The 57,671-nt window shown below is 42.3% G+C and carries 54 protein-coding genes and 4 pseudogenes (2 of these 58 running past the window's edge); 46 read left to right on the top strand and 12 right to left on the bottom strand.

Going from position 1 to position 57,671, the window contains the following annotated elements; all coding sequences use genetic code 11:
• From yfmF to mutL, 20 genes are all read left to right on the top strand, one after another.
• Nucleotides 1-1,158, top strand: partial view of an EF-P 5-aminopentanol modification-associated protein YfmF gene (yfmF, locus tag MOC09_RS04390; RefSeq protein ID WP_268369686.1) — the 3' portion only. The gene continues 123 nt to the left of window position 1, outside the view; the window shows 1,158 of its 1,281 coding nt (coding positions 124-1,281); its start codon lies beyond the left edge, outside the window; it ends in the stop codon at nucleotides 1,156-1,158.
• Nucleotides 1,155-2,441, top strand: a complete 1,287-nt coding sequence (gene yfmH / locus MOC09_RS04385; protein WP_268358417.1) for an EF-P 5-aminopentanol modification-associated protein YfmH — start codon at nucleotides 1,155-1,157, stop codon at nucleotides 2,439-2,441. Before yfmF ends, yfmH begins: the two co-directional genes overlap by 4 nt.
• Nucleotides 2,442-2,495: 54 nt before the next feature.
• Nucleotides 2,496-3,224 carry an elongation factor P 5-aminopentanone reductase gene (ymfI, locus tag MOC09_RS04380; RefSeq protein WP_268369684.1) on the top strand — a complete coding sequence of 243 codons (729 nt, stop codon included), beginning with the start codon at nucleotides 2,496-2,498 and terminating at the stop codon, nucleotides 3,222-3,224.
• 80 nt (nucleotides 3,225-3,304) lie between these two features.
• Nucleotides 3,305-3,562, top strand: coding sequence for a DUF3243 domain-containing protein (locus MOC09_RS04375; RefSeq protein ID WP_268358415.1), 258 nt, complete (start codon nucleotides 3,305-3,307; stop codon nucleotides 3,560-3,562).
• A gap of 129 nt (nucleotides 3,563-3,691) precedes the next feature.
• The gene (locus tag MOC09_RS04370) at nucleotides 3,692-4,483 is read left to right on the top strand and encodes a YmfK family protein (RefSeq protein ID WP_268358414.1); all 792 of its coding nucleotides are present in this window, start codon (nucleotides 3,692-3,694) and stop codon (nucleotides 4,481-4,483) included.
• Nucleotides 4,484-4,501: 18 nt separating this feature from the next.
• Nucleotides 4,502-5,413, top strand: coding sequence for a cell shape determination protein RodZ (gene rodZ, locus MOC09_RS04365; RefSeq protein WP_419900967.1), 912 nt, complete (start codon nucleotides 4,502-4,504; stop codon nucleotides 5,411-5,413).
• 49 nt (nucleotides 5,414-5,462) lie between these two features.
• The gene (pgsA, locus tag MOC09_RS04360) at nucleotides 5,463-6,044 is read left to right on the top strand and encodes a CDP-diacylglycerol--glycerol-3-phosphate 3-phosphatidyltransferase (protein WP_003238444.1); all 582 of its coding nucleotides are present in this window, start codon (nucleotides 5,463-5,465) and stop codon (nucleotides 6,042-6,044) included.
• Between the two features lie 18 nt (nucleotides 6,045-6,062).
• Entirely contained in the window at nucleotides 6,063-7,313 is a 1,251-nt protein-coding gene (locus tag MOC09_RS04355) for a competence/damage-inducible protein A (RefSeq protein ID WP_268369682.1), read from the top strand.
• Nucleotides 7,314-7,485: 172 nt separating this feature from the next.
• Complete coding sequence (gene recA, locus MOC09_RS04350) at nucleotides 7,486-8,532, top strand: recombinase RecA (protein WP_268358412.1); 1,047 nt, start codon at nucleotides 7,486-7,488, stop codon at nucleotides 8,530-8,532.
• Between the two features lie 168 nt (nucleotides 8,533-8,700).
• Complete coding sequence (locus MOC09_RS04345) at nucleotides 8,701-9,876, top strand: serine hydrolase domain-containing protein (RefSeq protein WP_268369681.1); 1,176 nt, start codon at nucleotides 8,701-8,703, stop codon at nucleotides 9,874-9,876.
• Nucleotides 9,877-10,151: 275 nt separating this feature from the next.
• Nucleotides 10,152-11,714, top strand: a complete 1,563-nt coding sequence (gene rny, locus MOC09_RS04340; protein ID WP_003221010.1) for a ribonuclease Y — start codon at nucleotides 10,152-10,154, stop codon at nucleotides 11,712-11,714.
• Nucleotides 11,715-11,784: 70 nt separating this feature from the next.
• Nucleotides 11,785-12,579, top strand: coding sequence for a 2',3'-cyclic-nucleotide 2'-phosphodiesterase (gene ymdB, locus MOC09_RS04335; protein WP_268358407.1), 795 nt, complete (start codon nucleotides 11,785-11,787; stop codon nucleotides 12,577-12,579).
• Nucleotides 12,580-12,778: 199 nt separating this feature from the next.
• Nucleotides 12,779-13,039: a stage V sporulation protein SpoVS gene (gene spoVS / locus MOC09_RS04330; protein WP_003154135.1), complete on the top strand. Its 261-nt coding sequence runs from the start codon at nucleotides 12,779-12,781 to the stop codon at nucleotides 13,037-13,039.
• 266 nt (nucleotides 13,040-13,305) lie between these two features.
• On the top strand, nucleotides 13,306-14,349 hold the full coding sequence (gene tdh, locus MOC09_RS04325; protein WP_268369679.1) for an L-threonine 3-dehydrogenase: 1,044 nt from the start codon (nucleotides 13,306-13,308) through the stop codon (nucleotides 14,347-14,349).
• Between the two features lie 13 nt (nucleotides 14,350-14,362).
• Nucleotides 14,363-15,541: a glycine C-acetyltransferase gene (locus MOC09_RS04320; protein ID WP_268358405.1), complete on the top strand. Its 1,179-nt coding sequence runs from the start codon at nucleotides 14,363-14,365 to the stop codon at nucleotides 15,539-15,541.
• A 146-nt stretch (nucleotides 15,542-15,687) separates the two neighbouring features.
• The gene (miaB, locus tag MOC09_RS04315) at nucleotides 15,688-17,217 is read left to right on the top strand and encodes a tRNA (N6-isopentenyl adenosine(37)-C2)-methylthiotransferase MiaB (RefSeq protein ID WP_268367301.1); all 1,530 of its coding nucleotides are present in this window, start codon (nucleotides 15,688-15,690) and stop codon (nucleotides 17,215-17,217) included.
• A gap of 1 nt (nucleotide 17,218) precedes the next feature.
• Nucleotides 17,219-17,650 (top strand): regulatory iron-sulfur-containing complex subunit RicA, encoded by a 432-nt coding sequence (gene ricA / locus MOC09_RS04310; protein ID WP_268358403.1) that lies wholly within the window; start codon nucleotides 17,219-17,221, stop codon nucleotides 17,648-17,650.
• 260 nt (nucleotides 17,651-17,910) lie between these two features.
• Nucleotides 17,911-18,456, top strand: a complete 546-nt coding sequence (gene cotE, locus MOC09_RS04305; protein ID WP_003231833.1) for an outer spore coat protein CotE — start codon at nucleotides 17,911-17,913, stop codon at nucleotides 18,454-18,456.
• Nucleotides 18,457-18,588: 132 nt separating this feature from the next.
• Nucleotides 18,589-21,165, top strand: a complete 2,577-nt coding sequence (gene mutS / locus MOC09_RS04300) for a DNA mismatch repair protein MutS (protein WP_268369677.1) — start codon at nucleotides 18,589-18,591, stop codon at nucleotides 21,163-21,165.
• 15 nt (nucleotides 21,166-21,180) lie between these two features.
• Entirely contained in the window at nucleotides 21,181-23,067 is a 1,887-nt protein-coding gene (gene mutL, locus MOC09_RS04295; RefSeq protein WP_268369675.1) for a DNA mismatch repair endonuclease MutL, read from the top strand.
• 409 nt (nucleotides 23,068-23,476) lie between these two features.
• Here mutL and MOC09_RS04290 read toward each other — a convergent pair whose 3' ends face one another.
• Nucleotides 23,477-23,932 carry a regulatory YrvL family protein gene (locus MOC09_RS04290; protein ID WP_268369673.1) on the bottom strand — a complete coding sequence of 152 codons (456 nt, stop codon included), beginning with the start codon at nucleotides 23,930-23,932 and terminating at the stop codon, nucleotides 23,477-23,479.
• A gap of 172 nt (nucleotides 23,933-24,104) precedes the next feature.
• A complete protein-coding gene (locus MOC09_RS04285; protein ID WP_268369671.1) occupies nucleotides 24,105-24,662 on the bottom strand; it encodes a hypothetical protein in 558 nt (185 codons plus the stop codon).
• Between the two features lie 120 nt (nucleotides 24,663-24,782).
• Here MOC09_RS04285 and MOC09_RS04280 point away from each other — a divergent pair, with 120 nt between their 5' ends.
• A complete protein-coding gene (locus tag MOC09_RS04280; RefSeq protein WP_268369669.1) occupies nucleotides 24,783-25,415 on the top strand; it encodes a TetR/AcrR family transcriptional regulator in 633 nt (210 codons plus the stop codon).
• Between the two features lie 73 nt (nucleotides 25,416-25,488).
• Here the strand turns inward: MOC09_RS04280 and MOC09_RS04275 are convergent, their stop codons facing one another.
• From MOC09_RS04275 to aprX, 3 genes and pseudogenes are all read right to left on the bottom strand, one after another.
• Nucleotides 25,489-25,845: a hypothetical protein gene (locus tag MOC09_RS04275; protein WP_268360808.1), complete on the bottom strand. Its 357-nt coding sequence runs from the start codon at nucleotides 25,843-25,845 to the stop codon at nucleotides 25,489-25,491.
• A 78-nt stretch (nucleotides 25,846-25,923) separates the two neighbouring features.
• A pseudogene (locus tag MOC09_RS04270) lies at nucleotides 25,924-26,576 on the bottom strand (hypothetical protein).
• Nucleotides 26,577-26,688: 112 nt separating this feature from the next.
• The gene (gene aprX / locus MOC09_RS04265; RefSeq protein ID WP_268369668.1) at nucleotides 26,689-28,017 is read right to left on the bottom strand and encodes a serine protease AprX; all 1,329 of its coding nucleotides are present in this window, start codon (nucleotides 28,015-28,017) and stop codon (nucleotides 26,689-26,691) included.
• Nucleotides 28,018-28,239: 222 nt separating this feature from the next.
• Here aprX and MOC09_RS04260 point away from each other — a divergent pair, with 222 nt between their 5' ends.
• The 3 genes from MOC09_RS04260 to MOC09_RS04250 all read left to right on the top strand — a co-directional run bounded on the left by MOC09_RS04260 (nucleotide 28,240) and on the right by MOC09_RS04250 (nucleotide 29,993).
• Nucleotides 28,240-28,473 (top strand): hypothetical protein, encoded by a 234-nt coding sequence (locus tag MOC09_RS04260; RefSeq protein ID WP_268369666.1) that lies wholly within the window; start codon nucleotides 28,240-28,242, stop codon nucleotides 28,471-28,473.
• Nucleotides 28,474-28,758: 285 nt separating this feature from the next.
• Entirely contained in the window at nucleotides 28,759-29,466 is a 708-nt protein-coding gene (locus MOC09_RS04255) for a poly-gamma-glutamate hydrolase family protein (RefSeq protein ID WP_268360813.1), read from the top strand.
• Between the two features lie 74 nt (nucleotides 29,467-29,540).
• Complete coding sequence (locus tag MOC09_RS04250) at nucleotides 29,541-29,993, top strand: OsmC family protein (RefSeq protein WP_268360815.1); 453 nt, start codon at nucleotides 29,541-29,543, stop codon at nucleotides 29,991-29,993.
• Between the two features lie 12 nt (nucleotides 29,994-30,005).
• On the opposite strand, the gene ebrB is transcribed toward MOC09_RS04250, so the two are convergent.
• From ebrB to MOC09_RS04235, 3 genes are all read right to left on the bottom strand, one after another.
• Nucleotides 30,006-30,359 carry a multidrug efflux SMR transporter subunit EbrB gene (gene ebrB / locus MOC09_RS04245; RefSeq protein ID WP_268360816.1) on the bottom strand — a complete coding sequence of 118 codons (354 nt, stop codon included), beginning with the start codon at nucleotides 30,357-30,359 and terminating at the stop codon, nucleotides 30,006-30,008.
• A gap of 12 nt (nucleotides 30,360-30,371) precedes the next feature.
• Nucleotides 30,372-30,689 carry a multidrug efflux SMR transporter subunit EbrA gene (gene ebrA / locus MOC09_RS04240; RefSeq protein ID WP_268360818.1) on the bottom strand — a complete coding sequence of 106 codons (318 nt, stop codon included), beginning with the start codon at nucleotides 30,687-30,689 and terminating at the stop codon, nucleotides 30,372-30,374.
• Between the two features lie 140 nt (nucleotides 30,690-30,829).
• The gene (locus tag MOC09_RS04235) at nucleotides 30,830-31,075 is read right to left on the bottom strand and encodes a hypothetical protein (RefSeq protein ID WP_268360819.1); all 246 of its coding nucleotides are present in this window, start codon (nucleotides 31,073-31,075) and stop codon (nucleotides 30,830-30,832) included.
• Between the two features lie 89 nt (nucleotides 31,076-31,164).
• Between MOC09_RS04235 and MOC09_RS04230 the strand changes: the two genes are divergently transcribed.
• The 9 genes from MOC09_RS04230 to MOC09_RS04190 all read left to right on the top strand — a co-directional run bounded on the left by MOC09_RS04230 (nucleotide 31,165) and on the right by MOC09_RS04190 (nucleotide 37,958).
• Nucleotides 31,165-31,578 (top strand): YmaF family protein, encoded by a 414-nt coding sequence (locus MOC09_RS04230; RefSeq protein WP_268360820.1) that lies wholly within the window; start codon nucleotides 31,165-31,167, stop codon nucleotides 31,576-31,578.
• Nucleotides 31,579-31,677: 99 nt separating this feature from the next.
• A complete protein-coding gene (gene miaA, locus MOC09_RS04225) occupies nucleotides 31,678-32,622 on the top strand; it encodes a tRNA (adenosine(37)-N6)-dimethylallyltransferase MiaA (protein ID WP_268369665.1) in 945 nt (314 codons plus the stop codon).
• A 39-nt stretch (nucleotides 32,623-32,661) separates the two neighbouring features.
• Nucleotides 32,662-32,883 carry an RNA chaperone Hfq gene (hfq, locus tag MOC09_RS04220; RefSeq protein WP_003221097.1) on the top strand — a complete coding sequence of 74 codons (222 nt, stop codon included), beginning with the start codon at nucleotides 32,662-32,664 and terminating at the stop codon, nucleotides 32,881-32,883.
• Nucleotides 32,884-32,985: 102 nt separating this feature from the next.
• Entirely contained in the window at nucleotides 32,986-33,261 is a 276-nt protein-coding gene (locus MOC09_RS04215; RefSeq protein WP_268360823.1) for a YmzC family protein, read from the top strand.
• 81 nt (nucleotides 33,262-33,342) lie between these two features.
• A complete protein-coding gene (locus MOC09_RS04210) occupies nucleotides 33,343-33,573 on the top strand; it encodes a hypothetical protein (protein ID WP_003238362.1) in 231 nt (76 codons plus the stop codon).
• 243 nt (nucleotides 33,574-33,816) lie between these two features.
• Complete coding sequence (gene nrdI / locus MOC09_RS04205; RefSeq protein ID WP_014476876.1) at nucleotides 33,817-34,209, top strand: class Ib ribonucleoside-diphosphate reductase assembly flavoprotein NrdI; 393 nt, start codon at nucleotides 33,817-33,819, stop codon at nucleotides 34,207-34,209.
• Entirely contained in the window at nucleotides 34,169-36,271 is a 2,103-nt protein-coding gene (nrdE, locus tag MOC09_RS04200) for a class 1b ribonucleoside-diphosphate reductase subunit alpha (protein WP_268360825.1), read from the top strand. The genes nrdI and nrdE overlap by 41 nt, the downstream gene beginning before the upstream one ends.
• Before the next feature lie 17 nt (nucleotides 36,272-36,288).
• Entirely contained in the window at nucleotides 36,289-37,278 is a 990-nt protein-coding gene (gene nrdF / locus MOC09_RS04195) for a class 1b ribonucleoside-diphosphate reductase subunit beta (RefSeq protein WP_071576906.1), read from the top strand.
• 59 nt (nucleotides 37,279-37,337) lie between these two features.
• The gene (locus MOC09_RS04190) at nucleotides 37,338-37,958 is read left to right on the top strand and encodes a hypothetical protein (protein WP_268360827.1); all 621 of its coding nucleotides are present in this window, start codon (nucleotides 37,338-37,340) and stop codon (nucleotides 37,956-37,958) included.
• A 63-nt stretch (nucleotides 37,959-38,021) separates the two neighbouring features.
• On the opposite strand, the gene cwlC is transcribed toward MOC09_RS04190, so the two are convergent.
• A complete protein-coding gene (gene cwlC, locus MOC09_RS04185; RefSeq protein ID WP_268369664.1) occupies nucleotides 38,022-38,789 on the bottom strand; it encodes a sporulation-specific N-acetylmuramoyl-L-alanine amidase in 768 nt (255 codons plus the stop codon).
• Nucleotides 38,790-39,527: 738 nt separating this feature from the next.
• Between cwlC and spoVK the strand changes: the two genes are divergently transcribed.
• From spoVK to MOC09_RS04155, 6 genes are all read left to right on the top strand, one after another.
• A complete protein-coding gene (spoVK, locus tag MOC09_RS04180; protein WP_268369797.1) occupies nucleotides 39,528-40,496 on the top strand; it encodes a stage V sporulation protein K in 969 nt (322 codons plus the stop codon).
• A gap of 132 nt (nucleotides 40,497-40,628) precedes the next feature.
• Complete coding sequence (gene hflX, locus MOC09_RS04175; RefSeq protein WP_268369663.1) at nucleotides 40,629-41,891, top strand: GTPase HflX; 1,263 nt, start codon at nucleotides 40,629-40,631, stop codon at nucleotides 41,889-41,891.
• A 17-nt stretch (nucleotides 41,892-41,908) separates the two neighbouring features.
• Nucleotides 41,909-43,174 (top strand): aminotransferase class I/II-fold pyridoxal phosphate-dependent enzyme, encoded by a 1,266-nt coding sequence (locus tag MOC09_RS04170; RefSeq protein WP_268369661.1) that lies wholly within the window; start codon nucleotides 41,909-41,911, stop codon nucleotides 43,172-43,174.
• 109 nt (nucleotides 43,175-43,283) lie between these two features.
• Complete coding sequence (gene glnR / locus MOC09_RS04165; protein WP_003238341.1) at nucleotides 43,284-43,691, top strand: transcriptional repressor GlnR; 408 nt, start codon at nucleotides 43,284-43,286, stop codon at nucleotides 43,689-43,691.
• A 57-nt stretch (nucleotides 43,692-43,748) separates the two neighbouring features.
• Nucleotides 43,749-45,083 (top strand): type I glutamate--ammonia ligase, encoded by a 1,335-nt coding sequence (gene glnA / locus MOC09_RS04160; RefSeq protein ID WP_268360836.1) that lies wholly within the window; start codon nucleotides 43,749-43,751, stop codon nucleotides 45,081-45,083.
• Nucleotides 45,084-45,514: 431 nt separating this feature from the next.
• Entirely contained in the window at nucleotides 45,515-45,712 is a 198-nt protein-coding gene (locus tag MOC09_RS04155; protein WP_268367295.1) for a hypothetical protein, read from the top strand.
• A 413-nt stretch (nucleotides 45,713-46,125) separates the two neighbouring features.
• Here the strand turns inward: MOC09_RS04155 and MOC09_RS04150 are convergent.
• Nucleotides 46,126-46,559, bottom strand: a pseudogene (locus MOC09_RS04150) (ATP-dependent DNA ligase); the annotation flags it as partial.
• Between the two features lie 205 nt (nucleotides 46,560-46,764).
• Here MOC09_RS04150 and xynA point away from each other — a divergent pair.
• The 4 genes and pseudogenes from xynA (at nucleotide 46,765) to xynB (ending at nucleotide 51,450) form a co-directional block, all read left to right on the top strand.
• Nucleotides 46,765-47,406: an endo-1,4-beta-xylanase XynA gene (gene xynA / locus MOC09_RS04145; protein WP_268359428.1), complete on the top strand. Its 642-nt coding sequence runs from the start codon at nucleotides 46,765-46,767 to the stop codon at nucleotides 47,404-47,406.
• 245 nt (nucleotides 47,407-47,651) lie between these two features.
• A pseudogene (locus tag MOC09_RS20165) lies at nucleotides 47,652-47,833 on the top strand (hypothetical protein); the annotation flags it as partial.
• A 597-nt stretch (nucleotides 47,834-48,430) separates the two neighbouring features.
• Nucleotides 48,431-49,822, top strand: coding sequence for an MFS transporter (locus tag MOC09_RS04140; protein ID WP_268369659.1), 1,392 nt, complete (start codon nucleotides 48,431-48,433; stop codon nucleotides 49,820-49,822).
• A 26-nt stretch (nucleotides 49,823-49,848) separates the two neighbouring features.
• Nucleotides 49,849-51,450 carry a xylan 1,4-beta-xylosidase gene (xynB, locus tag MOC09_RS04135; protein WP_268369657.1) on the top strand — a complete coding sequence of 534 codons (1,602 nt, stop codon included), beginning with the start codon at nucleotides 49,849-49,851 and terminating at the stop codon, nucleotides 51,448-51,450.
• A 161-nt stretch (nucleotides 51,451-51,611) separates the two neighbouring features.
• Here the strand turns inward: xynB and MOC09_RS04130 are convergent, their stop codons facing one another.
• Complete coding sequence (locus MOC09_RS04130) at nucleotides 51,612-52,766, bottom strand: ROK family transcriptional regulator (RefSeq protein WP_268369655.1); 1,155 nt, start codon at nucleotides 52,764-52,766, stop codon at nucleotides 51,612-51,614.
• A gap of 270 nt (nucleotides 52,767-53,036) precedes the next feature.
• On the opposite strand from MOC09_RS04130, the gene xylA reads away from it, so the two are divergent.
• From xylA to MOC09_RS04115, 3 genes are all read left to right on the top strand, one after another.
• Nucleotides 53,037-54,374 (top strand): xylose isomerase, encoded by a 1,338-nt coding sequence (gene xylA / locus MOC09_RS04125; protein WP_268361018.1) that lies wholly within the window; start codon nucleotides 53,037-53,039, stop codon nucleotides 54,372-54,374.
• 140 nt (nucleotides 54,375-54,514) lie between these two features.
• Nucleotides 54,515-56,017, top strand: coding sequence for a xylulokinase (gene xylB, locus MOC09_RS04120; RefSeq protein ID WP_268361017.1), 1,503 nt, complete (start codon nucleotides 54,515-54,517; stop codon nucleotides 56,015-56,017).
• A 137-nt stretch (nucleotides 56,018-56,154) separates the two neighbouring features.
• Nucleotides 56,155-56,853, top strand: a complete 699-nt coding sequence (locus MOC09_RS04115) for a glycoside hydrolase family 11 protein (RefSeq protein ID WP_268369654.1) — start codon at nucleotides 56,155-56,157, stop codon at nucleotides 56,851-56,853.
• Nucleotides 56,854-57,139: 286 nt separating this feature from the next.
• On the opposite strand, the pseudogene MOC09_RS04110 reads toward MOC09_RS04115, so the two are convergent.
• Nucleotides 57,140-57,671: pseudogene (locus tag MOC09_RS04110) on the bottom strand (thermonuclease family protein) (it continues 155 nt past the right edge of the window).

Below are 57,671 nucleotides of genomic sequence, written 5' to 3'. Positions count from 1 at the left end.
GTCACTAAAAGAGCGCTGCTCCCGCATGTGCTTCTTCGCGGAACAAAGAGCCATCCGAAAACAGCAGAATTGCGTTCTTATTTGGATGAACTGTACGGCACGTCAGTATCGGCGGATCTTTCGAAAAAAGGAGAGCGGCACGTCATTACATTCAGGCTTGAAATCCCGAATGAAAAATATTTAAAAGATCAAACGCCGCTTCTAGAAAAAGGCCTGCAGCTTCTCGCAGAAATCGTTTTTTCGCCTGCTTTAGAGGGAGGCGCTTTTCAGCCACAATATGTGGCTCAGGAAAAACGGACGCTCAAGCAAAGAATCCAAGCCGTTTATGATGATAAAATGCGCTACTCGAATTTAAGGCTGATACAGGAAATGTGCAAAAATGAACCTTACGCACTCCATGTCAATGGTGAAATCGACGATGTCGATGCCATTACGGCCGATCAATTATATGACACGTACAAAACCGCTATTCAAAAAGACCAGCTTGACCTTTATGTCGTTGGCGATGTGGACAGTAACCAAGTGCACGAGGCAATTGACAAGTATTTTCAAACGGAAGAGCGCATCCTTGGCACGACTCAAAACAATCACGCTGAGCAAAAGGCCCAGCCTAAAGAAGTGATTGATGAAGAAGATGTCAAACAAGGAAAGCTGAATATCGGCTACCGCACTGGTATCACTTATACGGATCAGGATTATCCTGCTTTACAAGTGTTTAACGGACTGTTTGGCGGATTCTCTCATTCAAAGCTTTTCATCAATGTTCGGGAAAAAGCCAGTCTTGCTTACTATGCCGCTTCGCGTATAGAAAGTTTTAAAGGATTGTTAATGGTAATGTCGGGCATTGAAGTGAAAAATTACGAACAGGCTGTTTCGATTATTGCGGAACAATTCCAGGCAATGAAAAACGGTGACTTCAGTGAGCAGGACATCGATCAGACAAAGGCCGTCATTCGAAATCAAGTGCTGGAAACCATTGATACTGCGTACGGCTTATCTGAGTTTTTATATCAGCAGGCCGCTGCCCAAGTCGATATTCCAATCGAAGACTTCCTCGCCAATATTGAGAAGGTCACAAAAGAGGATATCGTAAAAGCCGGCGAAAAGATTCAGCTTGATACGACTTATTTCTTAAAAGGGACGGAGGGTGCATCTTGATCAAACCAATCGAATATGAACAGCTTCAGGAGACGCTGTACCATGAAAAAATGCCAAACGGTCTTGACGTTTACGTATTGCCGAAAAAAGGCTTCAACAAGACATATGCGGTCTTCACAACAAAGTACGGCTCGATAGATAACCGGTTTGTCCCTTTAGATAAAAACGAGATGGTTCACGTGCCGGACGGCATCGCCCATTTTCTTGAGCACAAGCTGTTTGAAAAAGCGGACGGAGACGTTTTTCAAGATTTCAGCAAACAGGGCGCTTCTGCCAATGCGTTTACATCATTTACAAGAACGGCTTACCTTTTCTCAAGCACTTCAAATGTTGAACGCAATTTAGAAACGCTGATCGATTTTGTGCAGGACCCGTATTTTACTGAAAAGACGGTTGAAAAGGAAAAAGGGATTATCGGGCAGGAGATTAACATGTATGACGACAACCCTGATTGGAGGCTTTACTTCGGGGTCATTGAAAACATGTACAAAGAACACCCTGTCAGAATTGACATAGCCGGAACAGTAGAAAGCATTTCACATATTACAAAAGACCTTCTTTATGAATGCTATGAAACGTTTTATCACCCGAGCAACATGCTCCTCTTTATTGTCGGTCCTGTAGATCCTGAAGCGATCATTTCTCAGGTAAGAGAAAATCAGGAAAGAAAGCCATATACGGATCAGCCGGAGATCAAACGGGAGGAAGTAGAGGAGCAAGAAGCGGTTTTCCGAAAAGAAAAAGAAATTAAAATGAACGTACAGGGTCCGAAATGCCTTGTCGGGCTGAAATCAAAGAACCCGTTTAAATTAGGCAAAGAGCTGTTAAAGCATGAGCTTTCAATGAACTTGCTGCTTGAATCTCTTTTTGGCAAAAGCTCTGCCCAGTACGAATCACTTTATGAAAAAGGATATATTGATGAAACGTTCAGCTTCGATTTTACTGCTGAATACGGGTTCGGTTTTGCGGCGATCGGCGGAGATACGCCGGAACCTGACCAATTGGCTGAAAACATTTCAAGCATGCTGCTGCGCGCCGGTGAACTGATTACGGCTGAAAAGATTGAACTTGCCAGAAAGAAAAAGATTGGTACATTCTTAAAAGCGCTGAATTCACCTGAATACATCGCCAATCAATTCACCCGTTATGCCTTCCTGGATATGAGCCTGTTTGATGTCGTAACGGTTCTTGAGCAAATTACATTTGAAGATGTCCAGCAAGTGATAGAAGAGGAAATTGCTGCGGATAGACTGACTGTCTGCAAGGTTGTTCCTAAATCATAAACAAAACATCCCTCCAGTGTGAGGGGTGTTTTTCTGCGGAAAGAAGGAAAGAGGATGAACAAAACAGCACTAATCACCGGAGCAAGCGGCGGCATTGGCAAAAGCATAAGCGAAACCCTTGCGGCAGAGGGATACAATCTGCTGCTGCATTACAATACAAATCAAAACGCGGCAGCGGAGCTTGCTGAAAAAACAAGTGAGACATTTGGCGTGCATGCTGAGATTTTGCAAGCCGATCTGTCCGCGCCAGAAGGAGCAGATAGGCTGACAAGTTCAATTGTTCAGCCAATTGATGCGATCATTTTAAACAGCGGAAGAAGCCATTTTGGACTGATTACGGATGTGGATAATGCAACGGTCCAGGAAATGGTTCAGCTCCATGTGGCGAGTCCGTATATGCTGACGAGAAACCTTCTTCCAGGCATGATCCGGAAGAAATCAGGAGCGATTGTGGCTATCAGCTCAATTTGGGGAGAAACTGGAGCATCTTGTGAAGTGCTGTACAGCATGGCAAAGGGAGCCCAGCACTCGTTTGTAAAAGGGCTGGCTAAGGAGCTGGCGCCAAGCGGCATCAGAGTAAACGCCGTAGCGCCGGGCGCGGTTGATACAAATATGATGAATCAATTCACCCCGTCTGAAAAAGAGGAGATCGCTGATGAGATTCCGATCGGCAGGCTTGCCCGGCCGCAAGAAATTGCGGATGCAACAGCTTTTCTCCTGTCTGAAAAAGCGTCATATATTACCGGCCAAATTCTGTCGGTGAATGGCGGCTGGCACTGCTGACCCGAAAATATTCGATGTATAGTTTCCTTTGCGAGGGACACAATAATCTTGTAACTTCACATGAAATGGAGGAAACAAGCATGTCAGTATTAGAAAACTGGGATAGCTGGAAAAACTTCCTTGGCGACCGTCTGAACTATGCGCAAGATAAAGGCATGAGCCAGGATACAATTACAGATCTAGCGACAGAAATCGGCAGTTACTTGGCTAATGAAGTGGATTCTAAGAACGAGCAGGAAAAAGTGCTGGCAGATCTGTGGAGCGTTGCATCAAAAGATGAACAGCGCGCCATTGCCAATATGATGGTTAAGCTTGTTGAAAATAACAGCACTCACTAGGAAGAGAGGAGATTTTTCCTCTCTTTTTTATGTTTTCCTCATCACAGCAACATTCTTCTTTCTAATTAGAGAAAAATGCTTTATGATAAAGGAAGGTAAAATTTTGCCACAATGAAGGGGGTATATCATTTGGCAAAGCTCGAATGGTATTTTGAATATGAAATTCAAGTCAACCGCCCCGGATTGCTCGGGGATATTTCATCTCTTCTTGGGATGCTTTCTATTAACATTGTAACGATAAACGGCGTCGATCTTTCCAGAAGGGGAATGCTCCTCAGGTGCCGCCATATAGATCAAATTAAACGATTAGAATCAATCTTAAAAACGATGGAAACAATTAAAGTAACGAAGCTGAGAGAACCGCGTCTTCGCGATCGTCTTGCCGTACGTCACGGCCGTTACATTCAAAGGGATGCTGATGACAAGAAGACGTTCCGCTTTGAACGGGACGAGCTCGGCTTATTAGTCGATTTTATGGCCGAGCTGTTCAAGAAAGAAGGCCATAAATTAATCGGAATCCGTGGTATGCCGCGTGTCGGAAAAACAGAATCGATTGTGGCCTCCAGCGTTTGTGCTAGCAAAAGGTGGCTGTTTGTGTCATCGACCTTGCTGAAGCAGACAATAAGAAGCCAGCTGATTGCCGATGAATACAGCACTGAAAATGTCTTTATCGTTGACGGAATTGTGTCAACAAGAAGAGGGTCAGAACGCCATCTCCAGCTGGTCAGAGAAATCATGAGGCTGCCTGCAACAAAAGTCGTGGAGCATCCGGACATATTTGTTCAAAATACAGAGTATACACTCGATGACTTTGATTATATTATTGAACTAAGAAATGAACCTGATGAGGTTATTACATATGAACATGCCGAAGAACCCCAAATGTTTGATCAATCCGGGTTTTCAAGCTTTGATTTTTAAAATTGGAAGGTGTTTGTTGTGACTGAACTAGGAATCCGGCTCAAAGAAGCCAGAGAGGAAAAAGCAATGTCATTGGATGATCTCCAAGCGGCAACAAAGATTCAAAAAAGGTATTTAACCGCCTTGGAGGAAGGTAACTATGACATTATCCCGGGGAAGTTTTATGTTCGGGCATTCATCAAGCAATATGCGGAAGCCGTCGGGCTTGATGCGGATCAGCTGTTTGAGGAGCATAAAAAAGATATCCCAAATACGTATCATGACGATGTGTCTGAAAAGATTTCCGGCATGAATCTTCAAAAGGAAATGCCAAAGTCAGCATCTAAGGCGCTGGAACTGCTGCCAACAATACTTGTGATTCTCGGTGTCATTGTCGTGATAGCGATTGTGTACGCGATCATTCAATTTGCGAATCATAAAAACAGCGATGATAATAATGCAGCATCTCAAAAATCAATTACGCAAAGTGAAAGCAAGTATGAAATCCCTAAAGATTCAACGCTAAAAGAAAATCAAAATAACAGCTCTGAAAAAGAGACAGACACTAAAAAAGAAACAAAAGAAAACGAAGATAAAAAAGAAAAAGACAGTGATAAACTGGAGATTAAAGCAGCTGGCACCGAAGGATCGTTAACGACTTATGAAGTGTCCGGCGCTGATAAAATCGAGCTTGAACTGAAGGCATCAGACAGCTCTTGGGTTCGGGTGCGCGATGAAAACAGCAGCTCGTTAAAAGAGGGAACGCTGAAAAAAGACGAAACCTTTAAAAAAGATATAACTGATCAGAAACAAGTTGAAATCCGCACCGGATATGCACCTAATCTGAAAATAAAAATCAACGGTAAGGTTCTTTCATATGAACTGGATCCGAAAGATGTGATGGCACAAACCATAAAGATTGTAAATAAAAAGGAAGAAAAGTCATCTTAATTACCAGATGACTTTTCTTCACGTCCGAGTATGAAACTGGAGGGGCTTTATGTTTAACTTACCAAATAAAATCACACTAGCTAGAATCGCATTAATCCCAATCTTCATGATTATCATGCTGGCACCGTTTGACTGGGGCAGGCTCGAATTTGGAGATGAATCGATCCCGGTTGCACACTTGGCCGGCGCTATTTTATTTATTATTGCATCCACAACAGACTGGGTGGACGGGTATTATGCCCGAAAACTGAATCTCGTGACAAACTTCGGGAAGTTTCTTGATCCGCTTGCGGACAAACTGCTTGTGTCCGCAGCGTTAATTATCCTTGTTCAATTTGATCTTGCGCCAGCCTGGATGGTTATTGTGATAATCAGCCGAGAGTTTGCCGTGACAGGTTTAAGGCTTGTCTTAGCCGGAACAGGAGAAGTCGTTGCTGCTAATATGCTTGGTAAAATTAAAACCTGGGCACAAATCATTGCAGTATCCGCATTGCTTCTTCATAATCTTCCGTTTGAACTTGTGTCATTCCCATTTGCTGACTTGGCGCTGTGGGTAGCCGTCTTCTTTACAGTCGTATCAGGCTGGGAATATTTCTCTAAAAACTGGGAAGCGCTAAAAACATCTAACTAAGAAAGAAGGACTTACGTCATGGAATTTCCAAAAAAAGCAGAAATTATTGCAGTCGGTTCAGAGCTGTTGCTTGGCCAAATCGCCAATACTAATGCTCAATTTATCAGCAAACAGCTCGCTGAAATCGGAGTAAACGTATTTTATCATACAGCAGTCGGAGATAATCCGGAGCGGCTGAAGCAGGTCATCCGCATTGCAGAAGAACGCTCTGACTTCATTATTTTTTCAGGAGGTCTCGGACCGACAAAAGATGATCTGACGAAAGAAACGATTGCAAATGCGCTGGGACGTCCGCTTGTGTTAAATGATGAGGCATTTCAATCTATTGAGGATTATTTCAAGCGAACAAAACGCACGATGTCACCTAATAACCGCAAACAGGCGCTTGTGATTGAAGGATCTGACGTACTTGCGAATCACTTTGGAATGGCTCCGGGAATGCTCATAGAGCATGAATCGCGCTTTTATATGCTTCTTCCTGGGCCGCCAAGCGAGTTGCGTCCAATGGTTGATAACGAGGCAAAGCCTCTTCTGCTGAAAAAGATGGGCTCAAATGAAAAAATTGTGTCAACCGTTCTTCGCTTTTTCGGTATCGGCGAATCCCAGCTTGAAGCTGATTTGGAAGATATCATTGATGCACAAACGAACCCGACAATCGCTCCTTTGGCTGCCGACGGTGAGGTGACGCTGCGTCTGACAGCCAAGCATGCAGATGAAAAGGAAACAGAGCGTTTGTTAAAAGAAACAGAGGCTCTTATCCTAGAGCGTGTCGGTGAATTTTTCTACGGCTACGATGACACTTCCCTTGTCAAAGAGCTTTCTAAAGCATGTAAGGAAAAAGGCATTACGCTTTCCGCGGCGGAAAGCTTCACCGGCGGGCTGTTTTCTGAGTGGCTGACCGATCTTAGCGGCGCTTCAACATTATTTGCCGGCGGCGTCGTTTGCTATACAAACGACGTGAAGCAGAATGTGCTTGGCGTTAAGAAGGATACATTAGAGCGTTTTGGCGCAGTCAGCAAGGAGTGTGCTTTAGAGCTGGCAAAAGGTGTTCAAAAACTCACTGGGAGCGATATCGGCATCAGCTTTACCGGTGTAGCAGGACCTGATGCTCAAGAAGGGCATGACCCTGGACACGTGTTTATCGGCATTTCAGCAAATGGAAAAGAAGAGGTTCACGAGTTTCACTTTGCTGGCTCCAGAACGGGAATCAGAAAACGCGGCGCTAAATATGGCTGCCATTTAATCTTGAAGCTTTTAGAGCAAAAATAATATTTTCAGCACATTATCCTCCTAAGAAAACATGATTTCTCTGATACATTATGATATTTTGAAAGAAATCACGCCAAGAAAAAATCCGAATATGCGTTCGCTTTTTTCTTGGCAAATCCCTTCAAACAGGGTATAGTATATGTAGTGGTAACATAAAGGAGGAAAAAATAGAATGAGTGATCGTCAGGCAGCCTTAGATATGGCTCTTAAACAAATAGAAAAACAGTTCGGCAAAGGTTCCATTATGAAACTGGGAGAAAAGACAGATACAAGAATTTCTACTGTTCCAAGCGGCTCCCTCGCTCTTGATACAGCACTGGGAATTGGCGGATATCCGCGCGGGCGGATTATTGAAGTATACGGACCAGAAAGCTCTGGTAAAACAACTGTGGCGCTGCATGCGATTGCTGAGGTTCAGCAGCAGGGCGGACAAGCCGCGTTTATCGATGCGGAGCATGCGTTAGATCCGGTATACGCGCAAAAGCTCGGTGTCAATATCGAAGAGCTTTTACTGTCTCAGCCTGACACAGGCGAGCAGGCGCTTGAAATTGCGGAAGCATTGGTTCGAAGCGGTGCAGTTGACATTGTTGTTGTTGACTCAGTGGCGGCTCTCGTTCCGAAAGCGGAAATTGAAGGCGACATGGGAGATTCGCATGTCGGTTTACAAGCACGCTTAATGTCTCAAGCCCTTCGTAAGCTTTCAGGGGCTATTAATAAATCGAAGACAATCGCGATTTTCATTAACCAAATTCGTGAAAAAGTCGGCGTTATGTTCGGGAACCCGGAAACAACTCCTGGCGGTCGTGCGCTGAAGTTCTACTCTTCCGTGCGTCTTGAAGTGCGCCGTGCTGAACAGCTGAAACAAGGGAATGACGTAATGGGGAACAAAACGAAAATCAAAGTCGTGAAGAACAAGGTGGCTCCGCCGTTCCGCACAGCCGAGGTTGACATTATGTACGGAGAAGGTATTTCAAAAGAAGGCGAAATCATTGATCTGGGAACTGAACTTGATATCGTGCAAAAAAGCGGTTCATGGTACTCATATGAAGAAGAGCGTCTTGGCCAAGGCCGTGAAAATGCAAAACAATTCCTGAAAGAAAATAAAGATATCATGCTGATGATCCAGGAGCAAATTCGCGAACATTACGGCTTGGATAATCACGGGGTAGCGCAGCAGCAAGCTGAAGAGGCACAAGAAGAATTCGAATTTGAAGAATAAAAATAAAATCAGTTTGAAATGATACAAAAGGCTGGGGGAAAAAACTCAGCCTTTTTGTATTTTGCAAAAAAATGATAAAAATATTGCTTTTTTTGACAACTTTTTCAGTGCTTCATTCGTCTAACAAAACGTGTGCAAAATGGAATTTATTTTGGGAGGAAAAAATGAATGACAAGCCCAACCCGCAGAAGAACTGCGAAACGCAGACGGAGAAAACTAAATAAGAGGGGCAAACTTCTGCTTGGTTTTTTAGCAGCGATGATTTGCTTTACGATGTGGAATGTGCTTCATCGAAATAGTGAAGAGAACGAGCCATCTCAAGAAACTGCAGCAGCTTCAGATACCAGCCAGAAAAAAGAAGTCAAAAAGAAAATCGCCAAAAAATCAAAGGAACAAATCAAAACAGTGGACCGCAACCAAAAAATCAGCAATTATTTAAATGAGATCGGTTTCAGCGGAACAGCCATGATTGTCAGAAATGGCGAAATCATAACAAATAAAGGTTTTGGTTATGCAGACCGTAAACAAAAAATTCAAAATAATCCGTTGACATCTTTTTATGTCGGTTCGTCACAAAAAGCGCTGATTGCAACCGCTATTTTGCAGCTTGAGGAAAAGGGAAAACTTCAGACAAGTGATCCGGTAAGCACGTATTTACCTCATTTCCCTAACGGACAAACGATTACTTTGAAAAATCTGCTTACACATACATCGGGAATAAACGGACATATTGAAGGAAACGGCGCAATCACTCCGGACGATTTAATAAAAGACATAGAACGTCAGGGAATTAATCGCCAGCCGGGCGTATGGGACTACAAGGATTCCAACTATTCTGTTCTTGCTTATATTGTGGCTGAAGTAAGCGGTGAGTCCTATGAACAATACATAACGAATCATATTTTTAAACCGGCGGGAATGAAGCATGCAGGCTTTTACAAAACATATGAAAAAGAACCTTATCCTGCTGTCGGGTATAAGCTGAAAGGCAGCAGAACGGTTACACCGTATATACCTGATCTATCTCAGCTGTATGGAGCCGGTGATATTTATATGAGCGCTATAGATATGTACAAATTTGACCAAGCGCTGATAGATGGAAAACTGTATTCGCAAAAAAGCTATGAAAAGATGTTTACCCCAGGGAGCAGTTCCACATACGGTATGGGATTTTATGTTGCTCCCGGTAGCTATTCAAACCATGGTGTCATGCCGGGCTTCAACGTCTTGAACAGCTTTAGCAAATCTGGGCAAACCATTGTTGTTTTGTTGTCAAACATTCAAAATAACGCTAAACTGGGCCAAGTGAACAATAAAATATATCAGCTGCTGAATCAAGAATAAATCTGATCTGCTTTTGGAAGGATTGCATACAGTACGTTAAAAGGCGGCTGTATGCAAACGTTAAGATGGCAAGCTTGACAAGTATTTCCGACACATTTACAATGAAGTTGTAACATTTGTTTTTTTAACATGATTGTTAAACCATTTTAAACTTGACAAGGGCGATGAAAATACTCATTCCCTGTGAAGGTTCTGTATGTTGAGAAAACTAGACAATGTACATGCCGACACTTATTTAAGCAACAACCAAGTTCATAGCAAGAGGAGGTGAAAGTATGACCCCAATTATGATGGTTCTCATCTCCATTTTGCTGATTCTACTCGGTTTAGTTGTTGGCTACTTTGTTCGTAAAACCATTGCCGAAGCAAAAATTGCGGGCGCACGCGGTGCAGCCGAGCAAATTCTTGAAGATGCAAAGCGTGATGCTGAAGCACTGAAAAAAGAAGCTCTGCTTGAAGCAAAGGATGAAATCCACAAACTTCGAATAGATGCTGAACAGGAAGTTCGTGAAAGACGAAATGAGCTTCAAAAACAAGAAAACCGTTTACTCCAGAAGGAGGAAAACCTTGATCGTAAACATGAGGGAATTGATAAACGGGAAGCGATGTTGGAGAAGAAAGATCATTCTCTGAATGAACGACAACAACATATTGAAGAGATGGAAAGCAAAGTGGATGAGATGATTCGTATGCAGCAGTCAGAGTTGGAACGGATTTCGAGTCTGACTCGTGATGAAGCAAAACAAATCATTCTTGAGCGGGTTGAAAACGAGCTTTCACATGACATCGCCATCATGACAAAAGAAACTGAAAACCGTGCGAAAGAAGAAGCGGATAAGAAAGCGAAAAACATTCTTTCACTCGCCTTACAACGCTGCGCAGCGGACCACGTTGCCGAAACAACGGTATCAGTTGTCAATCTTCCAAATGATGAGATGAAAGGACGTATCATCGGACGGGAAGGGCGTAACATTCGTACGCTTGAAACGCTGACAGGAATTGACCTGATTATTGATGATACGCCTGAAGCTGTCATTCTTTCCGGATTTGATCCGATCAGACGTGAGACAGCAAGGATTGCTCTTGATAAACTCGTTCAGGATGGCCGTATTCATCCGGCACGGATTGAAGAAATGGTTGAAAAATCTCGCCGCGAGGTCGATGACTATATTCGTGAGATGGGTGAGCAAACGACATTTGAGGTTGGCGTTCACGGCCTCCACCCAGATCTCATCAAGATCCTCGGCCGCTTAAAGTTCCGTACAAGCTACGGTCAAAATGTGCTTAAACATTCTATGGAAGTCGCATTCTTGGCCGGTTTAATGGCATCGGAGCTTGGGGAAGACGCAAAGCTTGCTAAACGTGCGGGACTTCTTCACGACATCGGGAAAGCAATTGACCATGAAGTAGAAGGAAGCCACGTTGAAATCGGGGTAGAGCTTGCAACCAAATATAAAGAGCACCCAGTCGTGATTAACAGTATTGCATCACACCACGGGGATGAAGAGCCGACTTCCATTATCGCTGTGCTGGTAGCTGCAGCAGATGCGCTTTCAGCTGCAAGACCTGGCGCAAGAAGCGAGACGCTCGAGAACTATATTCGAAGACTTGAAAAGCTCGAAGAAATTTCTGAGTCCTACGAAGGTGTTGAAAAATCATTTGCCATTCAGGCTGGACGTGAAGTGCGTATTATGGTGAAGCCGGATTCAATTAATGATCTTGAAGCTCATCGACTGGCGCGAGATATCCGTAAGCGAATTGAGGACGAGCTCGATTATCCAGGTCATATTAAAGTGACAGTAATCAGAGAAACTCGAGCCGTAGAGTATGCAAAATAAAGTGATGCGCTAAGCATCACTTTATTTTTTTGACGGCCAAGGAATTTTTAAGATAGAAGGGATTTACAAAATGAGAATTTTATTTATCGGAGATGTTGTTGGTTCACCGGGCCGCGACATGGTAAGAGAATATGTACCAAAGCTAAAAACAAAATATAAGCCACACTTTACCATTATTAATGGTGAAAATGCCGCACATGGGAAAGGCCTGACTGAAAAAATTTATCACAGCTTAATCCAGGCCGGCGCAGATGCCATCACGATGGGGAACCATACATGGGACAAAAAAGAAATTTTCGATTTTATAGATGACGTTCCCAACTTGGTTCGCCCTGCAAACTTTCCGGAGGGAACGCCGGGAAAAGGGATGACCTATGTGAAAGCAAACGGCAAAGAGCTTGCCGTCATTAATTTACAAGGCCGCACGTTTTTGCCGCCGCTTGATGATCCGTTTTTAAAAGCGGATGAATTGATTGCTGAAGCTGCGAAAAGAACACCGTACATCTTTATTGACTTCCATGCCGAAGCGACAAGTGAAAAGCTCGCACTTGGCTGGTATACGGACGGACGTGCTTCAGCTGTTGTTGGAACTCATACACACGTGCAAACAGCGGATAACCGTATTTTGCCGAAGGGTACAGCATATATTACTGATGTAGGAATGACTGGACCATATGATGGTATACTGGGGATGGACAGAGAAACGATTATTAAGCGATTCAAAACGAATCTTCCAGTCCGTTTTACTGTCGCTGAAGGAAAAACAACACTGAGCGGAGTCGTCATTGACATTGACGATCAAACGAAAAAGGCTGTCAAAATTGAACGTATTCTAATCAATGATGATCACATGTTCTTTGAATAATTGAACATATGGTTATTTTATAAAAATATTAAAAAGAAAAGCAGGAATATAGCAACTCCTTAGTGAATATAGTAAAAATGGAAGGTAGCCCGCTATTTTTGAAAAGCATTGTGGGGATGGCTTTTTGGATAGCAACATCTAATAATGATTGTTCTAATGAACACTCACTTATCCATTGTAAAACTAAGGGGGAGCAGAAATGGAAATCTTAAAAGTTTCAGCAAAATCGAGTCCAAATTCAGTGGCAGGTGCGCTTGCAGGTGTGTTAAGAGAGCGAGGAGCCGCCGAGATTCAAGCGATTGGAGCGGGTGCATTAAACCAAGCTGTAAAAGCTGTGGCGATTGCCAGAGGATTTGTGGCGCCTAGCGGCGTTGATTTGATTTGTATTCCGGCTTTTACAGATATTCAGATCGATGGGGAAGAAAGAACAGCGATTAAATTAATCGTGGAGCCTCGCTAAAAACAAATAAAGCATTCTCAACCTGTTTGCCTAGGGCAAACAGGTTGTTTTTCATTTATCGTGATATTTTCTTCCTATAGTATTTTCAGCATATAAATCGCGGAAATACAAAAGTCAGAAATGATCCGGAACGTTTCAGAAAAAAATTTACGCCCATTTTTCAAGACGGATACTTTTGTATTCCTCAGAAAGACAGTGCTGTTTACGCTTATTCCATATCATGGTACAATCCGAATGTAACAAGAATTTTTCAAGGAGGATTGTACATGCAGAGTGGAAAGATGAAAGCTCTTATGAAAAAGGACGGGACGTTCGGTGCTGTGCTGACTGAAGTTCCCATTCCTGAGATTGATAAACATGAAGTCCTCATAAAAGTGAAAGCTGCTTCCATATGCGGCACGGATGTGCACATTTACAATTGGGATCAATGGGCACGACAGAGAATCAAAACACCCTATGTTTTTGGCCATGAGTTCAGCGGCATTGTTGAAGCAGTAGGAGAGAATGTGGGCAGTGTAAAAGTGGGAGAGTATGTGTCTGCGGAAACGCATATAGTCTGCGGTGAATGTGTTCCTTGCGTAACCGGAAAATCTCATGTTTGTACCAATACAGCTATTATTGGGGTGGACACGGCTGGCTGTTTTGCGGAGTATGTAAAAGTTCCTGCTGATAACGTTTGGAAGAACCCCGCTGATATGGATCCGTCGATTGCTTCCATTCAAGAGCCTTTAGGAAATGCGGTTCATACAGTGCTTGAAAGCCAGCAGGCAGGAGGAACCACTGCGGTCATTGGTTGCGGACCGATTGGACTTATGGCTGTTGCGGTTGCAAAAGCAGCAGGTGCTTCTCAGGTGATAGCGATAGATAAAAATGAATACAGGCTGGCGCTTGCCAAACAACTGGGAGCTGCACGTACTGTTTCGATTGAAAAAGAAGATCCGCTTAAAATTGTAAGCGCTTTAACGGATGGGGAAGGAGCAGATCTCGTTTGTGAGATGTCAGGCCATCCCTCAGCGATTGCCCAAGGTCTTGCGATGGCTGCGAATGGCGGAAGATTTCACATTCTCAGCTTGCCGGAACATCCGGTGACAATTGATTTGACGAATAAGGTAGTATTTAAAGGACTTACGATCCAAGGAATCACAGGAAGAAAAATGTTTTCCACATGGCGGCAGGTGTCTCAATTGCTCGGGTCAAACGTACTCGACCTTTCACCTGTGATTACCCATCAGTTTCCGTTAGAGGAGTTTGAGAAAGGATTCGAACTGATGAGAAGCGGCCAATGCGGAAAAGTAATTTTAATTCCATAAAAGGGGGATAAACATGACGAAGGAATTTGAGTTTTTAAAAGCAGAGCTTGATAGAATGAAAGAAAACCATACTTGGCAGGATATAAAACAGCTTGAATCAATGCAGGGCCCATCTGTTACTGTGAATCATAAAAACGCCATTCAGCTTTCTTCTAATAATTACCTCGGATTTACTTCACACCCAAGACTCATCAAAGCCGCGCAGGAGGCTGTTCAGCAATTTGGAGCCGGCACTGGATCAGTGAGAACGATTGCCGGCACATTTACAATGCATCAAGAGCTTGAGAAAAAGCTGGCGGCCTTTAAAAAAACAGAGGCGGCACTTGTATTCCAATCAGGCTTCACAACAAACCAAGGCGTACTTTCAAGTATTCTCTCAAACGAAGATATTGTCATCTCAGATGAGTTGAATCATGCCTCTATTATTGACGGAATCAGACTGACAAAGGCAGATAAAAAGGTGTATCAGCACGTCGATATGAGTGATTTAGAGAGGGTGCTGAGAAAATCAATGAATTATCGGATGCGTCTGATTGTGACAGACGGTGTATTTTCCATGGATGGCAACATAGCCCCTTTGCCTGATATTGTAGAGCTCGCTGAGAAATATGACGCATTTGTGATGGTAGATGATGCCCATGCATCAGGAGTGCTTGGCGAAAACGGCAGGGGAACAGTGAATCACTTCGGTCTGGACGGCAGAGTCCATATTCAAGTAGGAACGCTAAGCAAGGCAATCGGAGTGCTCGGCGGCTATGCTGCCGGTTCAAAGGTGCTGATCGATTATTTGCGCCATAAAGGCCGTCCGTTTTTATTCAGCACGTCCCATCCGCCGGCTGTCACTGCAGCTTGTATGGAAGCAATTGATGTCTTGCTGGAAGAGCCAGAGCATATGGAGCGCTTGTGGGAAAATACGTCCTATTTTAAATCAATGATTGTGAAAATGGGTCTGACTCTCACGCAGAGTGAAACACCGATTCTTCCGATTTTAATAGGTGATGAAGGCGTTGCAAAGCAATTTTCTGATCAGCTCCTTTCACGCGGCGTTTTTGCCCAAAGCATCGTTTTCCCGACTGTAGCAAAAGGAAAAGCCAGAATTCGCACGATTATAACTGCTGAGCATACCAAAGAAGAATTGAATGAGGCGCTTGACGCCATCAAAAAGACGGCTAAAGAGCTCCAGCTATTGTAAGAGGAAGAGAGAATGCTCTTCCTCTTTTGATTCCTTATTGATTATTATTCTCAATGAGTGTACAATGATAGGTTGCCAGTTGTGCAGAGCTTCAAGAACCTTTATACTGGAGGGTGGAAGTTTGGTTTGAAAGGAGAAATCATGACATGAATGAAAAACAAAAATTAGAGAGCGGACAAGTTAATCCATCGGACAAAAAATCCGAGAAGGATTACAGCAAGTACTTTGAAGCTGTTTACATTCCGCCTTCCTTAAAAGATGCGAAAAAACGAGGCAAGGAAGCCGTTACTTATCATAATGACTTTAAAATTTCTGAAGAGTTTAAGGGGCTGGGAGACGGAAGAAAGTTCTATATCCGTACGTACGGCTGCCAAATGAATGAACACGATACAGAGGTTATGGCAGGGATCTTTATGGCGCTCGGTTACGAAGCGACGAACTCTGTTGACGATGCCAATGTCATTTTATTAAACACATGCGCGATCCGTGAGAATGCCGAGAACAAGGTATTTGGTGAGCTGGGGCACTTAAAAGCGCTGAAAAAAAACAATCCCGACCTGATTTTAGGGGTGTGCGGCTGTATGTCCCAAGAGGAATCAGTTGTGAACCGGATTTTGAAAAAACATCCGTTTGTCGATATGATTTTCGGAACGCATAACATCCACCGCCTGCCGGAGCTTTTGTCAGAAGCATACCTTTCAAAAGAAATGGTCGTAGAAGTTTGGTCCAAGGAGGGGGACGTTATTGAAAACCTTCCGAAAGTCCGGAACGGAAAAATTAAGGGCTGGGTCAATATCATGTACGGCTGTGACAAATTCTGTACGTATTGCATCGTGCCTTACACACGCGGAAAAGAAAGAAGCCGACGCCCTGAAGAGATCATTCAGGAAGTGAGAAGGCTTGCAAGCGAAGGCTATAAGGAAATTACTTTATTAGGCCAAAACGTAAACGCGTACGGAAAAGACTTTGAAGATATGACATACGGCCTCGGTGATTTGATGGATGAACTGAGAAAAATCGATATTCCGAGAATCCGTTTTACAACGAGTCATCCGCGTGATTTCGACGACCGCCTCATTGAAGTGCTCGCAAAAGGCGGCAACCTGCTTGATCACATTCATCTGCCGGTTCAATCAGGAAGCTCAGAGGTTCTGAAGCTGATGGCCCGTAAATATGACAGAGAGCGTTACATGGAACTCGTGCGAAAAATTAAGGCAGCAATGCCGAACGCATCTCTGACAACAGACATTATCGTCGGATTCCCGAACGAAACGGACGAACAGTTTGAAGAAACGCTTTCTCTATACCGTGAAGTGGAGTTTGACAGCGCCTATACGTTCATCTACTCTCCGCGTGAAGGCACTCCGGCTGCCAAAATGAAAGATAATGTACCAATGCGTGTGAAAAAAGAACGTCTGCAGCGTCTGAACGCACTGGTGAATGAAATTTCTGCTAAAAAAATGAAGGAATACGAAGGCAAGGTTGTCGAAGTATTAGTTGAGGGTGAAAGCAAAAATAATCCTGATATTCTTGCCGGCTACACTGAAAAAAGTAAACTTGTCAATTTCAAAGGACCGAAGGAAGCAATCGGCAAAATCGTCCGCGTGAAAATCCAGCAAGCGAAAACATGGTCGCTTGACGGAGAAATGGTAGGAGAAGCAATCGAGGTGAAATAAGATGACGCTCTACTCAAAAAAAGACATTGTGCAGCAGGCGCGAAACCTTGCAAAAATGATCTCTGAAACAGAGGAGGTTGATTTTTTCAAACGGGCTGAAGCACAAATCAATGAGAATGACAAAGTGTCTGCAATCATTAATCAGATCAAAGCCTTGCAAAAGCAGGCTGTCAATCTGAAGCATTACGAAAAGCATGAAGCGCTCAAGCAAGTAGAAGCAAAAATTGACGCGCTGCAAGAAGAGCTTGAAGAGATTCCTGTCATACAGGAATTCAGAGATTCGCAGATGGAGGTAAATGACCTTCTGCAGCTCGTTGCACACACCATTTCCAACCAAGTCACAAATGAAATCATCACATCAACCGGAGGCGACCTTCTAAAAGGGGAAACCGGTTCGAAGGTGAAGCATTCAAATAACAGCTGTTCTCTCTAAACACGGTGCCTTTCAGGCCCGTGTTTTTTTATATTCATGCTGAATATAATTGAACTAAAAAAACTATGTACTAAATGTTCGGTGTGCTTTTCTGATCTCGCCCGCGAAGAAACTTTATCGCACTTATAAGTAAAGTTTCTAGGCGCGCCTGCATACAATGGAACAGAAACTTTGTATTTTTATATTTTATTTATAAAAATGCACACTAGACAAATGCCCAGCATAAGATAACACGAAGAAGAACAAGGAGGCATGCCGGAATGTCTGAATACAGGGAAATTATTACGAAGGCGGTAGTAGCGAAAGGCAGAAAATTCACCCAATGCACCAATACCATCTCCCCTGAGAAAAAACCGAGCAGCATTTTGGGTGGTTGGATTATCAACCACAAGTATGACGCTGAAAAAATCGGGAAAACAGTAGAAATTGAAGGGTATTATGATATAAACGTATGGTACTCTTACGCGGACAACACAAAAACAGAGGTTGTCACAGAGCGGGTGAAATACGTAGATGTCATTAAACTCAGATACAGAGACAACAATTACTTAGATGATGAGCATGAAGTGATTGCGAAAGTCCTTCAGCAGCCTAACTGTCTTGAAGTGACCATTTCACCGAATGGAAATAAAATTGTTGTTCAGGCAGAAAGGGAGTTTTTGGCGGAAGTGGTAGGAGAAACAAAGGTTGTTGTTGAGGTTAATCCAGACTGGGAAGAGGATGACGAAGAAGATTGGGAAGATGAGCTTGATGAAGAGCTGGAAGACATCAATCCTGAGTTTTTAGTGGGAGATCCTGAAGAATAAACAAGGGACTAGGGGAGACAGTACCCCCAAGTCTCTTTTTTATATTGATATATCATTCTTTTAACACTTTTTGTTTATGTTATAATGAAGGCTGGAAAATAGAAACGTTGATACATAGTGAGGGATTAAACAATGGCCGGTTATACGCCTATGATACAGCAATATTTAAAAATAAAGGCAGAGCACCAAGATGCCTTTTTATTTTTTCGCCTTGGTGATTTTTACGAAATGTTTTTTGAGGACGCCAAAAAAGCGTCACAAGAGCTGGAAATTACATTAACGAGCAGAGACGGCGGCGCGGCTGAAAAAATACCGATGTGCGGTGTGCCGTATCATTCTGCTTCTGCGTATATTGAGCAGCTTATTAAAAAAGGGTACAAAGTCGCGATCTGTGAACAGACCGAAGATCCGAAATCTGCAAAGGGCGTTGTGAAACGGGAAGTGGTCCAGCTTATTACGCCCGGAACTGTAATGGACGGCAAAGGCATCCATGAATCAGAAAACAACTTTATCGCCTCTGTTTCCGCCTGTTCGAACGGGTTTGGGCTGGCGCTGTCTGATTTAACAACGGGAGAAAATTTGGCTGTCTTGATTGAACGGATTGAAGACGTCATATCAGAAATTTATTCAGTCGGCGCACGGGAAATCGTGGTTTCCGGAAGTATGGATGCCGATACGGTCGCACTGCTGAAAGAGCGGTGCGGTGCAACGATCTCAATTGAAGACGGAGAAACAAACGAACACGTAACGATCATTGAGCACTTAAATAATGAGGATATAACAAAAACATTTTTGCGCCTATATACGTACCTGAAAAGGACCCAAAAGCGCAGCCTTGATCATCTTCAGCCCGTGCAGGTGTATGAGCTTGAGGAAGCGATGAAAATTGACTTGTACTCAAAGCGAAATCTGGAGCTGACTGAAACGATCCGTTCGAAAAATAAAAAAGGCTCCCTTTTGTGGCTGCTGGATGAAACGAAAACTGCAATGGGAGGCCGGTTGCTTAAACAGTGGATTGACCGGCCGCTTATCAGAGTCAATCAAATAGAAGAGCGCCAAGAAATGGTGGAAACACTGATGTCCCATTTCTTTGAACGGGAAGATTTGCGTGAACGTTTAAAAGAAGTATATGACTTGGAACGCCTTGCAGGACGTGTTGCATTCGGAAATGTCAATGCACGGGATTTAATTCAGCTGAAGGAATCGTTAAAACAAGTGCCCGGCATTAAACAGCTGGTTGCGTCACTGGCCCATGACAAGGCCAAGGAACGTGCGGAGCGCATTGATCCTTGCGGAGATGTGCTTGAATTGCTGGAAGAAGCGCTGTACGAAAACCCTCCTTTATCGTTAAAAGAAGGGAACCTGATTAAAGACGGATACAATCAAAAGCTTGATGAATACCGTGAGGCAAGCAGAAACGGAAAGGACTGGATTGCCCGCCTGGAACAGCAGGAGCGGGAATACACAGGTATTCGCTCTTTAAAGGTCGGCTTCAATAAAGTTTTCGGTTATTATATTGAAGTGACAAAAGCGAATTTGCATTTGCTTGAGGAAGGTCGCTATGAGCGAAAGCAGACGTTAACAAATGCAGAGCGCTACATTACACCTGAATTAAAGGAAAAAGAAGCGCTTATTTTAGAAGCGGAAAATAACATCTGCGAGCTGGAATACGAGCTGTTCACTGAGCTGCGTGAGAAAGTAAAACTGTACATTCCGCGTCTGCAGCAGCTTGCCAAACAGATGAGCGAGCTTGATGCTCTGCAATGCTTTGCGACAATCAGTGAAAATCGCCACTATACGAAACCTGAGTTCTCTAAAGATGAAGTTGAAGTGATTGAAGGCAGACACCCAGTCGTTGAAAAAGTCATGGACAGCCAGGAATATGTCCCTAACAATTGTATGATGGGCGATAACAGACAAATGCTTCTCATTACCGGTCCGAACATGTCAGGGAAAAGCACATATATGAGACAAATCGCGCTCATTTCCATCATGGCGCAAATCGGCTGCTTTGTACCCGCGAAGAAAGCGGTGCTTCCGATTTTTGATCAAATTTTCACGCGAATTGGCGCTGCAGATGATTTGATTTCCGGCCAAAGTACATTTATGGTGGAAATGCTAGAAGCCAAAAATGCGATTGTCAATGCGACGAAAAACAGCCTTATTCTGTTTGATGAAATCGGCCGGGGAACGTCCACTTATGACGGTATGGCGCTGGCACAGGCGATTATCGAATACGTTCACGATCATATCGGCGCCAAGACGCTGTTCAGCACGCACTATCATGAGCTGACCGTTCTTGAGGACAAGCTGCCGCAGCTGAAAAACGTTCATGTTCGGGCTGAGGAATATAATGGAACGGTTGTCTTTCTTCATCAAATTAAAGAAGGGGCTGCTGACAAAAGCTACGGTATCCATGTAGCCCAGCTTGCCGAGCTTCCGGAAGATCTCATTTCGCGCGCTCAAGATATTTTAAAAGAGCTTGAGCATTCAGGAAACAAACCGGAAGTGCCGGTGCAGAAGCCTCAGGTCAAAGAAGAGCCGGCCCAGCTGTCCTTTTTTGAGGAAGCGGAAAAGCCGGCTGAAGCACCGAAGCTTTCCAAAAAAGAAAAGCAAGTGCTCGATGCATTCAAATCACTTAATATATTGGATATGACACCGCTTGAAGCGATGAATGAAATGTACAAGCTGCAAAAGAAATTACATTAAAACGGGGTGATGAATGTGGCAAAAGTCATCCAGCTGTCAGATGAGCTTTCAAATAAAATTGCTGCCGGCGAGGTTGTGGAGCGCCCCGCCTCAGTCGTTAAAGAATTGGTGGAAAATGCGATTGACGCTGGCAGCACAGTCATTGAAATCGATATTGAGGAAGCAGGGCTTGCATCCATTCGGGTATTAGATAACGGCGAAGGAATGGAAAATGAAGATTGCAAGCGTGCTTTCCGCCGCCACGCCACGAGTAAAATAAAAGATGAAAATGATTTGTTCAGGGTGAGAACACTTGGTTTTAGGGGAGAAGCACTGCCGAGTATTGCGTCCGTCTCTCATCTTGAGATTACGACAAGCACCGGTGAAGGAGCAGGGACGAAGCTCGTCCTCCAAGGAGGAAACATCATTTCCGAATCACGTTCGTCAAGCAGAAAGGGAACTGAAATTGTCGTGTCCAATCTGTTTTTTAATACACCTGCCCGCTTGAAGTATATGAAAACCGTTCACACAGAGCTTGGGAACATTACGGATGTAGTCAACCGGATTGCGCTGGCTCATCCGGAAGTTTCCATCCGCCTGCGCCATCATGGGAAAAACCTGCTTCAAACGAACGGAAACGGTGATGTTCGCCATGTGCTGGCAGCGATTTACGGCACGGCTGTCGCCAAAAAAATGCTTCCGCTTCATGTGAGTTCTTTGGATTTTGAAGTAAAGGGATATATCGCCCTGCCAGAGATTACACGGGCATCGAGAAACTATATGTCGTCTGTGGTCAATGGCCGTTACATTAAAAATTTTCCGCTCGTTAAAGCGGTTCATGAAGGATATCATACGCTTCTGCCGATCGGGCGCCATCCAATTACTTATATTGAAATTACGATGGACCCGATTTTAGTCGATGTCAACGTGCATCCGTCAAAGCTTGAGGTCCGTCTCAGCAAGGAAACAGAGCTTCATGACTTAATTCGTGATGGAATTAAAGATGTATTTAAACAGCAGCAGCTGATTCCAAGTGCCCAGCTCCCGAAAAAATCAGCACCTGCCCTCAAAAATGAGCAGCAGTTTATGACCTTTGATGAAAAGCCTGCTGAAGAAAAAGTTCCGGAAAAAACGGTTGCGACATCTTATTCACCAATGAAGCTTAGTTCAGTGGTAAAAGAATCAATTGATGTGGAGGAAGAATTGCCTCCTCTTCAATTTGCAGCGCCTCCTATCGTTGAACGGGAACAAAGCAATAAGGTGCCTGATGTATCAGAAGAACAGCCTGAAACATTTGAGCAGGAAGAATACCATGAGCAACAGCCGGAGCCAACATCTGAGCGCGTTCCGATTATGTACCCGATCGGACAGATGCATGGGACTTATATACTGGCACAAAATGAAAACGGCTTATATATTATTGACCAGCATGCTGCGCAAGAGCGTATTAAGTACGAATATTTCCGCGAAAAGGTAGGAGAGGTTGAGCCTGAGGTGCAGGATATGATCGTGCCGCTGACGTTCCACTATTCTACGAACGAGGCGCTGATTATTGAACAGCACAAACAAGAGCTCGAAAGCGTCGGAGTCTTTTTAGAGTCCTTCGGCTCCAACAGCTACATCGTCCGCTGCCACCCAGCCTGGTTTCCAAAGGGAGAAGAAGCCGAGCTGATAGAAGAAATCATTCAGCAGGTGCTCGACTCCAAACATATTGATATTAAAAAACTGCGCGAGGAAGCGGCGATTATGATGAGCTGCAAGGGCTCCATCAAAGCAAACCGCCACCTCAGAAATGACGAAATCAAAGCGCTTTTGGACGACCTCCGAAGCACATCAGACCCATTTACATGCCCGCACGGCCGTCCGATCATCATTCACCACTCCACTTATGAGATGGAAAAGATGTTCAAACGCGTGATGTAGCGGGGGAGTAAGATGATAATTAAGCATTGATCCATTTTTTGAATGGTTCAATGCTTTTTTGTACTGATTTGGAGTCATAAAGAATATCCCTCTGTATAACAAAATTGTCATTTACAGGTAAATGGAATTGATGTATATTTTGGATAGGGGGGTGGAAACATGGCAGGTGGTCCAAAGGTAATTATCTTTTTAGATGAACTTGATGATCCGAATGTAAGAATAATTTTAGAATGCAGAATTTAAATTATTAAATCATTGTGTTTTGCTTCCTGTTCGAGTGAACAGGGAGTTTTATTTTTGATTATAGAAGGTTTTTTTCGCTTTATAACTAGTAATGTCAAACTCGGCCAAATTAGACGATGACAATGATATAAATGCAAAAAAGCTTACATAATCATAGGCTGCAATTTTAAGCTGCTCTCCTATTAGGCTGGTCATCAAATGCAAGTTCAATGAAAGCCATCAATGCTGATATCACAAAAAGCAAGACATCTGGAATATATAGAGACTGCATAAAGTAATCCGCAAAACAAATCGTTATGAAATTGCTGATAAAGTACAGGATAAAAGCAAAAAGTGCAGTCTTTTCCAATGAAAGTGATTTTGCCAGAATTATAGAGACAATCATTGTGAGTGGGTCTATGATCAAGCCTGCAGCAAAACAGACTAAAATAAATAAAACTAATGTTTGATTGGAATCGTATGTGATGCCCAGTATAGAGAATAACCCTTTCATTCCGAAGAAATAGCAGCCGAAGATCACCGCTAGTGCAATGACAACGATAAGAATGATGGATACAAGTTCGAATAATTTCGAGCTCAGCTTTATCTCTTTAAACTTCTCGTTCTGTTGTTTTTGGCTCAAGCACGACGCTCCCTTCACATGCTTACTTACCCATTGTAATATGAATCTCCTAAGCTATTTTAATGAAAACAGTAAGAGTCGAGATCCCATTAAATCACCGGAAAACAGTATAACATATTTTGACAAAAACTTAAAAAGCCCTTTTCTAGCGAAAAGGACTTTCTTTTTCATATTAACTCCTGAGATTCTCTGAGGCTTTTTCTTTTTTCGGCCAGATAAAATAGCTGGCGGTAAAGAGAAAATCAATACCTAAAATGACTGTCCATGTTTTAAGAATGCCGCTTAATGCCTCGGTTCGGGCAGAATCATTGATGAAGTAGATCATTCCTGCTAACAATCCCGCACCAATAAGGTAGGCCAGCACGTGTCTTATCCAGCTTTTTGCATAGTGCTTGGCATAATCCATTCCATAACGCTTCAGCGGTTTGGCTCCTTGTTTTGTCACATAATATTGAAATCTTTCATCCGCCCATTGAATCATTTGCTTTCCATAAGCGATCGATATACCAATGTAAACAGCCGCAATACCATGGGCAGCAGTCGCTGAGGCTCCGCGGTAAAGGTCCACAGCAGTTGCTGCTAATAAGATTAAATCGATAACTGGGGTTAAGGTCAAGAATAACAATCCTAATGTACGTTGTTTGAATAGGTAGCGTACAGCAAGCCCTAAAACAATCACGACCCAAAACGCAATTTCACAGAAGACAATCATCCATGCGATACCGTTCAATCTATTCCCCTCTTTTCAATACAGTTGTATTATTTAAACAACATTTTACCATCTTCATTTTTATAACACAACTGTATTATAAAAATTGCTCTCTCATTTTTTTCTTGTTACAATAAAGCTATGCCAAAACAAATTGACCATGAGAAAAGAAGAAAACAAATTGCAGAAGCGACGTGGCGCGTGATTTTAGAACGGGGGATGGAGGGGGCATCAGCCAGAAACATTGCAAAGGAAGCAGGATTGTCTTTAGGGGCGCTGCGCCATTATTTTTCTACTCAGGATGAGCTGCTTGTTTTTGCTATGAAACTTGTTCAAGAAAAGGTGATGGCCCGTATTGAGGACATTACAGTGAGGGATTTGCCCCCTAAGGAAAAAGTGCTGCAGATTTTGCTTGAAATTGTGCCAACAAATGAAGAAACCATTAGAGAGATGGAGGTGTGGTTTGCTTTTACGGTTTACGCCCGACATAAGAAGGATATGTTTGATCCGAATCATGATGGGATTTACAGCGGAATGCGGAATCTGGTTGACTATTTAGATGAATTCAATTTACTGAAGCAGAATGTTGATAAAGACATTGAAGCTGAGAGACTTTACGCCCTTATTGACGGCTTGGCTTTACATGCGCTGCTTGACCCTGTACGAGTGAATAAAGACCGGATCAAACGTGTCATAATGCAACATGTAGAATCATTTTGTGTGGAAAGTTTAGAATGTCAAAACACGATACATTCTAAAGGGCCTATATTGTAAATGTTCTTTGAAGCAGCGCCTTTGAATAAAAAGCTCAAAGGCGCTAAGTAATCTTATTTACGTAAAGTGACTGTCAGCTGTGCTGGACATCAATTGTATATACTGCCCGGTCCGTTACAACCTTCAACCCTTCGTTTTCCTGGTGAATATGAATATCACCTAATAAAGGAATCTCATAGGCATTTTGCGGAAGCGGTACGTTCCCATCCTCAGTATAAGTTGTTCCTGCGCCTTCTAAAACAAGTTCTTCTTTGGCCACATAGTCATCAGGATGATTCGTGCTGCGTATACCCACTTTTTGTAGGTGAAGAACAATCTGATCCAAATCTGAAACCTCTTCATCGTGGGTCAATTCACCTTTTCTAATATCAAGGGTCTGGCCGACTTTGGATTCAAGCCATTGAGAAAGCTGTGTATTCGTGTTTGCCATCAATATTCCCTCCTTTTGATCTACACGATACTATTCCCAATTGCTTCATGTTTTACACGGGAGAGAGCGCTTCACCCTTTATGTATGAAACAATTCGCTGTTCAGAGCCTTGATATAACGTTCAGCGGAACGCTGGACTGCTTCACCGGCGTTTTCTCTGACAACTTTAGAAAAAGCATTATAAAGCCGGTTGAATTGAAGCGGTTTCACTTTGGCTGCTATTTCTTCAACTTTGGAAGCGGGAAGGGGAATGAGATTTGGATAGCTGTACATAAAGCTGACCCAGTTCTGATCCGCCGCAACCGTAATAATATCTCCCGTCAAAAGACAGCCTTTTCCTTCGTTGCCCTTGCTCCAATAGAGAACTGCCCCGCCTTTAAAATGTCCGCCCAGACGGTAGAGGTCCAGTCCCGGCTTTATCTTGAGAGTTTCACCTGATGGTCAAGGTATGAAATACAATCCCATAGCACGTTGAAGCCCTCATGCCGGATAAGAAATGCTGTCTGTCCGATCGCAAACTCTGGTTCAGTTTTGATGCTATAAAGATGTTCTTCTTCCTTTTTGAGGGTGTTTTGAAGGTTTGCTTTCTCACGCAGGTCTTCAAGGGTTGTCCATGACTGTCCATCCGGATGAATATACTGCCTTTCTTCGTCGCAAATCAGGCATGAGCTAGGTGGATTTACAGTTTGCGCATGTTGTACACCGCATGTGTTGCAGATATAATATGGCATTTTTCCCACTTCCTTCACCTATTTTCTCTTATTTTATCTCATGATTATGAAAATTCAAAACACAAAACCGGCAAGTCTGCTGAGCGAGAATTGCCGGCTTTTATGGTGCTGTCTATTGGCCGGGAACGGAATTTTCTGCGTTTACAGCGCCCGCTCCGTAAACATTTGGATCTTCATCTTTCCATTTATCTGTGCCATTTTTCAAGAGCTCTTTCACTTCATCAGGTGTAAGGTCAGGATTTTGCTGAAGGATTAAAGCCGCAATTCCTGCACAGATCGGTGTTGCCATCGATGTTCCTGACATTGTAAAGTACTGAGATCCTACACGGCTTGATTTTTGAAGCTTATCAATATAAGAATTCGGAGAGCGAAGGGAAATAATATTAACACCCGGCGCTAAAATATCGGGCTTTTCTTTTCCGTATACTGTCGGCCCGCGGCTTGAGAAGGAAGCGACCGTATCATCATCGCTGCTTGCGGTATTGTTATCGTCAAGGGCACCTACTGTAATCACCTTTTCGCTCACGCCCGGGCTTGCAATGGTTTGTGGATCAGGCCCTGAGTTTCCGGCAGCGACACAGACGACAATCCCCGCGTTCCACGCTTCTTCAACAGCTCTGACTAATGGGTCTTCCTGTTCATTATCATATCGAAGCGCATCGCCTCCGAGTGACATGCTGATAATATCAATTGGTTCATTCGGGTTGTCCTCATTGTATTGAATACACCACTCTACACCTTCAATAATATCTGCTAACGTTCCTGAACCTTGCTTGTTTAAAACCTTCACACCGATTAGATTGGCTTCCGGTGCAGGCCCGCGGTATTGGCCGGAAGAGGATGCCCCGCTGCTTGCGACATCACCTGCACAGTGTGTGCCATGGCCATTATCATCATACGGCTCTGTTTTCTGATTGACCATGTCCGCAAAGCCGACAATCCTGCCTTCTAAATCAGGATGCGGGTAGATTCCTGTATCGACAACAGCGACGGTCACGCCTTTTCCTGTCAGGGTCTGCCCATTTCTGACAACTTCCTTCGCATGGCTTGCTTCGGTTGCAGTGTCCAGTAGCGCTTTGACTTCGCGGTTTAAATACACTTTTCGGATATCACTGCATTCAGAAAGAAGCGAATGTAACGCTGAAGGGGTCACCTCGGCGCTGCAGCAATTGATTTTGTTAAAACGGCTTTTTAGCTTGCTGCGTTTTTCTTTTTGCAGCACCTCTCCAGCCATTTGGAAGCCGGTCTCGTGACAGCCTTCCTCAAATTCAATAATGACCGACATTTTTTTTCTGTTTTTCAATTTGGTTTCGAAAAACTGATGCAAGAAGCAAGGAGTCCATTTGAAGGGCTTGTAAAGCTGCAAGACGCTTTCGCGTAACGGCCAATCTAGCTTATGAGCATTTGCTCTCACCATTTGTACCATAGAGTACCCAAACATGTATTTTCCTCCTATTATAAGGTTCTCTGTATACTCTATGAACAGATGCTAGCTTTGGTAAGTTTGTTTGTCCTTTATAAGAAGCTGACAAGAGTTGGTTTTTATGAACCTTTCGAATCAGATACGAAAGGTTCATACGTCGTGGCAATCATTGGGGATTGAAAAGGAACGCTTGTTCGTATTATAATGTTGTCATATGAAACGCAAGGGGAGCGCAGCTGTATGAATTTCTTCTTACATCGGTCTTTGGAAAGCCAAATGCCAATCAGCATAATATATATGAAGAAAGACGGAACGATCAGTAAAAGAACGATTATTGTAAGACACAAAAGCAAAACGCAAATCAAAGCTTTTTGTTTTTCGAAACAACAGATTAGAACGTTTTTGTTAGACTCTATCCTCTCCTGTGATTTTGTGAGAACAAATAAGCAAAACATCTATTTTGCAGGCCGTTAACAGGCTGTCCGTCTCAGCATACCGGGCGGTCTGTTAATTGGCAAAATCCTCCTTAAACCTCTATACATTTAATTACCAAGTGAGGTTGTTCCTACCTTTTTTGTCTTTCCTCTCAATCTTTTTTCACTCATATTTGAAATGAACCGCTATTAACCGTGACAATCAATTGATTTTTTGAAACCGGGAACTTTTTCACTGATGATCTAGCGTATACAATGGTAAGATAAAACCTATTGGCTAAACCTCATATAATGAACTGTGCCATTCTTATGAAAGGAGTTAAACATGAGAAGATTTATACTAAATGTCATATTAGTCTTAGCCATTGTCTTATTTCTGAGATATGTTCATTACTCATTAGAACCTGAACCATCTAATCAGCCAGATACATATTCAAATTTCAGCAGCTTGGCAGAAAATGAGAGCCCAGCCGATTATGATATTTCCTATAATGAGAAAAAAGGAAGCAAAGTGTTAATTATGTCTCCGCACGGCGGAAGAATTGAAGGCGGAGTAAGCGAGCTTGTGCGGTATTTCAATAATGAATACTCTACATACCTGTTTGAAGGGCTGAAGTCACACGATAACCAAACGCTGCACATTACAAGCACCAACTTTGATGAGCCATTAGCTGAAAAAAAGATCAAAGAGCATCAATATGTGGTGGCTTTCCACGGATATAAAGGGGAGAACAAGAATACACTTGTTGGTGGCACAGATCGAAAGCGGGCGAAAATGATCGTAAAAGCCCTCAAGAGAAGGGGGTTTTCCGCTGAGCTAGCGTCATCTAAAAGCGGTCTTGCTGGATTGAACGCCGAAAACATTAACAACCAAGGGGAAACGGGGCTGAGTATCCAGCTGGAAATCAGCCGCGAGCAGAGAGAAGCATTTTTCGATGATTTTTATTATAAGAATAGAAAATATACAAAGAACAGTGAATTTTATGCTTATGTCCGTGCGATCAAAAGTGTCCTTGAAAAAGAGTATTCGTAACAAGCAGATCAGAAGACAAAAGAAGCAAAGATCAGTAGACTGAAATAAGGTCAAAAAAGGAGGGAAAACATACGATGGCGGATCATCATTTTTACTTAAAAGCGAACTGGCCGGGTAACCGCAATGACGTCGGTACGATTGAAAGCGGAAACCTCATCACATCTATTTCGATTCCTAAAGAAATGGACGGACCGGGAGAGGGGACCAACCCAGATGAAATGCTTCTCGGAGCGGCAGCGACTTGTTATATTATTACACTGGCTGCGATGATGGAAAGAAGCGGGCTGGAAAAAGAAGACTTGCAGATGGAGTCAGAAGGTATTGTCGACGTCACAAAAGGAGTCTTTACATACAAAAAGATCATTCACCGTCCTTACGTCGTGCTCAAACGTGATGCTTCACAAGAAGACGTTACATTGGCGCACAAGCTTTGTGAAAAGGCGGAGTCGTCATGCATGATTTCACGCGCAGTTCAAGGAAATGTCGAGCTGCACCTTGAAGCTTCTGTAAAGAGGGCTGGTGAATAAAAAAACAGACGGTCACTCACAGGCCGTCTGTTTTTTTTCTTTAGCAGGAGCTTTCGACTGATTTAATACGACGACGCCTGCGATGACAAGTGTAAGGCCGAATACTCCTTTTAAACTGATGGTTTCGCCAAAAAACAAAAACCCGACAATGGCTGTGAGCGCTGTTCCAACGCCTGACCATGTCGCATACGCGCTTGATAAGTCAACGGTCTTCAGAGAAAAACTTAGAAAGGTAAAAGCCGATAGAAACCCGGCAATAACCCCGATAATGGGCCAGGCTTGTGTAAATCCCTCTGAAAGCTTCAGCATCGTGCTGCCGAACACCTCGAATACAATGGCAAGACCTAAATAAAGAAATCCTTTCATCATCCTCACTCCTTATTGCCAGTTAAGTAATACAACCCCTGAAATTAATAAAAGGATTCCGATCAGTCCTTTCACGTTCAGTTCTTCCTTGAACCATTTCACTCCGATCACTGACGTCAGCACCGTGCCCACACCGCTCCACGTCGCATATGAGAGGCTTAGGGGGATATGGTTTAAGGTGAGCGACAGCATATAAAAAGCGAGGGAATAGCCAATCACGACCAAGGCGCTTGGCTTCCACTTTTTGAAGCCGTCAGACACTTTCAGCATGGCCGCTCCTAACGATTCCGAGCATATGGCAATCGTGAGGAATATGTATCCTGTCAACATCGTAAATTCTCCTCACTTCAATATCGTTTTAGATCATAAAAATCTCAGCTAGAAAAATATTAGTGTATGCCTAAGTATGAGTCAAGAGATTCATTTTCAGTGACAGAAAAAAGACCCCTTTTTTAAGGGATCTGTTGTGTTTAATAGTAATAAGGGAATGGAGGATACGGATAAAAGGGATATCCGCCATAAAAATAAGGATTAAATAAAGCGCTTCCTACAAGCCCGCCGACAAGGCCGCCGAAAAAAGGTCCCCCGTAAAATCCGAATGGACGCCCAAATCCAAACCCGTAGCCAAATCCAGGTCTTCCAAACGGTCTCCCAAACCCAAAGGGTCTTCCAATTATCCTTGTATCTTCAGCAGTGAAATGTTCTACCTCGTTCATTTTTTCTTTCCCCCTGTAATAAATTGTAGATGATGCAGTGTATTCAGCCTACCCAGATTTGATTGGGCGTCTGATGAAAAAGAAGGGATGTGAGCACATTGGGCCTGTATCCGTCTGACTGGTCAAAAGCGCCGCCTCACGCTCATGCATACCACGTCAAAACGACAAGAGAACAGGGACATTATCACCTCATTGAAGGATTTACTCAGCCGGCTAATGGATCTAATACCGATCAGCATACACACTACTTTACTGGGATTACGTCTTTTGAAAACGGTCATTTCCATCGGTATTACGGAATCTCGGGCCCTGCGATACCCCTGGCAGACGGCACGCATTATCATGAAATCGAAGAAACGACGTATCTGGCCTATAATGAGCCGATTGAGATCCGGTACGGAGGCGTTGTGTACGACCCGAGAGATGACGGAAGAAAAACGCACCGCCATGCCCTGAAAGGAAAGACGAGAGAAATCGTCGGCAATGAGCCGCTCGGCTGGTAGCGGGATGTTTACCGGGGCAAAAAAAGGGCAAAATGGATAGGTGGTTGTACATGATGAATGCTATAATGGGAGGAGATTTATAAAAGAGAGTGATACATATTGAATAATACGAAGCAGCCCGTTGTCATTTTAGTCGGACCGACGGCAGTGGGGAAAACCAATTTAAGTATTCAGTTAGCTAAGTCCTTACACGCAGAAATTATCAGCGGAGATTCGATGCAGGTTTATAAAGGGATGGATATTGGAACAGCTAAAATCGCCGAACAGGAGATGGAGGGAGTGCCTCATCATTTGATTGACATTTTAGATCCCCAAGATTCCTTCTCCACCGCCGATTACCAAGGCTTAGTGAGAAACAAAATCAGCGAGATTGCAAATAGAGGAAAGCTCCCGATGATTGTCGGCGGCACAGGGCTTTATATACAATCTGTGCTGTACGATTATACATTTACGGAAGAAGCGAACGATCCCGCGTTTCGACAGAGCATGCAGATGGCTGCGGAGCGGGAAGGCGCTGACTTTCTTCATGCCAAACTTGCTGAGGCAGATCCTGAGGCAGCAGCCGCTATTCATCCAAATAATACTAGAAGAGTCATTCGTGCCCTGGAGATTTTACATACGTCCGGAAAAACGATGTCTCAGCATTTGAAGGAGCAAAAACGAGAGCTCCTGTACAATGCAGTGATAATCGGGCTGACAATGGATCGAGACACGCTTTACGCTAGAATTAATCAGCGGGTTGATATGATGATGGAGGCAGGTCTTCTTCCGGAAGTGAAGCGCCTCTACGACATGAACGTGAGAGACTGTCAATCGATACAGGCGATAGGCTACAAAGAGCTTTATGCATACTTTGACGGTTTTGTGACACTTTCAGATGCCGTCGATCAACTCAAGCAGAACTCAAGGCGGTATGCTAAACGCCAGCTGACGTGGTTTCGCAACAAAATGCAGGTTTCCTGGTTCGATATGACACCGCCTGTTGATATGGAGCTGAAAAAAAAGGAAATTTTCACACATATAGCAGGAAAACTCGAACTTTAATCGAAACTGTATGATATAGAGAATCAAGGAGGACGAAACATGAAACCGATTAATATTCAGGATCAGTTTTTGAATCAAATCCGGAAAGAAAATACGTATGTCACTGTTTTTTTGCTGAATGGCTTTCAATTGCGGGGCCAGGTCAAAGGCTTTGATAACTTTACCGTATTGCTGGAATCGGAAGGTAAGCAGCAGCTTATATATAAACATGCGATCTCAACGTTTGCGCCGCAAAAAAACGTCCAGCTTGAACTCGAATAGATCATAAAAAGACCGTGCCTCGGCACGGTCTTTTTTTATGAGATCAACATATGCCTTAAATATATATATCGTGTAAAAATCTGTATCAGGGGGTGGTGGGTCTTGTTTGAAAGTGAAGCAGAACTGAGACGAATCAGGATAGCGCTTGTGTGGATAGCCGTATTTTTGCTGTTTGGGGCGTGCGGGAACCATGAAACCATCATTGAAACAGACAGCGGCAATTCTGAGGATGTAACGCCTCAGCCAAGTTCGTTTCCGCTCGAACATAATCATTTTGGGGTTATGGAGGACGGCTATATTAAAATTTATGAGTATAATGAGTCCAGCAATGAGGTAAAGCTGAAGAAAGAATACGACACGGATGATGAGCTTGAATAAAATTCACAAGCATCCGAATTTACAAAGCGGATGCTACCCGCTAAACTAAATACAGACACAGATCAAACAGAGGGTGAAAAAATGAAGCATAAAGTGATCGTGAATCATTGGGAAGAAATTTGCGAAGATGATTCTTGCTATGAATATGGAACAAGCATCATTGTGAACGGAAAAGAATTAATCAGGGAAGCGTCAATTATCAGCGCTTTAAAGGCGGTTTTAGAAGAGATCGGTGCGGATGTTGAAATAGAAGAAACAGTAGAGAGCGAAAAATGCTGTGATAGCTTAAGAAAAAAAAATCTAGACTACTAAGCAGTTTTTTTTCATGTTATGATATACATCGGCTTAAAAACGACACCCCGAGTAGGACGAGAGATCACTCTCGTTCTGCTCTCTTTTTTGGGCCCTAATGGGTCTGCCCATCTGCCTGATTTGATCAAAATATGAATTTTTCATAAAAACAAATCTATATATTGTGTTTTCGCTAGAGGGTAGTATACTATATATAGTGTTAGTGATGAGAGATTCATATTTTTTGATAGGTCGTGATAAAACGTGGTACAAATCATATTTGATTCAAAAACAGGGAATGTTCAGCGGTTTGTGAATAAAACAGGCTTTCAGCAGATACGCAAGGTGGACGAAATTGACCACATGGACACTCCGTTTGTTTTGGTCACCTACACGACAAACTTCGGCCAGGTACCGGCATCAACACAATCATTTCTCGAAAAATACGCCCATCTTTTATTAGGAGTCGCTGCGAGCGGCAATAAAGTATGGGGCGATAACTTTGCAAAAAGCGCCGATACCATTTCAAGACAATATCAGGTGCCGATCTTGCACAAATTTGAACTCAGCGGCACATCTAAAGACGTTGAATTGTTTACTCAGGAGGTAGAAAGAGTTGTCACAAAATCAAGTGCCAAAATGGATCCAGTTAAATAACGAAATCATGATCCAAAAAGATGGAAAATTCCAGTTTGATAAGGATAAAGAGGCTGTACATAGCTATTTTGTAGACTATATCAATCAAAACACAGTTTTCTTTCACGACTTAAAAGAGAAGCTGGATTATTTGATTAAAAACCAATACTACGAAGAGGAATTCTTAAGCCTTTATTCTTTTGAAGACATTAAAGCAGTGTTTAAGACAGCTTACGCTAAGAAGTTTCGTTTTCCTTCCTTCATGAGTGCGTTTAAATTCTATAATGACTATGCTTTGAAAACGAATGACAAGAAAAAAATCCTCGAGCGATATGAGGACCGGATCTCAATTGTCGCGCTGTTCTTCGCAAACGGCGACACTGAGAAAGCAAAAGAATATGTGAATCTGATGATCAATCAGGAATATCAGCCGAGCACACCGACATTTTTGAACGCGGGCAGAAAACGCCGCGGTGAGCTGGTGAGCTGCTTCTTGCTCGAAGTCAATGATTCATTAAACGATATTTCAAGAGCGATTGATATTTCCATGCAGCTTTCTAAACTGGGCGGCGGGGTTTCTCTCAACCTGTCCAAGCTTCGCGCGAAAGGTGAGGCCATTAAAGATGTTGAAAATGCCACAAAAGGCGTTGTAGGCGTCATGAAGCTTCTAGATAATGCGTTCCGTTACGCTGACCAAATGGGACAAAGACAAGGATCTGGCGCGGCGTACTTAAACATTTTCCACCGCGATATCAATGATTTTCTCGATACGAAGAAGATTTCTGCCGATGAAGATGTGCGCGTCAAAACGCTATCTATCGGTGTTGTCATTCCGGACAAGTTCGTTGAGCTTGCACGTGAAGACAAAGCGGCTTACGTATTTTATCCGCACACGATTTATAAAGAGTACGGCCAGCACATGGATGAAATGGACATGAACGAAATGTACGACAAATTTGTCGACAACCCTCGGGTGAAAAAGGAAAAAATCAACCCGCGGAAATTGCTTGAAAAACTGGCGATGCTTCGTTCTGAATCAGGCTATCCATACATCATGTTCCAAGATAACGTGAATAAAGTGCATGCGAATAACCATATTTCCAAGGTGAAATTTTCTAACCTTTGCTCTGAAGTGCTGCAGGCATCTCAGGTTTCTTCATACACAGACTATGATGAAGAAGATGAAATCGGTTTGGATATTTCCTGCAACCTGGGTTCGCTTAACATTCTCAACGTCATGGAACACAAATCAATCGAAAAGACAGTTAAGCTTGCGACAGACTCCTTAACACACGTGTCTGAAACGACTGATATCCGCAATGCGCCTGCTGTAAGACGGGCAAACAAAGCGATGAAATCAATCGGCCTCGGCGCTATGAACCTTCACGGCTACCTCGCGCAAAACGGTATTGCGTATGAAAGTCCGGAAGCGCGTGACTTTGCAAACACGTTCTTTATGATGGTGAACTTCTACTCCATCCAGCGTTCTGCGGAAATCGCAAAAGAGAAGGGCGAAACGTTTGATCAGTATGAAGGATCGACCTATGCAACAGGTGAATACTTTGACAAGTACGTTTCAACTGATTTCTCACCGAAATACGAAAAAATCGCCAACCTGTTTGAAGGCATGCACATCCCGACGACAGAGGACTGGAAGCAGCTAAAAGCATTTGTGGCTGAACACGGCATGTATCACAGCTACAGATTATGCATTGCGCCGACAGGCTCGATCTCATACGTTCAGTCAAGCACGGCGTCCGTCATGCCGATCATGGAACGGATTGAAGAAAGAACATACGGCAACTCAAAAACGTACTACCCAATGCCTGGGCTTGCATCTAATAACTGGTTCTTCTATAAAGAAGCTTACGATATGGACATGTTCAAGGTTGTAGATATGATCGCGACTATCCAGCAGCACATTGATCAGGGAATCAGCTTCACATTGTTCTTAAAAGACACAATGACGACTCGTGATTTAAACCGAATCGATCTGTATGCACATCACAGAGGAATTAAAACCATTTACTATGCAAGAACGAAAGATACTGGGCAAGACAGCTGCCTTTCTTGTGTTGTTTGATTAAAGGAGAGTTTATAGTGACGAAAATTTATGACGCAGCAAACTGGTCAAAGCATGAAGACGATTTTACCCAAATGTTCTATAACCAAAACGTGAAGCAGTTCTGGCTTCCGGAAGAGATTGCTCTAAACGGCGATCTCCTCACATGGAAGTATCTCGGAAAAAACGAGCAGGACACTTATATGAAGGTATTGGCCGGACTTACTCTTCTTGATACAGAGCAGGGGAATACGGGGATGCCGATCGTGGCTGAACACGTAGACGGCCATCAGCGGAAAGCGGTGCTGAACTTTATGGCAATGATGGAGAACGCTGTCCATGCAAAGTCATACTCTAATATTTTCATGACCCTGGCACCGACTGAAACGATTAATGAAGTATTCGAATGGGTTAAACAAAACAAATATTTGCAGAAAAAAGCGCAAATCATCGTCGGACTTTACAAAGCTATTCAAAAAGATGACGAGATCTCACTGTTCAAGGCGATGGTTGCTTCCGTTTATCTTGAAAGCTTCCTCTTCTACAGCGGTTTCTATTATCCGTTATATTTCTACGGACAAGGAAAACTGATGCAAAGCGGTGAAATCATCAACCTGATCCTTCGTGATGAAGCAATTCACGGCGTCTATGTGGGCCTCCTTGCTCAGGAAATCTATAATAAGCAGACAGAAGAGAAGAAAGCGGAGCTCCGCGAATTTGCGATCGACCTTCTGAATGAGTTATATGAAAATGAGCTTGAGTATACAGAGGACCTGTACGATCAAGTCGGACTCTCACACGATGTAAAGAAATTCATCCGCTATAATGCCAATAAAGCGCTGATGAACCTAGGATTTGATCCATACTTTGAAGAAGAAGATATTAATCCGATCGTTTTAAACGGTTTAAATACAAAAACAAAATCACATGACTTCTTCTCTATGAAGGGGAACGGTTATAAAAAAGCGACAGTTGAGCCGCTCAAAGATGATGACTTTTATTTTGAAGATGAAAAAGAGCAGATATAATATCTGCTCTTTTCGGCTTGAAAGGTTCAAATGAGGAGGACGAGGAGGACGCAGTAATCATGGGAAAAATGGACGAAATGATTTTGGTCGCCCCGCGCGACAACGTGTTTAAGAACGAAAGCTTAACCTTCCAGGGCGTAAACAGTGAAGATAGCAGAGTGGCAGAAATCATGGCCCAGATCGAAGCAGCCTATCGTGAAATGAGAAGGGGAGATGCAGAGGAAGATCCGCGTTTCAAGCAGCCAATTCCTTATGTCGTCATTAAGCGCGAAGATGAAGTTTTTCTTTACGAGCGGCTGGCTGGCGGCGGAGAATCACGTCTGCACAATAAGCTTTCTCTCGGCTTTGGAGGCCATATGAATGCTATTGATGGAGCAGCCTCATTCGCTGAAGTCTTAAAGCTGAACACGGACCGTGAGCTTGAGGAAGAACTGCAAATAAATGAAAAAGATAAACAGGCGATTGTCACACTTGGATTGATCAATGATGATGAAAACAGTGTCGGCAAGGTGCATATTGGAATTCTTTCTGCGCTTCAGTTGAAGCCTGGCGCTCAAGTGGAAGTGAAGGAGAAAGAACAAATTGCAGGAAAATGGATGAAAGTCTCTGAATTAAAACAGGACGATATCTATAACCGTCTGGAAACATGGTCAAAGTTTGTTGTTGATATTCTTAAATAAAAAAACCCGGTTTCTCATGATGGAGGAGCCGGGTTTTTTATGAGGCGCTTGTCCGCGTCTCGATTAAGACTCTAGAATGACAATAGCGTCAAAGCCGGCATTCTCCGCTCTGGCAGCAAGAGCGTCTGCATTGTCTTTGGATGTAAATGCGCCGATCTGTACTTTGTATAAGCCATCCTTTAAGATGACAATGGTGTCAAAACCTTTAGCTTCGGCGCTGCTTGCAAGTGAGTCCGCATTCGCTTTGACTTTAAATGCGCCGATTTGAACCTTATATAACCCTGAACTGGACGTTTTTTTTAGGTTGAAGGCTTGCTCCAGCCCGTTTGCATGGCCTCTCGCTAAGCTTTGAATAAAGCTGCTTGTTTTAAGCTTATTTGCATCAGCGACGGTATCAATGAATCCGTTCTCGGTCAATAGGGCAGGCATTGCCGACTCCCTTAGGACGTGGAAGTTTGCTGTTTTTTTACCGCGGTCGGCAAAGTCGACAGCTTGTATCACTTTAGAGTGAATCGCTGTTTGATAAGTCGTTGTCGGTGCCCCCACGCCCGGGTATATATAGCTTTCAAAACCTGTGCCGCCCCCGGAATTAATGTGAATGGATAAAAAGTAACCTGCTCCCCAGTTATTTGCAGCATTTGTCCGGTCACTTAAGCTGACATATTGGTCGCTTGTCCGGCTTAGCAGTAAAGAAACCCCTTCATACTCATTTGTCAATATCGTACGTAACGCTAAAGCGATTTGCAGGGTTAACGTTTTTTCTTGAAGGCCATTTCCTGTTGCGCCTGGATCAGACCCGCCATGGCCAGGATCAATAAAAATCTTAACCATTCTTCATCACCTCATTACAGGATATGAAAAAACACGGCTTCTGCTTGTACGATTATCATCCGTCTGAAAAATGAGGAAATAACCTTTACATATGCGGAAATTATTTCTCGGGAAAGCGCACAATTCAACATGAAGTGACAGCAGATCCCATTGGATTAAAAAATATGAATATGTCATTTATTTTGGGTATTGCGGATTCGGGGTATCTTGTACTGATTCTGTCTGGTTTTAGGCTTGTGTTTCGAGGAGCAAGCATTTCATTAAAGCGACGAATCATTATCAGTAGAAGAAAAAGTTGGTCTCTTAGATCTACACCGAATCAACTAATCGATTCGTATTCTGGCCCCGGGTTGGGTGTTGAAACTGAAAGTGGCACGCCTTACGAACAAAGAACACGGCTTAGGCGGTATTTTCCGCTGCGGGCTTTTTTTGAGCGAAGTGTCCAGCAAGGTGATAGAAAGAATATTTCATATCGTTGCTTCTGATATAAAGTAAGAGGTGGATATATCAAAGAAATATTACCATATTCAATGCTAATGTTCTAAACAAATTGTTAAAAATAAAATCTCTTGGTTTGTCCATCCCATGTCCGTGAATACAATAAGAAATAAAGTATTTCTCGGGAAAGCGCAAGATTCCTGACCGTTCCCGAAAAAAGCAATTGTTTCGACACATGATAGGCGTTTGTCACAAAAGGCATCCGCTTGAATATCATATAGAGAGAACAGAGAGGTGAAAATGTTGGAGCGTGCTGTGACTTATAAAAACAACGGACAGATCAACATTATTCTGAACGGGCAGAAGCAAGTGCTGACAAATGCTGAGGCAGAAGCGGAGTATCAGGCCGCTTTGCAAAAAAACGAAGCGAAGCACAGCATTTTGAAGGAAATAGAAAAAGAGATGAGTGCACTGGTTGGAATGGAGGAAATGAAGCGTAACATCAAGGAAATATACGCTTGGATTTTTGTGAACCAAAAACGCGCGGAGCAAGGTTTAAAGGTGGGGAAGCAAGCGCTGCACATGATGTTTAAAGGAAATCCGGGAACAGGAAAAACGACGGTTGCACGGCTGATCGGCAAGCTGTTCTTTGAAATGAATGTCCTGTCAAAAGGCCACCTCATAGAAGCGGAGCGGGCTGATCTGGTCGGGGAATATATCGGCCACACCGCCCAAAAGACGAGAGATTTAATCAAAAAGTCATTAGGCGGCATTTTGTTTATAGACGAAGCCTACTCGCTGGCAAGAGGCGGCGAAAAAGACTTTGGGAAAGAAGCTATCGATACACTTGTAAAGCATATGGAAGACAAACAGCATGAATTTATTTTAATTCTCGCCGGATATTCGCGGGAAATGGATCATTTTCTCTCATTAAATCCCGGTCTCCAATCAAGATTTCCCATCTCCATAGACTTTCCGGATTATTCTGTGACCCAGCTCATGGAGATTGCCAAACGAATGATCGCTGAAAGAGAATACCAGCTCAGTCAAGAAGCGGAATGGAAATTAAAAGATTACTTAATGACAGTGAAAAGTACGACAAGTCCCATTAAGTTCAGCAATGGCCGTTTTGTCAGGAATGTGATCGAAAAATCGATCAGAGCGCAAGCCATGAGGCTTTTAATGGGCGACCAATACTTAAAAAGCGACTTGATGACCATTAAAAGTCAAGATCTTTCCATTAAAGAAGAAGCATCCGGCTCTGCATAGACCTCTCAAAAACTGAGAGGTCTGTTTTTTGCTGTATTTCTTGCTGTTCAAAGCAATCGATTTGTGGTATACACATGCAGGGTTTGGTATGATAATACTACTGCCCAATATGCAAAAGAAAGGAACATCCATTTGAACGAACAAGAAACGATTCAGGAAAAAGCTATTTTAGTCGGATGTCAGCTGCCGCATATCACGGATGAGCATTTTGAAAATTCTATGGAAGAGCTTGCCTCTCTGACAAAAACAGCAGACGGAAAAGTATTGACCAGCGTCACACAAAAAAGGAACAGGGCTGACGCAGCTACATATATAGGAAAAGGAAAGGTAGAAGAGCTGAAGGCACTGGTGGAAGAGCTTGAAGCTGATCTCCTCATCTTTAATGATGAACTGTCGCCAAGTCAGCTGAAGTCATTGGCAACAGCAATTGAAGTGAAGATGATTGACCGCACGCAATTGATATTAGATATTTTTGCAAAGCGGGCGAGAACGAGAGAAGGCAAGCTTCAAATTGAACTGGCGCAGCTGCAATATGCACTTCCGCGCCTGACGGGACAAGGAATCAATCTCTCCCGGCAAGGCGGAGGAATTGGGGCGAGAGGTCCCGGGGAAACGAAACTGGAAACCGACCGCCGCCATATCAGAAATCGCATTCACGAAATCAACACACAGCTTTCAACTGTTATTCGCCATAGAAGCCGATACCGTGAAAGAAGAAAGAAAAACGGTGTGCTTCAAATTGCGCTTGTCGGATATACAAACGCGGGGAAATCAACATGGTTCAACCGCCTGACAAGTGCTGACAGCTATGAGGAAGACCTCCTGTTTGCCACGTTGGACCCGATGACCAGAAAAATGGTCCTCCCAAGCGGCTACAGTGTGCTTCTGTCAGATACAGTAGGTTTTATTCAGGATCTTCCGACGACATTGATTGCTGCATTCCGGTCAACGCTTGAGGAAGTCAAAGAGGCGGATTTGATCCTGCATTTGATTGATTCCTCAAATGAGGATTACCCGGGACACGAAAAAACAGTGCTTCGGTTGCTTGAGGAGCTTGAGGCCGACGACATCCCGATGCTGACGGCTTACAATAAGCGGGATCAAAGGCTGCCTGATTTTATTCCGTCCGCCGGAAGGGACCACATTATGGTCAGTGCAAAATTTGAGGAAGACGCTGAAATGTTTAAAGAAGCGATTCAACGCTATTTGCGCCAAGAGCTGTTAACGTCGTTTGAAGCGCATGTGCCGGCAAGTGAAGGCAAGCTCCTTTCAAGAATCAAATCGGAAACGATGGTTGACCGCTTCTATTTTAATGAAGAAAATGAACGGTACGACATATCAGGTTATGTACAAGAAGAGCAAAACATCATCGGTGAATTAAAGAAGTATATGTAGGAAGGAAATTCAAAGACATGTTTGACACATTAACACACGGAGAATTATTGAAAAAAACGGCAATGGAAGTGGAAGCGGACATTGCCGGCGTTCATAAACAAATAGAAGAAATCAGTGAGCGCAATGAATGGAGGGTGCTTCAAAGCTATAGAAAACACAAAGTTAGCGACACGCATTTCACGCCGTCTACAGGATACGGCTATGATGATATCGGGAGAGACACGCTTGAAAGCATTTATGCGGATGTGTTTGGCGGAGAAGCGGGGCTCGTAAGGCCGCAAATTATCTCAGGCACCCATGCCATCTCGATTGCTTTGTTCGGCGTTCTCAGACCGGGGGACGAACTTCTTTATATCACGGGCAAACCATATGATACGCTCGAAGAAATTGTAGGCGTCAGAGGCGGGGAAAATGCTGGATCGTTAAAGGATTTTCAAATCGGCTACAATGCAGTTGATCTGACAGAAGACGGAAAAATAGACTATGATGCAGTCGCCGCTGCGATCAATTCGAAGACGAAAGTAATCGGCATCCAGCGCTCAAAAGGATATGCGAATCGCCCGTCTTTCTTAATTAGTGAAATAAAAGAAATGATCCGTTTTGTTAAAGAAATTAATGAGAATCTAATCGTTTTTGTGGACAACTGTTACGGTGAATTTGTGGAAGAACTTGAGCCTTGCCATGTCGGAGCCGATCTGATGGCGGGATCTCTCATTAAGAATCCCGGCGGCGGTCTTGCGAAAACAGGAGGCTATCTCGTCGGAAAAGCGAAATGGATTGAAGCTTGTTCATACCGTATGACGTCACCTGGGATCGGCAGAGAAGCAGGAGCATCTCTTTACTCGCTCCAAGAAATGTACCAGGGCTTCTTTTTGGCGCCTCACGTGGTGTCACAAAGCTTAAAGGGAGCGGTGTTTACCGCAAGATTCCTTGAAAAACTGGGCTTCACTTCAAACCCGAAATGGGATGCGAAAAGAACAGATTTGATACAATCCGTTGAGTTTTCTGACAGAGAAAAGATGATTGCCTTTTGTCAGGCAATTCAATATGCATCGCCGATCAATGCCCACGTGACGCCGTATCCGGCCTACATGCCGGGATACGAAGATGATGTCATTATGGCGGCAGGCACATTTATACAAGGGGCAAGCATTGAATTATCAGCAGACGGCCCTATCCGTCCGCCGTATGTAGCGTATGTTCAGGGAGGATTAACCTATTCGCATGTGAAGAATGCGATATGCAGTGCAGTGGATTCACTTATGAAAAAGAAATTAATTTAAATTTTTTAAAAATTTCACTGAATTTCATGTTAAGAATCCTTACATCTTATTGACACAAAATATAACATCACCTATAATGAAACTAAGTTAAGAAAAGGAGGAAATTGAGATGAGTGATAATATTCGCCGCTCAATGCCTTTATTTCCAATAGGAATTGTCATGCAGTTAACTGAGTTATCAGCAAGGCAAATTCGATATTATGAGGAAAATGGACTGATATTTCCAGCTAGAAGCGAAGGGAATAGACGATTATTTTCTTTCCATGATGTAGATAAACTGTTAGAAATCAAGCACCTGATAGAACAAGGTGTAAACATGGCAGGAATTAAACAGATTCTGGCGAAAGCGGAAGCCGAGCCGGAGCAAAAACAAAACGAAAAGACGAAAAAACCAATGAAACATGATTTGTCCGATGACGAGCTGAGACAGCTCCTGAAAAACGAGCTCATGCAAGCCGGCCGTTTTCAAAGAGGGAATACATTCCGTCAAGGCGACATGTCCCGCTTCTTTCATTAATCCGTTAGCAACTGTTTTGCTATATACATTTACCTTTTAGAGGAGGAGTTTTACGAAATGGCAAAGTACACTAGAGAAGATATCGTAAAATTAGTAAAAGAAGAAAACGTCAAGTATATCCGCCTTCAATTTACTGACATTCTTGGAACAATCAAGAATGTTGAAATTCCTGTAAGCCAGCTTGAAAAAGCGCTTGATAATAAAGTCATGTTTGACGGTTCTTCTATTGAAGGGTTCGTTCGTATCGAAGAGTCAGACATGTACCTGTATCCAGATCTAAATACATTTGTTATCTTCCCATGGACGGCTGAAAAAGGTAAAGTAGCACGTTTCATCTGTGATATCTACAATCCGGATGGCACACCTTTCGAAGGTGACCCGCGAAACAACTTGAAACGGATTCTGAAAGAAATGGAAGACCTCGGCTTCAGCGATTTCAACCTCGGGCCTGAGCCTGAATTCTTCTTATTCAAATTAGACGAAAAAGGCGAGCCGACGCTTGAACTAAACGACAAAGGCGGATATTTCGACTTAGCCCCGACTGACTTGGGAGAAAACTGCCGCCGCGATATCGTACTTGAGCTTGAAGAGATGGGCTTTGAAATCGAAGCGTCTCACCACGAAGTAGCACCTGGCCAGCACGAAATCGACTTTAAATATGCTGGTGCTGTTCGCTCTTGTGACGACATCCAAACGTTTAAACTAGTTGTTAAAACAATTGCCCGTAAACACGGTCTGCATGCGACATTTATGCCAAAACCATTGTTCGGTGTGAACGGTTCCGGTATGCACTGCAATCTATCACTCTTCAAAAATGGCGTTAACGCATTCTATGACGAAAAGGCAGATCTTCAATTAAGTGAAACAGCGAAACACTTCATTGCAGGTATCGTGAAGCACGCAACAAGCTTTACAGCAGTAACAAACCCGACAGTAAACTCATACAAACGTCTTGTTCCTGGCTATGAAGCACCATGTTATGTAGCATGGAGCGCGCAAAACAGAAGCCCGCTTATCCGTATTCCGGCTTCCCGCGGCATCAGCACTCGTGTTGAAGTACGCAGCGTAGATCCGGCTGCTAACCCGTACCTTGCACTTAGCGTATTGCTTGCTGCAGGCTTAGACGGAATCAAAAACAAACTAGAAGCGCCAGCTCCAATCGACCGCAACATCTATGTGATGAGCAAAGAAGAGCGCATGGAAAACGGAATCGTTGACCTTCCAGCAACACTTGCAGAAGCGCTAGAAGAATTCAAATCTAACGAAGTCATGGTCAAAGCGCTGGGCGAGCACCTATTCGAACACTTCATCGAAGCAAAAGAAATCGAATGGGATATGTTCCGCACACAAGTTCACCCTTGGGAGCGCGAACAGTATATGTCTCAGTATTAATCTCTCAATCCCTTGGCACTATTGATGTCAGGGGATTTTTGAATTTTGGTCAAAAGATTAAGAGAACAATATTTTTAGTCCTTGACCAAAATATGACCAAAAAAATTTGAAGTTATGAATCTAACTCCATAATTGCTGTAAACCTTTCTTTAAAAGCTAAAGTCTCCTTTATGTATTCTATATTCTTTTCCAAACTTCTAAAAAATTGTACTAGTAAAAGATAGAATCTGAACTCTCGTTTATTCCTGGATGGAACGACCTTTATATTGAACAATATGAGAAAGTCTATCTGTATCTTGAGGATAAAAGCGAATTATCCGGTATTTGAAAAGCGAATACTCGGATCACGCACATAACGTTGAACAGACAATAGATAAAATCATTAATTATTACATGGATGCTTGCAATCATTAGTAAACCCAGAAGTTATGATGCTAAAAAAAGTGCTAAGAAAAGAGCGCAATATAGATGATGATTTCATCGCCATTTATGAACAGGATGGCGTTGAAAAAGAGGCGGAGCGTCCAGAAACGTACCCCTACCTTGGTGCATCTTTAAAGCTGGGCTTGGTTGCAGCAAAAGAGCAGCGGAATTTACATGCATTGTATGTGAAAAACTTTAATGTTTAGCGGCAAGTGAGTGAGGAAAGCTTCATCTCTATTGACGATTGGAATGCCTGTGCGGTTAAAGAAAAACCTGACCTTGTGGGCAGGAAAGTTTATATTGGTTAGACATGCCGGGTCCGATGACATAACGGCTATGACTTGAATTTATCCGTTAAACGACGATGCACAAAGATATTCGTGAACAGTCACTCCTTTGTCGCTACGGAAGGCGGCCTGGACCAAAAAATAAGCGGGGGTTCGAAAAATACCTAGAATTGGGAGGCAAATCGTCTGTTGCCACCTTCTAAAGATTTCAGACTATGCGTCTAATAAACATTTTCCGCGAATCAGATGAGTTGTCGACAATGCCGCTGATTGTCCAATTTCCCCTACAGTCATTACCGAAGCGCCACTTCCCTCGCTGAGCTCGTGATATAACTGCCTGCTCTGGCTAATTTGGTGAAGCGGAACTTACTTCGTTCTGCATGTGGCAACCCAGCTGCAGTTCCATCGGAATAGGCGAGAAGGGGTTTTATATCCTTCTTGGTGTAGCCGGTGTTTATTAATTTCATAAGGGAGTCAGCTTTCTTGGGTACGATACACTCTGAATTTTTTTCTTTGGTCAAAGCAAAGTAAACTAGTCCGTTTCCTTGAATTCCTTCGATAACAAGGACAGTAAGATCATCCAGTTCAAGTGATTCAAAACTTCTTACGCATAGTGAGCCGCTTAGAGGCAATGGACTGACCGTCTTTGTAGACAACAACAAAGACACAGTAAACAATCTTATGAGCTGATTTTTTGGACATGAAACGTTCCCTCGAAGTCAGGAGCGCCACTTGGGGAAGCTAAAACGACCTCGCAGTCTAATATTCCCTTTTTTCGAAATAGTTCAAAGGTGGTTCATTACGGATATTTCTCCATCAGAATGGTGGAATAAAATCACTAATATTATAATCTTTTGGGTATTTGTAATTAAGTTACAAATATTCTTAATGTTAACTCATAAATTCGTGGTATTATATTGAAGGAAACGATCAAAATGTCAAAGTCAGAAAAATATGATAGGAGGTAACATATGTTTAAGTTTAAAAAGAATTTCTTAGTTGGATTAACGGCAGCTTTAATGAGTATTAGCTTGTTTTCGGCAACCGCCTCTGCAGCTAGCACAGACTACTGGCAAAATTGGACTGATGGGGGCGGGATGGTAAATGCTGTCAATGGGTCTGGCGGGAATTACAGTGTTAATTGGTCTAATACCGGAAATTTCGTTGTTGGTAAAGGTTGGACTACAGGTTCGCCATTTAGAACAATAAACTATAATGCTGGAGTTTGGGCGCCAAATGGCAATGGATATTTGACTCTATATGGTTGGACGAGATCACCTCTCATAGAATATTATGTAGTGGATTCATGGGGTACTTATAGACCTACCGGGACGTATAAAGGTACTGTACACAGTGATGGGGGTACATATGACATATATACAACTACACGTTATAACGCACCTTCCATTGATGGCCCAAGCACTACTTTTACACAGTACTGGAGTGTTCGTCAGTCGAAGAGACCAACTGGAAGCAACGCTACAATCACTTTCAGCAATCATGTTAACGCATGGAAGAGTCATGGAATGAACCTGGGTAGTAATTGGTCTTACCAAGTCTTAGCGACAGAGGGATATAAAAGTAGTGGAAGTTCTAACGTAACAGTGTGGTAACAGATCCTCTTTCATCAGGGAGGAGCTAACGGGCTGCTGATCGTTCCTTGAGAAATTAATAATCATTGTAATTGTGAGTTAGTAAGAGATGACGGTCTCTTAGTTGAAATCCCAATATATGCCTTAGTTGGTTAAAGGTCATTTCTACTAGGCGAACGGCCTTGGCATTGCAGGAGGTAGGCTAGTCTCCATCAGGTTTATAACTTTCCCTATAAATTTAATGGAGTCGTATTAAAATGGGAATGTTTGAAGACTTAAAACCATTTGCATTGTAGACTATTGAGGATGATGGAGCGAAATATCATTTGCTAACTATTGATGATTATCTAAAGTTTATAATGAGTCTTTATGAGATGGTTATAGAAGAACAAAGAAGAATCATAAAGATGTAAATAAAATTAGCATATTGAATACACTTATACAGAATGAATTTCTGTATTCTCTTTTGTTCAATTTTAAAACAAGCGTAAGAAAAAACACAACATAGAATTTGCCTGGATTCCTAATTTTTATATATATCAGTTTTTAAAGAAACACATTTGAAAAGATAATTTATGTTTTACACAGTTATTAATTTCTTGATCAGCCACATCATTCTTACTCTAAAGATTGACACACTGAGTGTATAGAAAGAAGTCAAAAATCAATATTTATTTCACCCTTGTTGAAATTCTCTGAAAAAACGTATTGAAATAATCAAGAGGATTTTATAATATTAAGTCAAGTTAGTTTGTCTAAGCAACAAACTAAAGGAATGAACTTTTATTGCCCATAAGATTTAAGCTCTAACAAATATGGATGAAAGGGGGGAAGAGAGGCTTTATTTTTTTAGGCATATAAGGTATGGCGAAAAAAGATGAATTTCCTGCTTGCTGATTACCATTTAAACGATGGAATACTCTGTGGAAGTAAACCACTATAATCTTTCTCGCTTTTTTGAAAGCGTTTTCTTTCTGTGCGTTTGAGGAAATTTTCATATCGTTTCACATTGTTCCATATTAAAGGGTTGAAAAGGGGAGAAATCATGCTCAGTGAAAATGTAAAGAAGGTTAGCATGGTTGAAAAAGTTGGATATGCGTCTGGAGATTTTGCATGTAATTTAATTTATGCAACAGTGTCTACTTATCTTTTGTTCTTCTATACAGATATATTTGGTTTACCGGCAGCAACAGCCGGTACTATGTTTTTAGTGGTTAGAATAATCGATGCTCTCGCTGATCCTTTTATTGGAACAATAGTTGACAGAACGAATAGCAGGTTTGGGCGCTTTAGACCGTATCTCTTATTCGGAGCATTTCCATTTGTCATACTGGCAATACTCTGTTTTACAACCCCGGATTTTTCGGATATGGGGAAATTAATATACGCCTATTTGACCTATGTTGGCTTATCGCTTACATACACAACGATAAACGTTCCATATGGCGCGTTAACTTCTGCAATGACCAGAAATAATCAAGAAGTTGTTAGTATAACATCTGTGCGTATGTTATTTGCGAATCTAGGGGGTCTTGTCGTTGCATTTTTTGTTCCCTTACTGGCTGCTTATTTAAGCGATACTTCCGGCAACGAATCTCTTGGGTGGCAACTAACCATGGGTATTTTGGGAATAATAGGCGGGTGCCTTTTAATCTTTTGTTTTAAAAGCACAAAAGAGCGTGTCACTCTTCAAAAATCTGAAGAGAAAATTAAATTTTCGGATATATTTGAGCAATTTCGTGTTAATCGTCCACTTGTTGTGTTAAGTATATTCTTTATTATTATTTTTGGAGTGAATTCAATCAGTAATTCGGTGGGCATTTATTACGTAACGTATAACTTAGAAAGAGAGGATTTGGTGAAGTGGTACGGTTTGATAGGAAGTTTGCCCGCTTTGGTCATTTTGCCGTTTATTCCAAGGCTTCATCAATTATTGGGGAAGAAGAAATTACTAAACTACGCATTATTACTGAATATGATCGGCCTCTTAGCTTTACTGTTTGTTCCGCCAAGTAATATATACCTCATACTTTTCTTTCGATTAATTGCTGCTGCTGGGAGTCTCACTGCCGGGGGATATATGTGGGCGCTCATTCCTGAAACAATAGAATATGGGGAGTACAGGACTGGGAAAAGAATGGGTGGGCTCATATATGCTATTATCGGATTTTTCTTTAAGTTTGGCATGGCCTTGGGAGGGATTGTCCCGGGGCTGGTTCTAGATAAGTTTGGATATGTAGCAAATCAGGCACAAACTCCGGAGGCATTAACGGGAATCTTAATTACAACAACCATTATTCCCGTGTTCTTGCTGGCTCTAGCTTTAATTGATATTAATTTCTATAACTTAGATGAGCAAAAATATAAAAACATGGTTCGAGAATTAGAGAATAGAGACAAAGTTTATTTGGATCATATTGATGATTTCAAGGCTTAAAAAAAATAACTGAGGAGGAATCCCAAATGAAGATTACCAATCCAGTACTTAAAGGTTTCAATCCCGATCCAAGTATTTGTAGGGTAGGAGAGGATTATTATATCGCTGTATCTACATTTGAGTGGTTTCCGGGAGTTCAGATACACCATTCAAAAGATTTAGTAAATTGGCACTTAGTTGCACATCCATTACAGAGAGTTTCACAATTAGACATGAAAGGAAACCCTGATTCAGGTGGGGTTTGGGCACCATGTTTAAGTTATAGCGACGGAAAGTTTTGGCTGATCTATACGGACGTTAAGGTAGTAGATGGCGCTTGGAAAGATTGTCACAATTATTTAGTTACTTGTGAAACGATTAATGGTGATTGGAGTGAGCCGATTAAATTAAATAGCTCAGGGTTTGATGCTTCTTTATTCCATGATACGGATGGAAAAAAATATTTATTAAATATGTTATGGGATCAGCGGATTGATCGGCACTCATTTGGAGGAATTGTCATACAGGAATATTCTGATAAGGAGCAAAAATTAATTGGCAAACCGAAAGTTATATTTAAAGGAACGGATAGAAAGCTAACAGAAGCTCCGCACCTTTATCATATCGGGAACTATTATTATTTATTAACTGCAGAAGGAGGAACACGGTTCGAACATGCCGCTACAATTGCCCGTTCTACAACTATTGAAGGCCCATATGAAGTTCATCCCGATAATCCAATCTTAACATCATGGCATGATCCAGGAAATCCATTGCAAAAATGCGGGCATGCATCCATTGTTCAAACACATACTGGTGAGTGGTATTTAGCTCATTTAACGGGACGCCCGATTCATCCGGACGATGATTCAATTTTTCAGCAGAGAGGATATTGTCCTTTGGGGAGAGAAACAGCTATTCAAAAACTTTATTGGAAAGATGAATGGCCTTATGTAGCAGGCGGAAAAGAAGGGAGCTTGGAGGTAGAAGCGCCTTCTATATCCGAAACAGCGTTTGAAGCAACGTACCCGGAAGTTGATGAATTCGAGGACTCAACATTAAATATTAACTTTCAAACTTTAAGGATTCCGTTTACAAATGAATTAGGTTCATTGACTCAAGTGCCAAATCATTTACGATTATACGGCCATGAATCATTAACCTCGACATTTACTCAGGCATTTGTAGCCAGACGTTGGCAAAGTTTCTATTTTGAAGCAGAAACTGCTGTAGCGTTTTATCCGGAGAATTTTCAACAAGCCGCTGGATTGGTGAACTATTACAATACAGAGAACTGGACGGCTCTTCAAGTTACGCATGATGAAGAACTTGGCCGTATTGTTGAATTAACAATATGTGATAACTTTTCTTTTTCACAGCCATTAAAAAATAAAATTGTTATTCCTCGTGAAGCAAAGTATGTATATTTGCGAGTAAATATTGAAAAAGAAAAGTATTATTATTTCTATTCTTTTAACAAAAAAGATTGGCACAAAATTGACATTGCATTGGACTCGAAAAAATTATCTGATGACTACATCCGTGGAGGAGGGTTCTTCACAGGGGCGTTTGTAGGGATGCAATGTCAAGATACCAGTGGTAATCATATTCCGGCCGACTTTAAATATTTTCGCTATAAAGAAAAATAATGTGCACATGAAAAAGGAGGCTTCTATTTTAGAACTCCTTTTTCATTTTAGAAGATGACCAATGGAATGTTTCCTTCAGAACGTCATTAATATAACAAAACAAAAAGCTCATCTCGAAAGATGAGCTTAGAACACAGGGGGGTGTTTACATTTTAAATTAATTACATTGTGACCATATCTAGAAAATGTTCAATCACAATGGAGGACATTCCTAATGCCGGTGCATTCTTTCCTAAGGAAGATGGCAATAATTCATAGCTATTGCCTAATTGAGGATAAACCCTGGATGATACTTCACTTCTAATTGAATTTAAAACCATAGGGTGTGATTCAATTATGCTGTTTCTTAAAATGACGGCTTGAGGGTTGAAAGTATTTAGAATATTGGTAAGGCCAATTCCTAAATAAAATCCAAAATTCTGTAATGCATTTAAAGTTTCAATATCATTCAGATGGGCGAGGTCTATGATATCTTGATAGGACACTTTTTTCTCTTTCGTCTGAAGAGATTTTAATAAAGCTTTCTCTGAAGCGTACAATTCCCAGCAGCCTCGGTTTCCGCAGCTGCATTTAGGACCATTAAAGTCTATTGTCATATGTCCCATTTCTCCAGAGAATCCGCTTACTCCCCTATATAAATCATTGTTGATAATAACACCGATCCCTATCCCTGTACTGACACTTGCATAAATAATGTTATCGTGATTTTTTGCAGCACCAAATACTTTTTCTCCATATGCCCCAGCATTTGCCTCATTTTCAATAAAAACAGGCACATCGAACTTCTCTTGAATGGATGATTTTAAGTCAATATCTCTCCAGTTGGAGTTCGGTGTGAAAACAATTTTTTGATTTTTATCAATAAGCCCAGGCACGCATATGCCAATACCTATAAGCCCGTACGGAGATTGTGGCATATGCGTAATAAAGTGATGAATCATATCAATTAAAATGTCTTTAGTTATATCGGGAGAATTGCATTCCAAATGGTGGTGCTGATCAAGAATGATCGTGCCTTCAAGGTCTGTTAAAATGCCATTAATATAGTCCACACCAATATCTATTCCTACGGAGTATCCTGCTTTTTTATTAAAAACAAGCATGACAGGTCTTCGTCCGCCGCTTGATTGTCCCTGACCTATTTCAAATACAAGATTTTCTTTCATTAACGTGTTTACCTGTGATGAAACAGTTGATTTATTTAATCCAGTCATTTCAGATAATTTTGCTCTTGAAATAGGTGACTTCTTAAGTATTTCTTTTAATAATAACTTTTGATTTACTTTTTTGACAAAGGTTTGATCAGCGCTATCCACTTAATCCACTCCATTTGTATGATCTTTAAATTAAGTTAAATTTTTGTTTTCTATTACAAACATTGTACATAGCTAATCTTACCTTTATTATATCTAATGTGCTCATAAAAAACGAAAAAAATATTGAAAATACTGAAGAGTTTATATAAGATGAAAATAAGTTAGTTTGTTTAGGCGACAAACTAATATAAAACTTACTTACAATATGAAATGAAATGCTGCTGTATTTGTATGCTCATGTTTTGAATTTATTTTTAAGGGGGAAATCACATGGCTCAATCTCATTCTAGTTCAGTTAATTATTTTGGAAGCGCAAACAAAGTGGTTTACGAAGGGAAAGATTCCACTAATCCTTTAGCATTTAAATATTATAATTCTCAAGAAGTAATCGGCGGAAAAACGATGAAAGAGCATTTGCGATTTTCTATTGCCTATTGGCATACATTTACCGCTGATGGCACTGACGTTTTTGGAGCAGCTACGATGCAAAGACCATGGGATCATTATAAAGGCATGGATCTAGCGAGGGTGAGAGTAGAAGCAGCATTTGAGATGTTTGAGAAACTGGATGTACCATTTTTCGCTTTCCATGACCGAGATATTGCACCAGAAGGAAGTACGTTAAAAGAGACGAATCAGAATTTAGATATGATCGTTGGCATGATTAAAGAATACATGAGAAAGAGCAACGTTAAGCTATTATGGAATACTGCAAACATGTTTACGAATCCCCGTTTCGTCCATGGTGCCGCGACTTCTTGCAATGCAGATGTGTTTGCGTATGCTGCAGCACAAGTAAAAAAAGGGTTAGAAACAGCAAAAGAGCTTGGCGCAGAGAACTATGTATTTTGGGGCGGCCGTGAAGGATACGAAACATTGTTAAATACCGATTTGAAATTGGAGCTTGATAATTTGGCGAGGTTTTTGCATATGGCAGTAGATTATGCGAAGGAAATCGGTTATACAGGACAGTTTTTGATTGAACCAAAACCAAAAGAGCCGACCACTCATCAATATGATACAGATGCAGCAACAACCATTGCCTTTTTGAAGCAATATGGCTTAGACAATCATTTTAAATTAAATCTCGAAGCCAATCATGCCACATTAGCCGGGCATACATTTGAACATGAATTACGCATGGCAAGAGTACATGGCCTTCTGGGCTCTGTTGACGCGAATCAGGGTGATCCCCTTTTAGGCTGGGACACAGATGAATTTCCGACGGATTTATATTCTACGACATTAGCAATGTACGAAATCCTGCAAAATGGCGGTCTAGGAACCGGCGGATTAAACTTCGATGCGAAGGTCAGAAGATCTTCTTTTGAAACAGATGATTTAGTATATGCCCATATTGCAGGGATGGATGCATTTGCAAGAGGATTGAGAGTCGCCCACAAATTAATCGAAGACCGTGTGTTTGAAGATGTGATTCAACATCGTTATCGCAGCTTTACTGAAGGGATTGGTCTTGAGATAACAGAAGGAAGAGCCAATTTCAAGACACTTGAGCAATATGCGCTTCATAATGATTCAATTAAAAACGAATCTGGAAGACAGGAACGATTAAAAGCTATATTGAATCAATACATTTTAGAAGTATAACAGATGAAATGGATGCTCCAGATCCTTATATAAAAAAATATAGCAGGATAGCCAGGTCTCCCCTACTGCCCGTCATGATTCCTTTCCTTTGTTGTTATGACGGGAATTGGGGATTTATTTAGAGGGTAAGGAGTGAAAAAATGAAGTATGTCATTGGAATAGATCTTGGAACCAGTGCTGTTAAAACCATTTTAGTTAACCAAAACGGCAAGGTTTGTGCAGAAACATCCAAAAGTTATCCGCTCATCCAAGAGAAGACAGGATATAGTGAGCAAAATCCTGAAGACTGGGTGCGGCAAACAATTGATGCATTGGCTGAATTGGTTTCTATATCCAACGTTCAAGCCAAGGATATTGACGGGATAAGCTATTCAGGACAAATGCACGGGTTAGTGCTGCTTGACCAAAACCGGCAGGTGTTACGCCATGCAATTCTTTGGAATGATACCAGAACGACGCCTCAATGTATCAGGATGACCGAGACATTTGGCGGCCATCTGCTTGACATCACAAAAAACCGTGTTCTAGAAGGGTTTACATTACCTAAAATGTTATGGGTGAAGGAACATGAGCCTGAACTTTTTAAAAAAACGGCTGTTTTTTTGCTCCCAAAAGACTATGTGAGATTCCGTATGACTGGTGCTATTCACACTGAATACTCCGATGCAGCAGGAACTTTACTTTTACATATTACCCGCAAGGAGTGGAGCGAGGAGATTTGCGATCAATTTGGCATTCCTGCAGATATTTGTCCTCCGCTTGTTGAATCTCATGATTGTGTAGGATCGCTGCTACCGAACGTTGCGGCCGAAACAGGGCTATTGGAAAAAACAAAAGTGTACGCTGGGGGAGCAGATAATGCTTGCGGTGCTATTGGAGCCGGTATTCTTTCTTCCGGAAAAACACTATGCAGTATTGGGACGTCAGGGGTCATACTTTCCCACGAAGAAGAAAAAGAAAGAGACTTTAAAGGGAAAGTGCACTTTTTCAATCATGGAAAACAGGACACTTTTTATACGATGGGAGTCACGCTGGCAGCAGGATACAGCCTGGACTGGTTTAGGAGAACGTTTGCACCAAACGAATCGTTTGAACAATTATTGCATGGGGTGGAATCTATTCCGATAGGAGCAAATGGATTGCTATACACTCCTTATTTGGTTGGTGAAAGAACGCCGCATGCTGATTCTTCTATTCGGGGAAGCTTGATCGGAATGGATGGAGCCCACAAAAGAGAGCATTTTTTGCGGGCAGTAATGGAAGGCATCACATTCTCTTTGCATGAATCAATTGAGCTATTCCGCGATGCGGGAAAATCAGTCAATACTGTTGTTTCTATTGGTGGGGGAGCTAAAAATGAAACGTGGCTTCAAATGCAAGCTGATATTTTCAATGCAAGGGTTATTAAGTTAGAAAATGAGCAAGGTCCAGCCATGGGGGCTGCTATGCTAGCTGCTTTTGGAAGCAGGTGGTTTGAATCCCTTGAAGAATGTGCAGAGCAGTTCATTCGTGAGACTGCTGCATATTATCCAAAGGAAGAAAATGTTCAAAAATATAAAACGCTATTTGATTTGTACAAAAAAATTTACACGCACACAAAGGATTTAAATTCAGCTTTGAAGAGCTTTCGAAAAAACTATTGATAAGTGCTTGTAAGGATTTATTTTTTTGACAGGAGATCAACGAAAGAACAATTAACGACGAGGCATCAAAGGCCTTTCATGACATCACGACAGTACGGTAAGGACCAAATACAAACTACAAACAGGAGGAATGCCAGTTGAAACAAAAAAGAATGAAGTTTTTCTTAGCCGTTTTATTTAGTTTAGCGCTAACATTGCCCGCATGGTCCGCACAGGCGGCAACTACAATTACCTCAAATCAAATTGGCTCCCAGGATGGCTATGACTATGAATTGTGGAAAGATTATGGAACCGCCAGTATGACGCTCAATAGCGGCGGCGCGTTTAATGCTCAGTGGAGTAACATTGGGAATGCTTTATTCCGAAAAGGCAAGAAATTCGATACAACCAAGACTCACTCAGAGCTTGGAAACATATCAATTTATTACAACGCAACCTTCAATCCGGGAGGAAATTCCTATCTGTGTGTGTATGGATGGACAAAGGACCCGCTCGTAGAATATTACATCGTTGATAATTGGGGCACTTATAGACCAACCGGAACGCCAAAGGGTACTTTTACTGTTGATGGAGGTACATACGACATTTACGAGACCACTCGAATCAACCAACCTTCCATTATAGGTAACGCAACCTTTAAACAGTATTGGAGTGTCCGGCAGACAAAACGAACGAGCGGAACCGTATCTGTCAGCGAACACTTCAAGAAGTGGGAAAGCTTAGGAATGCCAATGGGTAAGATGTATGAAACCGCGCTTACAGTAGAGGGATATCAAAGTAATGGCAGTGCTAATGTAACGACTAATGTACTGACTATTGGAGGGGAAAGTAAATAATCCTTTTTTAAATTTTGATTCAAATCCTGATTGGGCATCAGTCCAAACTCTTGATTTAATATGAAATTGGGAGTATGTTTACACAAAAAATCCCCCCTCACATTAACGTGGCGGGGTGTTTTTGATTATCTACACGATCTAATAGCTGTTTTATATCATTCTACAAGATTCGTATGTAAAAAAGTACGATCAACGCTATCTATTAGGAGTTACTAAAACCGAAAAAATATAGGATACATCGAGTTGACGCTGGCAGAAGAGATTTCATTTGTATTGGAAGTTTCCCTCAATTCTTTGGGGATGTATTCTGATACGTTGATGATTTTTTACCCTTAGTGTTTGCCGGTTTCACACAGCCGTTAAATCCTCTGTCAGTCACATAACCATTTCTACTCCAAATTGAAAGTTTTTCTGATTTTGCTTCTTGTTCATCTTTCGTAAATAGGTCTATGTATTTGGTGTTAAGCTCATATACATACGCTACTCTGGCCAATCCTTCTTTCAATAATGTCTCTTGAACAGACGTGCCATCGACATAAACGTAAGCTAACAGTCTTCCATACTTATCTCTGCGGTCACCTTTATCAAACTCCAGCTTGAGCTTACCGCTGCTAACCAACTCCTTGTCACGTTTAGATGCATCTTCGCCATACGGTTGAACACATGAATTTGGTTTCTTCGTCTCAGGTGTGTCTATGAGCAAGTAGCGCACTGTGTCTACATTTCCGTTGTAACTAACCTTAATTGTATCTCCATCAACTGCTCTATCTAATGTCACATCGACCAATTTCTTATGATCTTTTGAGTGAATTGTGCCA

The sequence above is a fragment of the Bacillus sp. N12A5 genome (assembly GCF_026790125.1).
Classification (GTDB): Bacteria; Bacillota; Bacilli; order Bacillales; family Bacillaceae; genus Bacillus.
Note: the sequence above shows the minus strand (reverse complement) of the source record. Positions and strands in the feature narration are given on the sequence as shown.

Coding starts and splice junctions, on each gene's coding strand:
- MOC09_RS04170 (WP_268369661.1), top strand. CDS start 41,909: ATGTTTGACACATTAACACACGGAGAATTATTGAAAAAAACGGCAATG.
- xynA (WP_268359428.1), top strand. CDS start 46,765: ATGTTTAAGTTTAAAAAGAATTTCTTAGTTGGATTAACGGCAGCTTTA.
- glnR (WP_003238341.1), top strand. CDS start 43,284: ATGAGTGATAATATTCGCCGCTCAATGCCTTTATTTCCAATAGGAATT.
- hfq (WP_003221097.1), top strand. CDS start 32,662: ATGAAACCGATTAATATTCAGGATCAGTTTTTGAATCAAATCCGGAAA.
- MOC09_RS04255 (WP_268360813.1), top strand. CDS start 28,759: ATGAGAAGATTTATACTAAATGTCATATTAGTCTTAGCCATTGTCTTA.
- MOC09_RS04140 (WP_268369659.1), top strand. CDS start 48,431: ATGCTCAGTGAAAATGTAAAGAAGGTTAGCATGGTTGAAAAAGTTGGA.
- MOC09_RS04320 (WP_268358405.1), top strand. CDS start 14,363: ATGACGAAGGAATTTGAGTTTTTAAAAGCAGAGCTTGATAGAATGAAA.
- MOC09_RS04375 (WP_268358415.1), top strand. CDS start 3,305: ATGTCAGTATTAGAAAACTGGGATAGCTGGAAAAACTTCCTTGGCGAC.
- spoVS (WP_003154135.1), top strand. CDS start 12,779: ATGGAAATCTTAAAAGTTTCAGCAAAATCGAGTCCAAATTCAGTGGCA.
- miaB (WP_268367301.1), top strand. CDS start 15,688: ATGAATGAAAAACAAAAATTAGAGAGCGGACAAGTTAATCCATCGGAC.
- cotE (WP_003231833.1), top strand. CDS start 17,911: ATGTCTGAATACAGGGAAATTATTACGAAGGCGGTAGTAGCGAAAGGC.
- mutS (WP_268369677.1), top strand. CDS start 18,589: ATGGCCGGTTATACGCCTATGATACAGCAATATTTAAAAATAAAGGCA.
- MOC09_RS04280 (WP_268369669.1), top strand. CDS start 24,783: ATGCCAAAACAAATTGACCATGAGAAAAGAAGAAAACAAATTGCAGAA.
- xynB (WP_268369657.1), top strand. CDS start 49,849: ATGAAGATTACCAATCCAGTACTTAAAGGTTTCAATCCCGATCCAAGT.
- ricA (WP_268358403.1), top strand. CDS start 17,219: ATGACGCTCTACTCAAAAAAAGACATTGTGCAGCAGGCGCGAAACCTT.
- MOC09_RS04345 (WP_268369681.1), top strand. CDS start 8,701: ATGACAAGCCCAACCCGCAGAAGAACTGCGAAACGCAGACGGAGAAAA.
- ymfI (WP_268369684.1), top strand. CDS start 2,496: ATGAACAAAACAGCACTAATCACCGGAGCAAGCGGCGGCATTGGCAAA.
- xylA (WP_268361018.1), top strand. CDS start 53,037: ATGGCTCAATCTCATTCTAGTTCAGTTAATTATTTTGGAAGCGCAAAC.
- xylB (WP_268361017.1), top strand. CDS start 54,515: ATGAAGTATGTCATTGGAATAGATCTTGGAACCAGTGCTGTTAAAACC.
- MOC09_RS04355 (WP_268369682.1), top strand. CDS start 6,063: ATGGAATTTCCAAAAAAAGCAGAAATTATTGCAGTCGGTTCAGAGCTG.
- MOC09_RS04260 (WP_268369666.1), top strand. CDS start 28,240: ATGAATTTCTTCTTACATCGGTCTTTGGAAAGCCAAATGCCAATCAGC.
- MOC09_RS04155 (WP_268367295.1), top strand. CDS start 45,515: ATGCTAAAAAAAGTGCTAAGAAAAGAGCGCAATATAGATGATGATTTC.
- tdh (WP_268369679.1), top strand. CDS start 13,306: ATGCAGAGTGGAAAGATGAAAGCTCTTATGAAAAAGGACGGGACGTTC.
- cwlC (WP_268369664.1), bottom strand. CDS start 38,789: ATGGTTAAGATTTTTATTGATCCTGGCCATGGCGGGTCTGATCCAGGC.
- MOC09_RS04190 (WP_268360827.1), top strand. CDS start 37,338: ATGGGAAAAATGGACGAAATGATTTTGGTCGCCCCGCGCGACAACGTG.
- MOC09_RS04210 (WP_003238362.1), top strand. CDS start 33,343: ATGAAGCATAAAGTGATCGTGAATCATTGGGAAGAAATTTGCGAAGAT.
- pgsA (WP_003238444.1), top strand. CDS start 5,463: ATGTTTAACTTACCAAATAAAATCACACTAGCTAGAATCGCATTAATC.
- ebrA (WP_268360818.1), bottom strand. CDS start 30,689: ATGTTGACAGGATACATATTCCTCACGATTGCCATATGCTCGGAATCG.
- glnA (WP_268360836.1), top strand. CDS start 43,749: ATGGCAAAGTACACTAGAGAAGATATCGTAAAATTAGTAAAAGAAGAA.
- ymdB (WP_268358407.1), top strand. CDS start 11,785: ATGAGAATTTTATTTATCGGAGATGTTGTTGGTTCACCGGGCCGCGAC.
- aprX (WP_268369668.1), bottom strand. CDS start 28,017: ATGTTTGGGTACTCTATGGTACAAATGGTGAGAGCAAATGCTCATAAG.
- spoVK (WP_268369797.1), top strand. CDS start 39,528: ATGTTGGAGCGTGCTGTGACTTATAAAAACAACGGACAGATCAACATT.
- ebrB (WP_268360816.1), bottom strand. CDS start 30,359: ATGAAAGGATTTCTTTATTTAGGTCTTGCCATTGTATTCGAGGTGTTC.
- MOC09_RS04275 (WP_268360808.1), bottom strand. CDS start 25,845: ATGGCAAACACGAATACACAGCTTTCTCAATGGCTTGAATCCAAAGTC.
- MOC09_RS04235 (WP_268360819.1), bottom strand. CDS start 31,075: ATGAACGAGGTAGAACATTTCACTGCTGAAGATACAAGGATAATTGGA.
- recA (WP_268358412.1), top strand. CDS start 7,486: ATGAGTGATCGTCAGGCAGCCTTAGATATGGCTCTTAAACAAATAGAA.
- rny (WP_003221010.1), top strand. CDS start 10,152: ATGACCCCAATTATGATGGTTCTCATCTCCATTTTGCTGATTCTACTC.
- MOC09_RS04250 (WP_268360815.1), top strand. CDS start 29,541: ATGGCGGATCATCATTTTTACTTAAAAGCGAACTGGCCGGGTAACCGC.